Here is a 55,723-nt window from a genome sequence, read left to right as displayed (position 1 = left end):
CGGGCGCGACCACGGTGCCGTGCCGGCCCCGGGTCTCCACCAGCCCGGCCCCCTCCAGCTCCCGGTACGCCCGGGCCACCGTGTTCACCGCCAGCCCCAGGTCGGTGGCGAGCTGCCGGACCGCGGGCAGCCGGATGCCCACCGGCAGCCGGCCGTCGCCGATCATCCGGGCGAGTTGCCCGCGCACCTGCTCGTACGGGGGTACCGCCGAGGCCGGGTCGATCCGGATCCGCGTGGTCATCCCGCCCCTCCCGGCGTACCCGGGTCGGTCTCCTCGTCCACCTCGACGTCCACCTCCCGGGCGGCGGCACCCTCGGCCAGGTCGACCACCCGGCCGTACCGGCTGGTGGCGGCCAGCGCCGCGCCGAAGAGCACCAACTGGTTGAGCAGGTAGAGGTAGAGCAGCAGCCCCACCGCGGTGGCCACCACCGTGTACGCGGGGTTCCGCTCGGTGCGGACCACGTAGTAGCGCCCGACAGTGTTCAGCAGGGTGATGCCGATCGCCACCACCAGGACCACCGGCCGCAGCCGGCGCCGGCTCATCCGCAGCCGGGGCACCGCGACCAGCAGCGCCACCGCCAGCACCGCGTTGACCAGCACGCTGAGCACCGCGCTCACCGTGGTCAGGCCGACCGACCCGGTGCTGCGCAGCAGGAAGCGCAGCAACGATCCCAGCGCGTCGACGGCGGCCACCGAGACGCCGAGCAGCACGAAGACCGCGACGAGCACGCCCAGGTCGACCAGCCGGCGGACCACCAGGTTGCCGGGCTGCTGGTTGAGGCCGTACATCAGCCGCTGCGAGGAGCGGATCGCCTCCACCCAGCCGATCCCGGTGAAGACCAGGATGATCAGGCCGACCACGCCGACGGTGTTGCTGCTCCGGGCGATCTGCTGCGGGTCGAGGAACGGCAGGTTCCGCTCCAGGAAGTCCGCCGCCGCCCGGCTCACCTCGTCGTTGTCCTCGAGGATCGCGCCGAACACCCAGTACGCGACCAGGGCGAGCGCGAACACCGCGAAGAAGCCGTAGTAGGCGATCGCGGCGGCGAGCCGGCCGGCGAGCACGTCGGCGTAGAGCGTCCCGGCCCGCCACAGGTGGTCGAAGGCCGGCAGCCGGTCGCGCGCGGCGTCGATCCGACGGTTCGCCGCGGCCTCGATCCGGCCGATCACGTTCACCACGTCATCCTCGCCGATCCCCCGTCGCCCCGGGGGCAGGCCGGCCGGGTGCTCAGCTCAGCCGCCGAGCCGGAAGTCCCGGCGAGGCTGCCACCGGGTCGCCCCGCTGTGCGAGAAGAGGGTGAAGGCCTCCACCTCGAACAGCGCGGAGAAGTCGGCGAGGTCCTCGTACGCCTTGTCGAGCACCTCGGGTGGGACGTCCTGGGCCACCGTGACGTGCGGGTGGTACGGGAAGCGCGCCTCCCGCTGCAGCTCGGGGGCCGAGTTGATGGCGGAGGCGAGCAGCTCGCACTCGCTGATCCCGGCCGCCACCGCCACGAAGACCACCTGGGTGACCGGCCGGAACGTGCCCGTGCCCCGCAGGTGCAGGGTGAACGGCAGGTGCGTGGCGGCCACCCGGGCCAGGTGCGCCTCGACGGCGGGCAGCGCGCTCACCGGGATCTCGGTGGGCCCGAGCAGGGTGACGTGCGCCGGGACCGCCTGCGGGTCGCCGGCCTCGACCCGGCGACGGGTGAGCATCCCGCCCCACGGCTCGGGGACGTCCACCGCGATCCCGATCTGGATGGTGTCACCGTCGTCCGGCGCCCCGTCCCTGCGATCCACGCTTCGCGCCACCCCTCCGGCCACCGACTGTTCCCCACCCGTCCCGTCGCGTCCGGGCCGCTACTCGGCCCGGACCGGCGGGAAGAAGCCGATCCGCTCGTACGCGGTCGCCAGCGTCGCGGCGGCGACCGCCCGCGCCTTTTCCGCGCCGTGCGCGAGCAGCTTGTCGAGCTGCGCCGGGTCGTCCAGGTAGGCGCGGGTGCGCTCCTGGATCGGGGTGACGAACTCCCGGACCACCTCGCCGAGGTCCTTCTTCAGGTCGCCGTAGCCCTTGCCGTCGTACGCGGCCACGAGGTCGTCGATGCTCCGGCCGGAGAGCGCCGAGTAGATGGTGAGCAGGTTGGAGATCCCCGGCTTGCCCTCGGCGTCGAAGACGATCTCGCGGCCGGTGTCGGTGACCGCGGAGCGGATCTTCTTGGCCGAGCGGGCCGGCTCCTCAAGCAGGTCGATGATGCCGGCCGGGGAGGAGGACGACTTGGACATCTTGGCCGTCGGGTCCTGCAGGTCGGTGATCTTCGCGGTGTCCTTGACGATGTGCGGCGCGGGCACGGTGAAGGTCGGCCCGAACAGCGAGTTGAACCGCTGGGCCAGGTCCCGGGAGAGTTCCAGGTGCTGCCGCTGGTCCTCGCCGACCGGCACCGCGTGGGCCTGGTAGAGCAGGATGTCGGCGGCCTGCAGGATCGGGTACGTGAAGAGGCCGACGCTGGCCCGCTCGCTGCCCTGCTTCTGCGACTTGTCCTTGAACTGGGTCATCCGGCTGGCCTCGCCGAAGCCGGTGATGCAGCCGAGCACCCAGGCCAGCTGCGGGTGCTCGGGCACCTGCGACTGGACGAAGAGGGTGCTGCGCTCCGGGTCGATGCCCAGCGCGAAGAGCTGCGCGGCGGCCACCCGGCTGCGCTGCTTGAGCACCTTCGGCTCGTGCCCGGCGGTGATCGCGTGCAGGTCCACCACGCAGTAGAACGCGTCGTGGCTGTCCTGCAGGGCCACCCAGTGCCGCAGCGCGCCGAGGTAGTTGCCGAGGTGGAACGAGTCGGCGGTCGGCTGGATGCCGGAGAAGACGCGCGGGCGGGCGGGTACGTCGGACATGGCGGCAATTCTGTCAGCAAGGCGCGGCGTACGTCATGACGGGCCGGCGGGTCGGCGCTCGGCGGGGGCCACCGGGGCGGTGAGCTCGCGTCGCTGCTCCGGCAGACGCGCGGCGGAGACCGCCAGGCGGGACACCCGCCGTCCGTCCAGGGCGAGCACCCGCAGCAGCCACCCGTCCGGCGGGTCCTCCGGATCGGGTCCACCCGCGCCGTCCCGGTCCGGGGCCACCGGCACCTCGTCGCCGGCGACCGGGAGCCGGCCCAGGGCGGCCATCACGTACCCTCCGACCGTCTCGTACGGCCCGACGGGCAGCGGGACCCCGGTGCGCTCGGCGAAGTCGGCCAGGTTGAGCCGGCCGTCGACGACGGCGGGCAGGCCGGCGTGCGCCGGGTCGGGCGGGCCGTCGTCGTACTCGTCGTGGATCTCCCCGACCAGCTCCTCGACCAGGTCCTCGCAGGTCACGATGCCGGCGGTGCCGCCGTACTCGTCGACCACCACGGCCAGGTGGTGCCCCTCCCGGCGCATCTCGGTGAGCGCGGCGAGCACGAGTTTGCTGCCGGGCAGCCGCTTCACCTCGCGGGTCAGCTCCCCGACCGTGGCGCAGCGGTCCCGTTCGGGGCGGAGCAGCACGTCCCGCAGGTGGACGAAGCCGACCACGTCGTCGTGGGTGCCGTCGACCACCGGGTACCGGGTGTGCGTCTCGGCCCGTACCAGCCGTTCCGCCTCGGCGAGGGTGAGCCCGGCGGAGAGGAACACCACCTCGGTCCGCGGCACCATCACCTCGCGCACCAGCCGCGCGCCGGCCACCAGCACCTCGTCGATGATCCGCCGCTCGTCGGGATCCAGCACGGTGTTGGCGGCGACCAGGTCGCGCAGCTCGGCCTCGCTGATCCGCTCCCGGCCGGCGGCCGGGCTGGCGCCGAGCAGGTCGGTGACCAGGCGGGTGGCGCCGTCGGCGGCGCGGACCACCAGACGGGCGACGGTCCGGGCGACCGGTCCCGGTGCGCGTCGCGGCCGCCCCGACGGTCGTCGCCGGGACCCGGGACCGCCTGCCTCCCGCATGACTAAGGATGGTAGACAGCGCCCGCCGTGCGCCTGCGGCGATGTTCGGATCTGTTCAATCATGGCGGATCATGGTGAAATAGCGGTGGGCAGCGGGCAGCGGAGGCACAGCCGGCGGCCCTAGGGTGGTCGACGGACGGCCGGCACGGGGCCCGGCCAGGCAGGGAGGACCCGACGTGAAACTGCTCGTCACCGGCGGCGCCGGCTACATCGGCAGCGTGGTGACCCGGATGCTGCTGGACCACGGCCACGACGTGACCGTCCTGGACGACCTGCGCACCGGCCACCGGCAGGCCCTCGCCCCCGAGGCCACCCACGTCGACCTGCCGGTGCACGAGGCCGCCCGGGTGCTCACCCCGGACGCCGGCTTCGAGGGCGTGCTGCACCTCGCCGCGCTGATCGCCGCCGGCGAGTCGATGGTCAAGCCCGAGCTCTACTGGCACGCCAACACGGTCGGCTCGCTCGCCCTGCTCGACGCGATCCGCGCCGCCCGGGTGCCCCGGCTGGTCTTCTCCTCCACCGCCGCCGTCTACGGCAACCCCACCGAGCTGCCCATCCCGGAGACCGCCGTCAAGGCGCCCACCAACACCTACGGGGCGACCAAGCTGGCCGTCGACATGGCGCTCACCTCCGAGGCGGTCGCGCACGACCTGGCCGCCATCTCGCTGCGCTACTTCAACGTCGCCGGGGCGTACCTGCACGACGGGCGGGCCATCGGGGAACGGCACGACCCGGAGAGCCACCTCATCCCGCTGGCCCTCGACGTGGCCGCCGGCCGCCGCGACAAGCTCCAGCTCTTCGGCGACGACTACCCCACCGTCGACGGCACCTGCGTCCGCGACTACATCCACGTCGAGGACCTGGCCCGGGCCCACCTGCTGGCACTCGACGCCGCGACGCCCGGCCGGCACCGGATCTACAACCTGGGCAACGGCAACGGCTTCACCAACCGGCAGGTGATCGAGGTGGTCCGCGAGGTCACCGGCCACCCGGTGCCGGTCGAGGTGGCCCCGCGCCGCGAGGGCGACCCCGCCGAGCTGGTCGCCTCCTCCGCGCTGGCCCGCGCCGAACTCGGCTGGGCGCCGGCCAAGCCCACCCTCCAGGACATGGTCGGCGACGCCTGGGCGTTCTACCGCGAGCACGTCCTGGGGCAGCGTTGACGGCCGCGGCCGCCACGACGCCGCCCGCGCCGTCCGGCGACGTCGCCGCCCGCGCCACCACCGGCTTCCGGCAGCGGTACGGCGGGGAGCCGACCGGCCGCTGGGCGGCTCCCGGGCGGGTCAACCTGATCGGCGAGCACACCGACTACAACGACGGCTTCGTGCTCCCCTTCGCGCTGCCGCTGCGTACCGTGGTCGCCGCCGCCGGACGGGACGACGAACGCTGGACGGTCTGGTCGGAGCTGGACGACGACCCGGTCGAGTTCGGGCCGGAGGAGGCCGACGAGCCCGGCCGGGTCACCGGCTGGGCCGCCTACGTGGCCGGGGTGGTCTGGGCGCTGCGGGCCGCCGGCCAACCCGTCCCCGGCGCCCGGCTCGCCATCGCCTCCGACGTGCCGGTCGGCTCCGGGCTCTCCTCGTCGGCGGCCATCGAGTCCGCGGTGCTCGCCGCCCTGGTCGAGCTGGGCGGCCTGGACCTCCCGGCCGCGCGGTGGCCCCGGCTGGCCCAGCGGGCCGAGAACGAGTACGTGGGCGCGCCCACCGGGATCATGGACCAGTCGGCGGTGATCCGGGGCCGGGCGGGGCAGGCGCTCTTCCTGGACTGCCGCACCGAGGAGGTCGAGCAGATCCCGTTCGACCTGGACGCCGCCGGGCTGGCCATGCTGGTGATCGACAGCCGCGCCCCGCACCGGCACGCCGACGGCGAGTACGCCGCCCGCCGGAAGTCCTGCGAGGAGGCGGCGCGGATCCTCGGGGTGCCCGCCCTGCGCGACGTCGCCGTGGCCGACCTCGACGCGGCGCTGAGCGAGCTGCCCGACGACGAGACCCGCCGCCGGGTCCGGCACGTGGTCACCGAGGACCAGCGGGTGCTCGACACCGTCGCCCTGCTGCGCGCCGGCCGGGTACGCGACATCGGCCCATTGCTGACCGCCTCGCACGCCTCGATGCGCGACGACTTCGAGATCACCGTGCCGGAGGTCGACACCGCGGTCGAGGCGGCCCTCGCCGCCGGGGCGTACGGGGCCCGGATGACCGGCGGCGGCTTCGGCGGCTGCGTCCTCGCCCTGGTCGACGCGGACTCCGCCGACGCCGTGGCGGCCGCCGTCACCGCCGCGTACGCCGAACGCGGCTTCGCCGTCCCCGGCACCGTCACCGTCCTGCCGACCGCCGGCGCCGCCCGCCTCGACTGACCCGCCCCCACACTCCACGCCGCCGGTGCGGCCTCTTTCACGGAAAGAGTGGCCATCCTCGCGTGCATGGCCACTCTTTCCGTGAATCAGCGCCCCTGGGACGGTCAGCCGGCTTCGACGATCATGCCGGCGCCGACCGTGCGGTTGGTGGTCTCGTCGATGATCACGAAGCCGCCGGTGGTGCGGTTGCGGCGGTACTCGTCCGCCAGCAGCGGGACGGTGGTGCGCAGGCGGACTCGGCCGATCTCGTTGAGCTTCAGCTCGCCGGCCACCTCGTCCCGGTGCAGAGAGTTGATGTCCAGCCGGTAGTGCAGGCCGCGCACGATCGCCCGGGCCGAGCGGGTGGTGTGCTTGATGGCGTACTTGCCGCCGACCTGCAACGGGCGGGTCTCATCCATCCAGCAGACCATCGCCTCGATGTCCTGCGCGACGGCCGGGGCGTTGTTCGGCCGGCAGATCATGTCGCCGCGCGAGATGTCGATCTCGCCGGTCAGCCGGACCGTCACCGACATCGGCGGGAACGCCTCCGCCACCGGGCCGTCCGCCGTCTCCACGGAGGCGATCCGGCTGGTGAAGCCGGACGGCAGCACCATCACCTCGTCACCGGGCTTGAGCACACCCGAGGCGACCTGGCCCGCGTACCCCCGGTAGTCGGTGACGGTGGTGGACTGCGGTCGGATCACGTACTGCACCGGGAAGCGCACGTCGACCAGGTTGCGGTCGGACGCGATGTGCACCCGCTCCAGGTGGTGCAGCAACGACGGGCCCTCGTACCAGGGCATGTTCTCCGAACGGGAGACGATGTTGTCGCCCTTCAGCGCGGAGATCGGGATGACGGTCAGGTCGGGCACCTCGAGCTTCGCGGCGAACGCGGTGAACTCGGCGGCGATCCGCTCGAACACCTCCTCCGACCAGTCGACCAGGTCCATCTTGTTGACGCAGAGGACCAGGTGCGGCACCCGCAGCAGCGAGCAGAGGAACGCGTGCCGGCGGGACTGCTCCACCAGCCCCTTGCGGGCGTCCACCAGGATCAGCGCCAGGTCGGCGGTGGAGGCGCCAGTGACCATGTTCCGGGTGTACTGGATGTGCCCGGGGGTGTCGGCGATGATGAACTTCCGCCGCGGCGTGGCGAAGTAGCGGTACGCCACGTCGATGGTGATGCCCTGCTCCCGCTCCGCCCGCAGGCCGTCGGTGAGCAGCGCGAGGTTCGTGTACTCGTCGCCCCGGGCCGCGCTGACCGCCTCGACCGCGGCCAACTGGTCGGTGAAGAGCGACTTGGTGTCGTAGAGCAGCCGGCCGATCAACGTCGACTTGCCGTCGTCCACGCTGCCGGCGGTGGCGAAGCGCAGCAGGTCCATCGGCCGGGCCTCGGCGCCGGTGGCGGCCGGGGACAGGGTCTCGACGCTCATCAGAAGTAGCCCTCCCGCTTGCGGTCCTCCATGGCGGCCTCGCTGACCCGGTCGTCGCCGCGGGTCGCGCCGCGCTCGGTGATCCGCGTGGCGGCCACCTCCTCGATCACCTTCTCCACCGTGTCGGCGTCCGACCGGACGGCCGCGGTGCAGGAGGCGTCGCCCACGGTCCGGTAGCGCACCTGCGCTTTGAACCGCTCCTCGCCCGCCTTGGGCCGGATGAACTCGTTGACCGCGTAGAGCATGCCGTCCCGCTCGACCACCTCGCGCTCGTGCGCGTAGTAGATCGACGGCAGCGGGATCCGCTCCCGGGCGATGTAGTGCCACACGTCCAGCTCGGTCCAGTTGGACAGCGGGAAGACCCGGATCGACTCGCCCGGGTGGTGCCGGCCGTTGTAGAGCGACCACAGCTCCGGACGCTGGTTCTTCGGGTCCCACTGGCCGAACTCGTCGCGGAAGCTGAATACCCGCTCCTTGGCCCGGGCCTTCTCCTCGTCCCGCCGGGCGCCGCCGAACAGCGCGTCGAAGCGGTGCTTCTCCACCGCGTCGAGCAGCACCGGGGTCTGGATCCGGTTGCGCATCCCGTCCGCCGACTCGCGGACCAGCCCCGCGGCCAGGGCCTCCGGCACGCTGGCCACGATCAGGTGCAGGCCCAGCTCGGCGACCCGCTGGTCGCGGTATTCGAGAACCTCGGCGAAGTTGTGCCCGGTGTCGACGTGCATGACCGGGAAGGGGATGTTGGCCGGGGCGAACGCCTTCTGGGCCAGCCGGAGCATCACGATCGAGTCCTTGCCACCGGAGAACAGCAGCACCGGACGCTCCATCTCGGCGACGACCTCGCGCATCACGAAGATGCTCTCCGCCTCCAGCGCGTCGAGGTGGGAGACCTGGTACGCGGCCGGGGCCGTCACGACACGAATCCGTTCATCGAATTCCAGACCTTTCCGGTCGGACTCGTCAAGAAGAACGTTCAGGCTACCCGGAATGCCGCTGCAACGCTGCAAGCAACCGACTGGCGAGATCCTTGCGACAGACCAGCAGGTCGGGTAGGCGCGGGTCGGCCTCGTTGTATTTCAGCGCAGAACCGTCGATCCGGGAAGCGTGCAGCCCGGTGGCCGTCGCCACAGCGACCGGTGCCGCCGAGTCCCACTCGTACTGGCCACCGGCGTGGATGTACGCGTCCACCTCCCCGGTCACCACCGCCGCGATCTTCGCGCCCGCCGAGCCCATCGGCACCAGGTGCGCCCCGACATCCTCCGCCAGGTCGGTCAGGAAGACCGGCGGCCGGCTGCGGCTCGCCGCCAGCCGGATGGTCCGCCCACCGGGCGCGGTCGCCGCCTCCAGCGTCATCGGCGGGTACGCCGGCGGGTAGTCCGTGGCCAGCACCCGGTGCTGCGCCGGCAGCCCCACCGCTCCGGCGACCAGCCCGTGCGGCGTCGGCGCGTTGCGCGCCCAGAGCGCCACGTGCACCGCCCAGTCCGCGCGGCCCTCCTCGGCGAACTCGCGGGTGCCGTCCAACGGGTCGACGATCCACACCCGGTCGGCGGTCAGCCGGGACACCGCGTCCGGGCTCACCTCCGCCGTCCAGGCCAGCCGGGAGCCCTCGTCCTCCTCCGACAGCACCGCGTCCGCCGGCCGCCACCTCGCCAGCTCGGTACGGATCAGGTCGTGCGAGACCTTGTCCCCGGCCGACTTCAACGCCCCCGGGTCGGCGAAGCCCATCTCCGTACGCAGGTTCATCAGCGCCTGCCCGGCGCGCGCCGCCAGCCAGCGGGCGAACGCGCCGTCGATCATCGGAGGACTGCCCATGCTTCCCGCTCCCGTCGCTCGCCGTCGCCGGCCACCGCCACGTCAGAAAGGCGCAGACTACCGGCCGGAGCCCCCCGCGCCCCGGACGACGGCTCCAGATCGCGGCGCGGCGTCAGACGCGCCGAGCTGGAGTTGTCGGAACGCCCCGCCCGGGTCAGGCCCCGTGGTAGAGGTTCTGCGTCGGCTCCACGCCCTTGGTGATCACCGACTCCACCACATCCGCCGCCCGGTCGACCAGGAACTCCAGCTCCTTACGCTCGGACGAGGAGAAGTCCGACAGCACGTAGTCCGCCGGGTCCTGCCGCCCCGGCGGCCGGCCGATGCCGAACCGCACCCGGACGTAGTCCTTCGTGCCCAGCGACTTCGACATCGAGCGCAGGCCGTTGTGCCCGCCCTCACCGCCACCGCACTTGACCCGCAGCTGCCCGTACGGGATGTCCAGCTCGTCGTGGATCGCGATGACCCGGCCCGGCGGGATCTTGTGGAACTGCGCCAGCCCGACCACCGGCCCACCGGACAGGTTCATGTACGTCAGCGGCTTCACCAGCACCAGCTTCGGACCGCCGAACCCCAGCCGCCCCTCGGCGACCTCCGCCACCGCCCGCTTGTGCCGCCCGAACCTACCGCCCAGCCGGGCGGCCAGCAGGTCGGCCACCATGAAGCCGACGTTGTGCCGGTTGCCCGCGTACTCCCGACCGGGGTTGCCCAGGCCGACCACCAGCCACGGCCCCGACTCCTCCGTCACGCCACATCCCTTCCGTCACCCACCGCCGCGCCGCCACCGGGCGGCCGCCCCGAATACGCCGACAGGCGCCCCCGGGAACCGGGGACGCCTGTCGCACAGCCTGCGGACCGATCAGGCCTCGGTCTTCTCCTCGGCAGCCGGCTCGCCCTCGGCCGGAGCGCCCTCGGGAGCCTCGGCGGTCTCCTCGCCGACCTCCTCCTCGGCCTCCTCGGCGGCCACCTCGACCTCGGGGAGGGTGGCCTCGAGCTGCTCGGCGGTCGGGGCGGCGGTCACCGTGGCGACCGGCAGCTCCGGGTCGGCGGCCAGCTCGACACCGGCCGGCAGCTCCACGTCGCCGGCGAGAACCTGGACGCCCGGCTCGGCGCCGTCGATCGAGGCCTCCAGGTGGTCCGGCACCTTGGTGGCGTCGGCGGTCACCGACAGGGTGTCGTGGTCGTGCACGATCAGGGTGTCCTTCGCGGCCTCGCCGGTCAGCTGGACCGGGACCTCGACGGTGACCTTCTCGCCCCGGCGGACCAGGAGCAGGTCCACGTGCTCGAAGGTGTCCTTGATCGGGTCACGCTGGATCGCCTTCGGCAGCGCCAGCACCTGGGTGCCGTCGCTGACCTCGATCGCGAAGAGCTGGTTGGCACCGCCCTTGCGGATCGCGGCGGCGAACTCACGCGCCGGGAGCGCGATGTGCTTCGGCTTCTCGCCGTGGCCGTACAGCACGGCGGGCACCTTGCCGGCCCGGCGGGTACGACGGGCACCACCCTTGCCGAACTCGGTACGGGGCTCGGCGCTGATCTTTACCTCGGACACGGGGAAACTCCTGATGCTTTCGCTGCGGCGGCTTGTCGTCTTGCGGTGCTGGGGCGAGGGGCTCGCTGGGGCTCATGCGTCATGAACGACTGCCCGGAGCACCGCGTCGATGACGGCGCCTCCGTGCGGTGCTTTTCAGCGGCCCGCCGGGCACCCTCGCCGTGGCAACCGCACCAGTCTACCCGAGGGATTTCCCAGCTTTCCGGCAGTCCCCGCATCATCGCCGCGACCGCCCCGCAGGGCAACCGCCCGGTCGCCGACGAGCCGCCGGCGACCGGACCGTCACCTCAGCTCAGGCCGCCGAAGAGGGTGGTCACCGAGCCGTCGTCGAAGACCTCCCGGATCGCCCGGGCCAGCAGCGGCGCGATCGACAGCACGGTGATCTTGTCGAGCTGCTTCTCGGGCGGCAGCGGCAGCGTGTTGGTCACCACGACCTCGGCGATCGGGCTGTTCTTCAACCGCTCGGTCGCCGGATCCGACAGCAGCGCGTGGGTCGAGGCGACCACGATCTCCGCCGCGCCCGACTTCTTGAGGATGTCCGCGGCCTTGGTGATCGTGCCACCGGTGTCGATCATGTCGTCGACGATCAGGCACACCCGGCCCTCGACCTCACCGACCACCCGGTTCGCCACCACCTGGTTCGGCTTCAGCGGGTCCCGGGTCTTGTGGATGAACGCCAGCGGGCAGCCACCCAACCGGTCCGTCCACCGCTCGGCCACCCGCACCCGACCCGAGTCCGGCGCCACCACGGTCATCGGCCGTCCCGCGTACGTGTGCTCCACGTACTCGGCGAGCACGTCCATCGCGAAGAGGTGGTCCACCGGGCCGTCGAAGAAGCCCTGGATCTGCGCCGTGTGCAGGTCGACCGTGAGGATCCGGTTCGCGCCCGCCGTCTTCAGCAGGTCGGCCACCAGCCGCGCCGAGATCGGCTCCCGGCCGCGGTGCTTCTTGTCCTGCCGCGAGTACGGGTAGTACGGCAGCACCACGGTGATTCGCTTGGCCGAGCCGCGCTTCAGGGCGTCGACCATGATCAGGGTCTCCATGACCCAGGTGTTGACCCCGTGCGTCACGGACTGCACCACGAAGGCGTCCGAACCACGCACCGAGTCCTTGAACCGTACGAAGAGCTCACCGTTGGCGAACTCGTACGAGTCGGAGGGCGTCGGCGCGACGCCGAGCACCTCACCGATCTCCTTGGCCAGCTCCGGAAAGCCACGTCCGGTGAAGAGCATCAGGCTCTTGCGGTTTTCGGCGACGATGCTGCCCATGGGCCCGTCTGCTCCCGTATCTCGGTGGTTCCCGGCGGCGGTGGAGCCGGGGACTATTCGGTTGCAGTATCCCCCGGGTTCACCGGTCCACCCACTGCCTGGCGATCCCCGTGGATTCAGTCACCTTCACTTGCGGGGCCGGCCTCGCCCGACGCACCCTCACGAGCCCGCTCCGCCGCCTCGGCGGAGACCGTCCCGGCGCGCTTGCGGGCCACCCAGCCCTCGACCGCGCGCTGCGGCGCCCGGGTCACCCCGAGCGCGCCCGGCGGCACGTCCTGGCTGATCGCGCTGCCCGCCGCGATGTACGCCCCCGCACCCACCTCGACCGGCGCGATCAGGCTGGTGTCGCAGCCGACGAAGGCCGCCTCGCCGACCACCGTGCGGTGCTTGTTCACCCCGTCGTAGTTCACGAAGATCGTCGCCGCGCCGATGTTCGCCTTCGCGCCGATCGTGGCATCCCCGACGTACGACAGGTGCGGCACCTTCGCGCCCGGCCCCACCTCGGAGTTCTTCACCTCGACGAAGGTGCCCACCTTCGCCTTCTCCGCCAGCTTCGCCGCCGGCCGCAGGTAGGCGAACGGCCCCACGGTGGCCCGCGGACCGACCTCGGCGCCCACCGCGTGGCTGCGCACCACGCTGGCGCCCTCCCCGACGGTGGTGTCGATCAGCGTGGTGTCCGGCCCCACGGTCGCCCCGGCGCCGACCACCGTCGCACCCTGGAGCTGCGTGTTCTGGTCGATCACCGCGTCCCGCTCGACCGTGACCGTCACGTCGATCCAGGTGGTGTGCGGGTCGAGGATGCTCACCCCGGTCCGCATCCAACCCTCGTTCACCCGGTCCCGCAGCAGCCGGCGCAGCCCGGCCAGCTCGACCCGGTCGTTGCAGCCCAGCGTCTCGACGTGGTCCGGGGCGCAGTGCACCGCCACCGGCTCGCCGGCGTCCCGGAGCAGACCGAAGACGTCGGTCAGGTACTCCTCGCCCTGGTCGTTGTCGGTGGAGAGCTTGCCCAGCGCGTCCCGCAGCCGGGCCACGTCGAACGCGTAGATGCCCGCGTTGATCTCCCGCAGCGCGCGCTGCTCCAGGGTGGCGTCCCGCTCCTCGACGATCTGCGCCAGCCGGCCGTCGGCGTCCCGCACGATCCGGCCGAGGCCGGTCGGGTCCGGCACCTCGGCGGCCAGCACGGTCGCCGCCGCGCCGGCGCCCTCGTGCGCCTCGACCAGGGCGGTCACGGTCTCCGGCCGCAGCAGCGGCACATCCCCGTTGATCACCACGACCGTGCCGGTGGCCTCCGGCACCGCGTCCAGCGCGATCCGCACCGCGTGCCCGGTGCCGAGCTGCCGCTCCTGGAGCACCGGGGTGGCCTCCGGCGCCACCTCGGCCAGGTGCCCCCGGACCTGGTCGGCGCCGTGCCCGACCACCACCACGGTGCGGTCCGCGCCGAGCGGTGCGGCGGCGGCCAGCACGTGACCGAGGAGGGTACGGCCGAGCAGCGGGTGCAGCACCTTGGGCAGGGCCGACTTCATCCGCTTGCCCTCACCGGCGGCGAGCACGACAACGGTGCGGAGGTGGGGCTGGGACACGACGTGGCTCCCGTCGGGACGGCGACAGTCTCGCGGCCATGCTAACCACGCAGGCAGCCGAGGGCAGCAGAAGCTCCCGGGAGAGGATTCGAACCCCTATAATCAGGACCAAAACCTGACGTCCTGCCATTAGACGACCCGGGATGGTCGAAAACGGGCAAAAGGGAACCCGCTCTTCGGCTGCCTACACCTTACCGGTCACGCGGTCGATCCTCATCGGCCATTCCCTTCATGATCCCCTCGATCTTCCAGTAGATCCGGCTCGACCCGACCACGGCCCGAGCGGCGTCCCGCGCCGCCCGATGCGCGCCCCACTGGGCGTCCGCCCGCGCCCGTGAACTGTCCCGTCGCCGCCGCCGGACCAGCTCCGGGTCCAGCGGCAGAGTCCGCTGCGATCCGGCGCTCCCCTGGTTACGGTGACGTAGGCGTAACCCATTTCGCTGGGAGGTGCCATGTCGACCGCCCTGACCGGCCCCGACGCGGGCCCGAAGCCGCTGACCCATTGGCACCAGTCCCCCGGCATCCTGATCGCCCTCTGGGCCTTCGTGGTGGTCCCGTTCCTGGCCCTGCTGGCCGCCGTCCCGGTGGCCTGGGGCGGCTGGCTGGGCTGGAGCGACGTGCTGGTGGCCGCCTTCTGGTACGTGCTGTCCGGGCTCGGCATCACCGTCGGCTATCACCGCTACTTCACTCACGGCTCGTTCCGGGCGAAGCCATGGCTGCGGGTGGGCCTCGCGGTGGCCGGGTCGTTCGCGGTACAGGGCGAGATCATCCAGTGGGTGGCCGACCACCGGCGGCACCACGCCTTCTCCGACCTGGAGGGCGACCCGCACTCGCCGTGGCGGTTCGGGGCGAGCGTTCGGGGGCTGGCCCGCGGGCTGTTCCACGCGCACGTCGGCTGGCTGTTCGACCGGGAGTTGTCCAACCGGGAGCGGTTCGCGCCGGACCTGCTCGCCGACCGGGCCACCCGCCGGGTCGACCGGCTCTTCCCGCTGCTGGTGGTGGTGTCGGTGCTCGGGCCGGCGGCGATGGGCGGGCTGCTGACCGGGTCGTGGCAGGCCGCGCTGACCGCGCTCTTCTGGGGCGGGCTGGTCCGGATCGCGCTGCTGCACCACGTGACGTGGTCGATCAACTCGGTCTGTCACGTGTACGGGGAGCGGCCGTTCGCGGTGCGCCAGGGGGACCGGGCGTCGAACTTCTGGCCGCTGGCGCTGCTGTCGTTCGGGGAGAGCTGGCACAACCTGCACCATGCCGAGCCGACCAGTGCCCGGCACGGGGTGTTGCGCGGCCAGCTCGACCCGTCGGCGCGGGTGATCTGGTTGCTGGAGAAGGCCGGCGCGGTGTGGGCGGTGCGCTGGCCGCGGCCGGAGCGGATCAGCGCGAAGCTGGTGGGGTCGGGCCGGGTGCGGCGGTAACCGGTCGTCCGGCGGGACGCCGGCCTGGCAGGATGGCCGGATGACCGAGCTTCAGCCCGACCGCCGGGTCCCGGCCACGGGACGGGGCGGCCAGCGCAGCAGGCAGATTCCACGGCAGGGCGTCGAGCGCCGGCGAGGTGACGAGATGACCGAGGTTTCCGGCAGCGACGCGAGCTCCGGCCGGCGGCGGGCCGTCCCGGCGGCCAAGCCCTCTTCCCGGGTACGGATGTCCGCGACGCAGCGGCGCGAGCAGCTGATCTCGATCGCCCGGCAGATCTTCGCCGAGCGCGGTTTCGACGCCACCTCGATCGAGGAGGTGGCCGCCCGGGCGAAGGTGTCCAAGCCGGTGGTGTACGAGCACTTCGGCGGCAAGGAGGGGCTCTACGCGGTGGTGGTGGACCGGGAGGTCCGCTCGCTGCTGGAGCGGATCACCACGGCGTTGACCGCGGGGCATCCCCGGGAGCTGCTGGAGCAGGCGGCGTTGACGCTGCTGACCTACATCGAGGAGGAGACCAGCGGGTTCCGGGTGCTGGTCCGAGAGTCGCCGTTGATGTCGGCGACGGGCAACTTCAGCAGCGTGATGAACGACGTGGCGCACCAGGTGGAGCACATCCTGGGCGCGGAGTTCTCCAGCCGGGGGTACGACCCGAAGCTGGCGGAGCTGTACTCGCAGGCGCTGGTGGGCATGGTGGCGTTGACCGGGCGCTGGTGGCTGGAGGTGCGCAAGCCGCGGAAGGAGACGGTGGCGGCGCACCTGGTGAACCTGGCCTGGAACGGCCTGTCGCACCTGGAGGCGAAACCGGGTCTGATCACCCGCCGGACGGGGTGAGCCGGTTCAGCGGTGCGCCTCGGCGACGGAGTGGTTGCGGCGACGCCGCTCCTCCTCGGCGTGCTCGTCCGTGCCGACCTTGTCGTAGAAGCCGGTGGCGAACAGGATCAGCCCGAACAGCATCGACACGATGACGGTGGACATCGAGAAGTTGAGGAAGTTCGCCGAGGTCTGCAGCACGGCCATCATCAGGATGGAGGTGAGCAGGAAGACCGCCCCGGCGGTCAGGTTCATGTAGTGGCCGAGGTTGCCCCGCCGGGATGCGCCGATCAGCAGGAAGGCGCCGAAGACGACGGAGACCAGCGAGAAGGCCAGGTTGGTGCGGAGGCCGAGGGCCCAGTTGCTGCTCCGGCTGAAGAGCCCGTCGCCCCAGGTCTGGAACACCCCGTACACGCCGAAGACCAGGATGTAGAGGCCGATGAGCCCGGACAGGATCCGATAGAGCGGCCGCGCGGGATGGTTCACCGGGATGTGTGCCATGGGAGCCTCCAGCCAAGTGACCGATTCGGGGGCAATTGTCCCCCGAGCCGCCCGCTCCCGTCCCGAGAAAACGCCGAAGGCCCGGCCGGAGCCGGGCCTTCGGGGTGGCTGGGGGTCAGAGCACCAGGCGGGCCTTCTGCCAGCTCTCGTGCTCCTCGTCGGTGCCGACCTTGCCGTACATGCCGACCATCAGGAGAACCAGCGCCAGGACCAGGACCACGACGACGGTCATGATCGAGAAGTTGAAGATGTTGGCGTCGGTCTGCAGGAAGGCCAGCTCGGCCAGGCCGAGGACCATCAGGACGTACGCCAGCCACTGGTTGATCGCCACGTCGAGGTTGCGGCCGATCACGACGCCGACCAGGATCACGGCCCCGAGCAGGACGGAGAGGAACGAGAGGCCGAGGTTGCTGCCCTGGCCGAGGACCTTGGTGTCGTCCTGGGCGAGCACGTCGTTGCCGGCACTCACGATGATGCCGAGCACGCCGAAGACGACGAAGTACAGACCAACGAGCCCCCCGATAGCCCGGTAGATCGGCCGCGCGGGGTGGTTGACGGGGGTGTGGGACATCTCTGCGTCTCCAAGACCGTTCGGATGAGGGGTCGCAGCGATTGTCCCGTACGCCGAGCTGTGACGCCGCACACCCCCCACCCCGTGTCGGGATCAGCCGGCCGGCAGCTCCTCGGCCAGGGTCAACCAGGCCTCCTCGGTGCGTTCCCGCTCGGCCCGCAGCTCCTTCAGCTGGGCGTCCAGTTCGGCGACCTTGGCGTAGTCGGTGGCGTGCGCGGCGAGCTGCTCGTGGAGCGTGGCCTCCTTCTGCTCCAGCTTGGCGATCTGCCGTTCCAGCCTGCCGAGTTCCTTCCGGGCGGTACGTACCTCGGCGGCGGACAGGCCCTCGCGCTCCGGCACCGCCGCGGCCGGGGTGAGATCGGCGGGCGCGGGGCCGCCGCCCGCAGCGGCCCGGGCCAGATACTCGTCGACCCCGCCGGGCAGGTGCACCAGGCGCCCGTCCCCGAACATCCCGTACGCGACGTCGGTGACCCGCTCGATCAGGTACCGGTCGTGGCTGGCCACCACGATGGTGCCGGGCCAGGAGTCGAGCAGGTCCTCCAGCGCGGCGAGGGTGTCGGTGTCCAGGTCGTTGGTGGGCTCGTCGAGGAGGAGCACGTTGGGCTCGCCGGCGAGCAGCCGGAGCATCTGCAGCCGGCGGCGCTCGCCACCGGAGAGGTCGCTGACCGGGGTCCAGAGCCGGCGGTCGTCGAAGCCGAAGACCTCGGCGAGCTGGGCGGCGCTGATCTCCCGGTCGCCGAGCTGGACGCGCCGGGCCACCTCCTCGACGGCTTCGAGGACGCGCAGGTGGCCGGGGAGTTCGGCGAGTTCCTGGGAGAGGAACGCGGGCCGGACGGTCTGCCCGGTGGTGAAGTTCCCGCCGTCGGGGCGGGTCACCCCGGCGAGCATGCGCAGCAGAGTGGTCTTGCCGGCGCCGTTGCGACCGAGGATGGCGACCCGGTCGCCGGGGCCGACCTGCCAGGTGACCCCGTGCAGGATCTCCTTCGGGCCGGCGTGCAGGGTGACCTGGCCCAGGTCGTACACCTGCTTGCCGAGCCGGGCGGTGGCGAGCCGTTGCAGCGACATGGTGTCGCGCGGCTCCGGCACGTCGGCGATGAGCGCGTTGGCCGCGTCGATCCGGAACTTCGGCTTGGAGGTCCGGGCCGGCGCGCCCCGGCGCAGCCAGGCGATCTCCTTGCGGAGCAGGTTCTGCCGGCGGGCCTCGGTGGCGGCGGCGACCCGCTGCCGCTCGACGCGGGCGAGGGTCCACGCGGCGAAGCCGCCCTCGTACGCCCGGACGGTCTGGTCGGCGACCTCCCAGGTGGTGGTGCAGACGGCGTCGAGGAACCACCGGTCGTGGGTGACCACGACGAGCGCGCCCTTGCGGGTGACCAGGTGCTTCGCCAACCAGTCGACACCGCCGACGTCGAGGTGGTTGGTGGGCTCGTCGAGGATGAGCAGGTCGGCGTCGCGGACCAGCAGCGCGGCCAGCGCCACCCGGCGGCGCTCGCCGCCGGACATCGGCCCGACCGGCGCCTCCAGGCCGAGGTGGGGCATGCCGAGGCCGTCGAGGATGGCCCGGACCCCGGCGTCGCCGGCCCACTCGTGCTCGGCGCCCATGCTCTCGCCGAGCCAGGCGGTGCCGAGGACGACGTCGCGGACGGTGGCCTCGGGGGCCAGGTTCAGGGTCTGCGGGAGCCAGGACACCCGCAGGTCACGGCGGTGGGTGACGCGACCGTCGTCGGGCTCCTCGATGCGGGTGAGCAGCCGCAGCAGGGTGGACTTGCCGGCCCCGTTGAGGCCGACCACGCCGATCCGGTCGGCGTCGTCGAGGCCGAGCGAGACGTCGGTGAGCAGCGGCCCCGCGGCCCCGTACCCCTTGGACACCCGGTCCAGGTTGACGATGTTGGCCACTTTCCCACCTTTCATGATCAAGGCGTCCCGGTGCCGGCCGGCACCTCAGGACGCCCCCGCCAAGGGTACGCGGACCCGCCGCCCGCCCCGCTCGCGCGCCGTGCACCCGCCGCCGGCCCGCACGAGATTGCCGATGCGAGCCGGGGCCGGGACGGCGAGCCGGAGGCGGGACGGCGGGCGGGTCAGGCGATGCGGGCGCCGGCGACCGGGCCGTGGGCGAGCCGGGCCTCCCGGCAGACCCCGGCAGCCTCCAGCTCGGCGGCGATCCGCCGGGCGTCCGCCTCATCGAGGGCGAGGAAGACGCAGGTCGGGCCGGAACCGGAGACGATGCCGGCGAGCGCGCCGGCCGCCTCGCCCGCCTTGAGCGTCTCGGCCAGGGCGGGGCGCATGGTCAGGGCGGCGTCCTGGAGGTCGTTGCCGAGCGCGGCGGCGAGCACCCGGGGGTCCCGCTGGCGCAGCGCGGCCAGCAGCGCGTCGGTGCTGCCCAGCGGCTCGCCCGCGGAACCGGCGTCGCGGAGCCGGTCCAGCTCGCGGTAGGCGGCCGGGGTGGAGAGACCCCCCTCGGCGACGGCCACCACCCAGTGCCAGGAGGTGGGACGGGCCAGCACCGGGCTGACCGCCTCGCCGCGGCCGGTGCCGAGCGCGGTGCCGCCGTGGATCAGGAACGGCACGTCGGAGCCGAGATCGGCGGCGATCCCGGCCAGCTCGTCCCGGGACAGGCCGGTGCCCCAGAGGGCGTCGCAGGCCACCAGGGCGGCGGCCGCGTCGGCGCTGCCACCGGCCAGGCCACCGGCGAGCGGGATCTGCTTGCGCAGGTGCAGCCGGGCGTGCGGCAGCACGCCCGCGTACCCGGCGAGGGCGTGGGCGGCGCGGATGACCAGGTTGGAGTCGTCCAGGGCGAGCTCGCCGGCGCCCTCGCCCTCCATGGTGAGGGTGAGCGTGTCGCCCCGGCGGGCGGTCAGCTCGTCGTAGATGGAGATCGCGTGGTAGACGGTGTTCAGCTCGTGGTAGCCGTCCCGGCGCAGCGGCCCCACCCCGAGGTGCAGGTTGACCTTGGCGGGCACCCGCACCTTCACCGGACCGCTGGCCCCGCGCCGCTGCCCGTCCTCGTCGTCCGGTCGCCAGGCCTCGGTCACGGGGCGATGTCCCGCGGGCGCAGGCGGATGTCGAACGGCTTCTCCACGGTCAACTCCTCGGCGGGGTCGGGCAGTGGCGCCAGCCTACTGGGCGGCGGCGGGGACGGTCGGGGCCGACGCGGCGATCGCGGCGAACTGCTCCACGGTGAGTGACTCCCCACGTGCGCCGGGGTCGACGCCGGCGGCGGTGAGCGCCTCGGCGGCCCGGTCGGCGCCGCCGGCCCAGCCGGCCAGGGCGGCGCGCAGGGTCTTGCGGCGCTGCGCGAACGCGGCGTCGACCACCGCGAAGACGGCCTCCCGGGGTACGTCGGCGCGGGGTGGCTCGCGCCGGGTGAAGGCGACCAGGCCGGAGTCGACGTTCGGGACCGGCCAGAAGACGTTCGGCGGGACCTTGCCGGCGGCCCGGGAGCTGGCGTACCAGGCGAGCTTGACCGACGGAACGCCGTACACCTTGGAGCCGGGACCGGCGACGAGCCGGTCGGCGACCTCCTTCTGCACCATCACCAGGCCGTGCCGCAGGGTGGGCAGCCCGGCGAGCAGGTGCAGCACCACCGGCACGGCGACGTTGTACGGCAGGTTCGCCACCAGCGCGGTGGGCGCGGGGTCGGCCAGTTCGGCGGCGGTGACCCGGAGCGCGTCGCCGGGGTGCACGGTCAGCCGGCCGGCGTCCGGGCCGGCGAACCGGGCCGCGGTCTCCGGCAGCGCGGCGGCCAGCGTCGGGTCCAGCTCCACGGCGTGCACGTGCGCGGCGACCGGGAGCAGGGCCAGGGTGAGCGAGCCGAGCCCGGGGCCGACCTCCAGCGCCACGTCGTCCGGGGCCAGCCCGGCGGTGGTGACGATCCGGCGGACCGTGTTCGGGTCGTGCACGAAGTTCTGGCCGAGCTTCTTGGTCGGCGTCACGCCGAGGCGTGCGGCGAGTTCCCGGATCTCCGCCGGGCCGAGGAGACCGGTCACGGAACCAGAGCCTACGGCCAGCGGCTCTGGTTGGGCGGGTCAGGTCCGACAGACCCACCAACCTGATGGGGTCGTGGATCGTGTGTAGGTCCGAAAGGAGGCGCTGATGGATCCATTCAACGGCTTGTCGGAGTTCGTCAGGAGCAACACTGCGACCCTGTCGCGGCTGGCCTATCTGCTGGCCGGCAACCACGCCGACGCGCAGGACCTGGTGCAGTCCGCGTTGACGAAGACCGCGGTGCGCTGGCACCGGGTCTCCGGCTACGACGATCCGGCGGCCTACGTCCGGCGGGTGATGGTCAACGAGGCCACCAGTCGGTGGCGCCGGTGGCGCCGGCTGAGGATCGACCCGGTCGGAGGGGTGCCGGAGCGGACCCGGCCGGATGACGCCGTCCACGCGGTCGGCCGGGTGGTGCTGTGGGAGGCGTTGGGCCGGCTGACCAACCGTCAGCGGGCGCTGCTGGTGCTGCGGTTCTACGAGGACCGTTCGGTGCAGGAGACCGCGGACCTGCTCGGCTGCTCGGTCGGCACCGTCAAGAGTCAGACCCACCACGCGTTGGCCCGCCTGCGGGCCATCGCGCCCGAACTCGCCGAACTGGAGGTTGTGGCGTGAACGATCTGCGGGAACTGTTCCACACGAAGGCCGCCGAGGTGCCGTGCTACGACGTCGGCGGGCAGGTGTTGCGCGCGGCCCGCCGGCGGCGGCGGGTGGTGCGGGGCGCGCCGGTGGCGGCACTGGCGGGGGTGCTGGCCATGGTCGGCGTCGTCACGGCGACGGCACCGTCCGGTGGCGGCGTGCCGATCGTCGCCGCTGACCGCCCCGCGGTGGCCGTTTCCCTGCCGTGGCTGCCGGCCACCGTCGGCAAGGACGGTGGGAAGGTCACGCCGTTGCCCACCGACCGGGCCGTTGGCGCCGGCTCGGTCCTGTACGGGCGGTGCGCCCTGCCCTGCGCCCCCCGCCTCGTCACCGAGGACGGCCGGGAGTACGGGCTTCCCGGGCCGGAGACGAAGTCGCCGGCGGCGCCCAGGGTGCCGACGCTGTCGCCGGACGGGCGATGGCTGTCCTACCCCGACGCCGACGGCCGCTACGTCCTGCGTGACCTCACGGACGTCCGGACGGTGCCGACGGGAACCCGGCGGGTGGTCGGCTGGTCGGCGGACAGCCGCTGGGCGGCCCTCGCCGACGCCACCGACGAGGACGTCACCGCGCTCCTGTCGCTGGCGGACGCGCGGGAGGTGACGGTGACGCTGCCAGCCGATGAGCAGCGACCGCTGGCGGGGTTGACCGGGGATGGCGGGGCGGTGTTCGGGGCCACCGAGACGCGTGCGGACGACGCGCCGGTCGAGTTGCGGATGATCGACGCCGCTGGCGCCACCCGTACCACCCGGGTCGACACAGCCGACCTGCTCGGGCCGGACAAGGAGCTGTCGGGCTTCCCGGTGCTCGCCGCCGACGGAACCAGCGTCTTGTTCCAGGTGATGCGGATGCGGGACGGGCTCGCATCCCCGGGGGACGTGGTCCGCGTCGATCTGGCCGACGGCTCGGTCCGCGCCCGGTTCCGGTTGCCCGTCGAGGACGCGGACGTCCGGCCGGGCCAGGCGGCCGGCGACCACGAGACCGGCCCGAGCGGGGGCCAGCACTGGCAGCTCGTCTCGGCGCTCGCCGAGGGGGCGGTGCTGGTGCACTGGCAGGGCGCCCTGCCGTATGCGGTGGAGGTACTCGACCTGCGCAGCGGCGATCGCCAGGCGATCACCCGCGTCGCCGACGGTGTGCTCTGGTTGCGGGTGCGCGGCCAGACCGTCTGACCGGTCCGCGACCGGGACGGGCGCGTGCCGCTGTCGCGGACCGCGCCCGTCCGTCAGGATCCGCCGGTCGAGGGCGAGGGCGGCCAGGGGCCGAAGGCGCGGTCGCCGGTTGCGGAGATCGCCGCGCAGAGCTCGTCCAGGTCCGCGCCGGTGGTCTCGGCCAGGGACCGGACGGTCAGCGGGATCAGGTACGACGCGTTGGGCCGTCCCCGGTGCGGCGCCGGGGTCAGGTACGGGGCGTCGGTCTCCACCAGCAGCTGGTCGACCGGGGTGACCGCGGCGGCCTCGCGGAGCGCCCCGGCGCTGCCGAAGGTGACCGTGCCGGCGAAGCTGAGCAGGTAGCCGCGGCGGATGCACTCGCGGGCGAAGTCGGCGTCGCCGGAGAAGCAGTGCAGCACGACGGTGTCGGGGGCGCCCTCGTCGTCGAGGATGCGCAGCACGTCGGCGTGCGCGTCCCGGTCGTGGATGACCAGCGCCTTGCCGTACCGCTTGGCGATGGCGATGTGCGCGCGGAAGCTCTCCTCCTGCGCGGCCCGCCCCTCGTCGCCGGTGCGGAAGAAGTCCATTCCGGTCTCGCCGATGCCGCGTACCCGGTCGCGGGCGGCGAGCGTCTCGATCTCGCGCAGCGCCTCGTCCAGGTCGGCCAGCCGGGGCGCCTCGTTGGGGTGCAGCGCCACGGTGGCCAGCACCGCGCCGTACCGCTCGGCGACGTCGGCGCTCCAACGGGACGACTCGACGTCCACGCCGACCTGGACCAGCCGGTCGACGCCGACTCCGGCGGCCACCGCGATGGCCGCCCCGACCGGGTCGTCGGCGGGACCGCTTGAGCCGCCGTTCGCTCGCGACTGCGGGGCTCGCAACCCCGGCTCACTCCTCGCGCTTCGCGGGGGGACGCCGTATTCGCTGACGGTGATGTCCAGGTGGGTGTGACTGTCCAGCACGGGCACGGCCAGCGCCTCCGGGGCGGGCGGGAACTCCCCGGCCCGGCGGGCGGCGCGCTGCTTGCGGGTTTCGGTCTGCTCGGTCATCGCGGCCAGCATCACACACCGCCGACTGCCGGCGTTCCCGGACCGCCACCGACTGTTCACACGGTCAACATCTGTCCCGCCTACCGTTCGGAGGGTGACCGTCACCCCTCAGGCCAGCGGGGCCGCGCCCGAGCGGACCGGGCTGCACGTGACGTACGACGGCCGGGTTCACCCGGCGGAGATGCTCGCCCGCGGGGCGGCGTACGAGTTGTTCAGTGCCGACGAGGTGCCCGGGTTCGAGTTCGTGCCCCGGCCCGGGGTGGCGTGTCCGTGGCGGCGGTTCGTGCACGCCACCGAGGTGACCGCGGTGCACGGGGCGGACGAGCCGGCCGAGGACGCGGACCCGCCGTTGCTGATGCCGGTGCACCGGGAGCGCGGCTGGGCGTACCTGCACCAGCTCAGCCAGCAGCCCGCGACGGCGGCCGACCCGACGCTGGCCGCGGTGCGCGCCTCGGCGGTGATCCGGCCGGGGACCCGGATGGTGAAGGTGCTCTCCGCCCGGCAGCTCGCCGGCTACGTGCGGGGGTGGCTGCCGCACGGCTTCTGCCATCGAGAGCACGACGTGGCGCACCTGCGCACGCCGGCCGGGATGGCGGTGTTGCGCGGCGACGGCGAGGGCGGCGACGTGGCGTACGCGCTGCGCTGGCGGGCCGCCGACCCGGCCGACTACGACGTCCCGGTGGGCCCGGCGCACCACGGGTTGACCGTGCTGCCGCCCCGGGACCGGCTCGGGCCGCCGGTGCTGGGCACCGGGTTCGTGCCGAGCACCGCCCAGCTCATCCCCGAGTTCGTCACCCGGGACTTCGCCGACCTGCCGATGCCGGCGAACGCCACCCTGCTCGCCTACCCGGCGGAGGGGGTGGAGGTGGTGCTCTACACCTACCAGGCGGAGCAGCGGGGCTGGCTGCGCATGGTCGGCCCGCAGTGGCGGCACCTGCTGGCCGCGGTGCCCGGCCTCTCCCCCGACCAGGAGTACGTGCCGACCGGCGACGCGCCCCGCTCCACCCAGCTCGTCGGCGCGTACGGCGGCGGCGAGTACGAGGCGGTGGCCGACCAGCCGGGCGGGTTCCGGGTGCTGGCGATGACCCGGGCCGCCCGGTACCCGGTGGAGGCGGCGGCCCGGCGGGTGCGCTTCGCCACCTGGCGCGGGGTGCCCTGCCTGGTGTTGCGGGAGGAGTCGGGCTGGCTGCGGCTGCGGTTGCGCCGGCCGGACCCGGACGCGGTGCTCGGCACCGGGGCGCAGTGCCACGAGCGGGGCGTCTACGAGGCCTGGGCGCCGGGTGCCGAGGTGACCGACGACCAGGTGGTGGACCTGCGGTATCCGCTGGCATAACGGGGGCCGGCCCGGGAAGACGCGGATGTCCGAGACACCGCACCGGGAGACGATCATGCCCTTCATCACCGTGGGTACGGAGAACTCCGCCCCCATCGACCTGTACTACGAGGATCACGGCTCCGGCCAGCCGATCGTCCTGATCCACGGTTTCCCGTTCAACGGCGCGACGTGGGAGAAGATGAGCGTCCCGCTGCTGAACGCCGGTTACCGGGTGATCACGTACGACCGGCGCGGTTTCGGCGCCTCCGCCCAGCCGACCATGGGGTACGACTACGACACGTTCTCGGCGGACCTCGACGTGCTGATGACCGAGTTGGATCTGCGCAACGCGATCCTGATCGGGCACTCGATGGGCACCGGTGAGGTCACCCGCTATCTGGGCACGTACGGCTCGGACCGGGTGGACCGGGCGGTGTTGATGGCGCCGTTGGCGCCGTACCTGCTGAAGACGCAGGACAATCCGGAGGGCGTGGAGAAGAGCCTCTTCGACGGGTTCCAGCAGGCCATCATCCAGGACCGGTTCGCCTACCTGACCCAGTTCTGCGACGCGTTCTTCAACGCCAGCGAGAACAAGGGCAAGTTGGTCAGCGACGAGGCGTACCGGGCGCACTGGCAGATCGGCGCCCAGGCGTCGGCGAAGGGCACGCACGACAGCGTGACCGCGTGGCAGACCGACTTCCGGGGCGACCTGCCAAAGATCAACGTCCCGGTGCTGATCATCCAGGGCGACAAGGACAACGTGCTGCCGTACCCGAAGACGGGTCAGCGGTTGCAGAACATGCTCTCGGACGTGCGGCTGGTGACCCTGAACGGGGCGCCGCACGGCATCCCCTGGACCCATCCGACCGAGGTCAACCAGGCGATCACGCAGTTCATCGGCGCGCCCTCGATGGCCCGCGCCTGACCGCGGACACGGCGCGGCCCCCGGGGTGATCCTCCGGGGGCCGTGGCGCGTGCGTCGGGGTTCAGCCGGCCAGCCGGGCCAGTTCCTCGTCGACGATCGACGGGTCGAGCTTGCGGAACACCGGCTTCGGCGCCGCGAGCGGCCGGCCCGCCTCCAGCGGTGCGGACTCCCAGCGCGCGCCGACGGTGTAGTCGCCGGTCAGCACCGGGTACGCCGGCCCGCCGTCGAGGTCCTCGACCTCCTCGATCAGCGGCATCGGCGCGTGCACGCCGGTGCCGCCGAGCAGCTCGTGGATCTGCTGCGCGGAGTGCGGCAGGTACGGGGTGAGCAGCGTGTTGGCGTCGCTGACCACCTGCAGGGCGACATGCAGGATGGTGCCCATCCGCGGCTTGTCGTCCTCGCCCTTGAGCTTCCAGGGCGCCTGCTCCGACAGGTACTTGTTGGCCTCGGCGACGACCCGCATCGCCTCGCCGATGGCCTGCTTCTGCCGGTGCCGGGCGATCAGGTCGCCGACGGTGACGAAGCCGGCCTTCGCGGTGTCCAGCAGCGCCTGGTCGGCCTCGGTGAGCCCGGCCGGGTCGACCGGCGGGATCGCACCGAAGTTCTTCGCCGCCATCGAGATGGACCGGTTGACCAGGTTGCCCCAGCCGGCGACCAGCTCGTCGTTGTTGCGGCGGAGGAACTCGGCCCAGGTGAAGTCGGTGTCGTTGCTCTCCGGCCCGGCGACCGCGATGAAGTAGCGCAGCGCGTCGGCGTCGTACCGGGCCAGGAAGTCCCGGACGTAGATGACCACCTTGCGGGAGGAGGAAAACTTCCGTCCCTCCATGGTCAGGTATTCGCTGGAGACGACCTCGGTGGGCAGGTTGAGCCGGCCCAGCTCCCCCGGTTCGCCGTCGCGGGCGCCCTCGCCGGAGTAGCCGCCGAGCAGCGCCGGCCAGATCACCGAGTGGAAGACGATGTTGTCCTTGCCCATGAAGTAGTAGCTGCGGGCGTCCTTCCCCTCGGCATCGGCCGACCACCACTTCCGCCACGCCTCGGGGTCGCCGGTGCGGCGGGCCCACTCAATGGACGCGGACAGGTAGCCGATCACCGCGTCGAACCAGACGTAGATCCGCTTGTCCGGCCGGTCGCGCCAGCCGTCGAGCGGGATCGGCACGCCCCACTCCAGGTCCCGGGTGATGGCCCGGGGCTGGAGGTCGTCGAGCAGGTTCTTCGAGAAGCGCAGCACGTTGGGGCGCCAGCCCTCGCGGGTGTCCAGCCACTGCCGCAGCGCCTCGGCCAGGGCGGGTAGGTCGAGGAAGAAGTGCTCGGTCTCGACGAACTCCGGCGTCTCTCCGTTGATCTTCGACTTGGGGTTGATCAGGTCGATCGGGTCGAGCTGGTTGCCGCAGTTGTCACACTGGTCGCCGCGGGCGCTGTCGTACCCGCAGATCGGGCAGGTGCCCTCGATGTAGCGGTCCGGCAGGGTGCGGCCGGTGGACGGGGAGATCGCCCCGGTGGTGACCTTGGGGACGATGTAGCCGTTGCGGTGGAGCCCCTGGAACAGCTCCTGCACCACCGCGTAGTGGTTGCGGGTGGTGGTCCGGGTGAACAGGTCGTACGACAGCCCGAGCGCGCGCAGGTCCTCGGCGATCACCCGGTTGTACCGGTCGGCCAGCTCGCGCGGGGTGACCCCCTCGGCGTCGGCCTGCACCTGGATCGGGGTGCCGTGCTCGTCGGTGCCCGAGACCATGAGCACGTCGTGACCGGCCATCCGCATGTACCGGGCGAAGACGTCGGAGGGAACGCCGAATCCGGATACGTGGCCGATGTGGCGCGGGCCGTTGGCGTAGGGCCAGGCGACCGCGGCGAGAACGTGACTCATGAGCGTCAAGCCTAGTGATTGCCTCGGGTCGCCCGCGAACCAATAGGGCGCGTCCCACGCCCCACCCCCGGCGGCCCGCCCGATTTGTCGCCGACACGCGGCCTGAGCTGCCCGGCCAGCCCTGCGTACCGGTGTGAAATGAACGGCGTGACCAGCAGACCAGCGGCGCCGGGCCAGGACGGACCCGCCGCCACGACGACCGGCGGGGCCGGCCGTCCGGCCCGTCCGGGTACCACGCGCGGCCGCTCGGTCGCCCCGCGGCCCCGCTGGCGGCCGCCCGTCCCCGGCGACGCGCCGGAGGGCGGCGAGGTCTGCTGGGCGCCGATCGAGGAGGTGCACTGGGACGGCACCCCGCTGCGGGAGGAGGCGCGGAAGGCGGACCGGCCGCCGACCCCGGCGTCCCGGCGGGTCCGGAGCCGCCGCGGCCACCCGCCGGACCCGCGGTCCGGGCTGGCCGCGCTGGTCACGTTGAGCCTGCTGGCGACCTTCTTCGCCTGGGTCAGCGCGGGGCCGCTCTGGCTGGCGGTGGGGCACTCGACGAGCGGGACCGTGATGATCACCGAGTGCTCGGGCAGCGGCCTGGCCCAGCGCTGCCGGGGCATCTTCCGCGCCGACGCGGAGCGCTTCGTCGCGCACGGCGTACGGGTGAGCGGGGTGCCGGCCGACCGCAGCGCCACCGGCACCGCGCTGCCGGCCCGGATGACCGGGCCGGACGGCGGCACCGCGTACGCGGACAACGGCGTCGGCCGGCACCTGCGCTGGCTGCTCGGCCTGCTGCTGGTGCTGGGCTGCGCGGCCGGGATCGCCCGGTGGACCGGCGCGACCCGGCTGCCGGACCGGCGACAGCGCCGCTGGGCGGTCGGGGTGGCCCTGGGCGGCCCGCTGCTGATCACCGCGGGTTTCCTCGTCACCGCCTGGTGAGGCGGCCCCCCGACTGTCAGGCGTGCACGACGCCGTAGACCTCGCGGCGGCGGAGGCCGTACTCGGTGGCGACCTCGGTGATCGCGTCCCGCCGGGACAGCCCGGCCGCCTCCCGCGCGGCCACCGCGGCGCGCAGCGTGTCGTCGTCGGGCCGGGTCGCGGCGGCCGGCGGCGCGCCGGCCACGACCAGGGTGATCTCGCCCCGGGGCTCCCCCTCGGCGGCCCACTCGGCCAGCTCGCCCAGCGGCCGGCGGACCACCTCCTCGTACGTCTTGGTCAGTTCCCGGCAGAGCGCGGCGGGCCGGTCCGGGCCGAACGCGGCGGCGAGGTCGGCGAGCGCGCCGGCGATCCGGTGCGGCGCCTCGAACAGCACCAGCGTGCGTTCCTCGGCGGCGAGGGCGCGCAGCCGCGACCGGCGGGCGCCGGGCGTGCGGGGCAGGAAGCCCTCGAAGCAGAACCGGTCGCAGGGCAGCCCGGAGAGCGCCAGCGCGGTGGTCACCGCGCTCGGCCCGGGGGCTGCGGTGACCGGGCAGCCGGCGTCGATCGCGGCCCGGACCAGCCGGTAGCCGGGGTCGGAGACGCTGGGCATGCCGCCGTCGGTGACCAGCGCGATCGTGTAGCCGGCGACGAGCACCTCGACCAGTTCGGGGGTACGCCGTTCCTCGTTCCCCTCGAAGTAGGAGACGATCCGGCCCGGAACGGTGACGTCCAGGTCCCGGGCCAGCCGGGTGAGCCGCCGGGTGTCCTCGGCGGCGACCACGTCGGCGGTGGCGAGCACCTCGCGGAACCGGGTCGAGGCGTCGGCCGGGTTGCCCAGCGGCGCGCCGAGCAACACGAGGCGTCCTACCTCGGACATTTCACCCACGACGTGCGCTCCTTCATCGACGGCCGTACCAATCTCGGAGACGACGGGCGCCACCGGGCACCTTCGCAGCCTACGATCGCCGGGTGACGAGTGCGTCGACAGCACAGAGCGCGGGCGCGGGTCGGGCCGGAGCGGACCGGACGCCCGACGACCAGCCCACCGCCGACCAGGCCACCGGGTCCGCGACGAGCGGCGCGGGCGGGATCCCGGCCGTCGTCCGTCGGCGGCTGGCCACGGTCGACGCCCGCCTTGACGGGCACGCCTGGCTGGCCACCGGTGTCGTCGTGGCGATCGCGGCGATCCTGCGTTTCGTCGGCCTCAGCGGCCCGAAGGGCAAGATCTTCGACGAGATCTACTACGCCCGGGACGCGTACGGGCTGATCGACCGCGGCGTCGAGTGGAACTACAAGGACGGCGGCCCGTCGTACGTGGTGCACCCGCCGCTGGGCAAGTGGCTCATCGGGCTCGGCGAGTGGGCCTTCGGCTACCAGGACGCGGAGCTGAAGATCTCCGTGCCGGGGCACCTGATGACCACCGCCCCGGAGTTCGGCTGGCGGTTCGCGGCGGCCGTGGCGGGCACCCTGTCGGTGCTGATGCTGGTCCGGATCGGCCGGCGGATGTTCCGCTCCACCACGCTGGGCTGCGCGGCCGGCCTGCTGCTCGCCCTGGACGGCTTCCACCTGGTGCTCTCCCGCACCGCGCTGCTCGACATCTTCCTGCTGCTGTTCGTGCTGGCCGCGTTCGGTGCGCTGGTCCTCGACCGGGACGCCCGGCGCCGCCGCTGGTCCCGGGCGCTGGAGGCGGGGCTCGACCCGTCGGTGCCGGGGAAGGCCGGCCGGCCGCCGTCGAACTGGCGGAACTGGCCATGGTGGCGGTTGGCCGCCGGGGTGCTGCTCGGCTGCGCCTGCTCGGTGAAGTGGAGCGGGCTGTACTTCGTACCGGCCTTCGCGCTGCTGGTGATCTTCTGGGAGGTCGGCGTCCGCCGGTCCGCCGGGGTGCGCCACCCGTGGCGGGACGCCCTGCTGGACGAGCTGCCCTGGCTGTTCCTGGCCGGCGTGCTGATGGTGGGCACCTATGTCGCCACCTGGTCGGGCTGGCTGCTCAGCGACGACGGCTACTACCGGCTGGCCAGCCGCTACCCGAACACCCCGGGGCTGAGCGACACCCCGGTCGTCGGCGCACTGATCAACCTGTGGGAGTACCACAAGGCCGCGTACGGCTTCCACACCCAGCTCGACGACCCGCACAAGTACCAGTCCTGGCCGTGGCAGTGGCTGCTGCTCGGCCGGCCGGTCGCCTTCTACTGGGCCGGTGACGGCAACTGCGGCGCGCCGCAGTGCGCCTCGGAGGTCCTGCTGCTGGGCACCCCGCTGCTCTGGTGGTCGTTCCTGCCCGCGCTGGCCGCGACGGCCTGGCTGGGGCTGGCCCGGCGGGACTGGCGGGCCGGGGCGATCCTGCTCAGCGTGGCCGCCGGCCTGCTGCCCTGGTTCTGGTTCGCCCTCGACGACCGGACGATGTTCTCCTTCTATGCCGCGCCGGCGGTGCCGTTCCTGGTGCTGGCGGTGGTCTACGTGCTCGGGGCGATCATCACGCGCGCCCCGGTCACCGGCTCGGCGGCGCCGCCGAGCGAGCAGGATGTCTCCGACCGGCGACTGGTGGGCGGGATCATCGCGGGCGCGTACGTGCTGCTGGTCGCCCTCTGCTTCGGCTACTTCTACCCGATCTTCGTGGGCCGGCTGATGACGTACGCGGACTGGTCCGCGCGGATGTGGCTGGACGGCCGCTGGATCTGACCCGTCCGGAACCTCGCGTCGCGGCCCGGTGGCACGTCCACCGGGCCGCACTTTTTCGCTTGCGCGGGCGAGGTCGGGCGCTCCCGGGCCGGCGGAGGCACGAAAAAGCACGCCCCGATCGCCTGCCACGGGGGAAGCGGGCGATTGGGGCGTGCAAGAAGAGCTTAACCACACTCCGGCAGTCGCACAACGGGTCACCCCCCGTCAGATTACCCCACCACACTTCCGTCGATGATCAACAAGCGACGATCGAGGTCGTCCTTCTCGGACTGTCGGCGACGTCAGAAGTTGCGCGGGATGCGTGGCACCCAGCCGACGAACCGGTCCTGCAGGGAGGACCTCGGGAAGGTGGGCAGGTCCTGGCTGGCCGCGGCCAGGCAGGAACCGAGGTAGACGCTCAGCGAGGCGCGGTCCGCCTGATACTCGGTCAGCAGCCGGCTGCGCTTCGTGGCGCAGGGCCAGTCGTCACCGCACGAGCCGCAGGTCCAGTCCGGGATGACCGGACCGTGCTCGTCCGGCCGAGTTCCCGACCCTTCCGCACCACGCGTCATCGCACTCCCTCTCGCATGTGGACGCCCCAGGCCCCGCGTTCCCCTAGAGCGCTCCGCCATGTCCCGGCGTTACACACTGCGGTACGTTCACCCCCGTGCGTGACCTTCTGCCGCCGACGGTCGTGGTGGCGGTGGCCGGCCCCGACGACTGGTCCGGCGAACTGCTCACCGCCGAGCGGGCCTGCCTGGAGGACCGGGCGGTGGCGGGCCGGCGCCGGGACTTCACCGCGGGCCGGGTCTGCGCCCGCCGGGCCCTGGCCGGGCTCGGGCTGCCGCCGGCGCCGGTCCGCTCGGCGCCCGACCGGTCGCCCGTCTGGCCGCCCGGGGTGGTCGGCACCATCACCCACACCCGGGACTACTGCGCCGCCGCCGTCGCCCGCGCCGCCGAACTGCGCTCCGTCGGCATGGACGCCGAACGCCACCGGGAGCTCACCCCCGGCGTACGCCGGAAGGTCTGCCTGCCCGAGGAGGAGGCGGAGCTGGCACGGCTGCCCGCCGGCCTCCCCTGGCCGACCGTGCTGTTCAGCGTCAAGGAGACCGTCTACAAGGTCTGGTGGCCGGTGGCCGGAACCTGGCTGGACTTCCACGACGCCCGGGTGACCCTCGACCCCGACGCGGGCACGTTCACCGCCCGGATCGCGCCCGCCCGGCTCGACGCCGCACCGGCAACCGATCGTCCGGCGTCGATCGCCGGTCGGTTCGCCGTGGACACCGATCTGGTACGCAGCGCCGCCGTTCTGGCACCCCGGTGAGGGCCGCGCGGTCGGCTTGCCCAGTGCGGGTACCGTCAGTCCGACTGAAGATCTTCGAAGGTGCCAAGGAGTACGGTGAGCCACCCTCAGCCTCCGTTCGGACCGCAGGACCCGAACCAGCAGCCCTCGGAACCGCCGACCCAGCCGTTCCCCACCGCGCCGATGCCGCCGGTTCCCGGCAACCCGTACGCGCCGCCGCCGGCTGACCCGTACGCGCCGCCGCCGACCTCGGGCACGCCGTACCAGTCGCAGCCGCCGACCCAGCCGGATCCGTTCGCGCCGCTGCCGCCCGCCTCGGGCGCCCCGTACCCGCCGCAGCCGCCGACCTCGGGCGCGCCGTACCCGCCGCCGGCCGCCCCGGGTGGGGGTTACCCGCCGCAGCCGCCGACCTCCGGCGCGCCGTACCCACCGGCCGGACAGTTCCCGTCGGCACCGGGTGGGGCGTACCCGCCCGCGCCGGGCCAGCCGTTCGCGCCGCCGGCGAAGAAGTCCAACAAGGGACTATGGATCGGCCTCGGCGTCGGGGCGCTGGTCCTGCTGCTGCTCTGCTGCGGCGGCGGCATCTTCGCCATCTACAGCGGAGGCAAGAAGGCGCAGGAGGCGATCGACAGCCTGCCCACCACGGCCCCCACGTCCGCGCCGTTCGACACCCCCACCCCGGAGGAGTCGGGCTCGGCGCCGGACACCCAGCCCACCGACGGCGAGACCTTCAACATGAAGCCGGGCGACACGCTGATCATCAACGACGACGACGGCACCGTCGAGATCACGCTCCGGAACTTCCGCACCAAGACCGATTCCTGCCAGGAGTTCATGCCCGGTCCGAAGAAGGGCATGTTCCTGATCGCCGACGTGACCGCCAAGGTCACCAAGGGCACCGGCTCGGTCAACCCGTTCTACTTCCGGTGGAAGGGCGCGGACGGCAGCGAGGAGAGCGGCATCTCCGGCGCCTTCTCCGGCTGCGGCAAGCTGCTCAACTCGGGCAACAACCTGCCGGCCGGCACCACCCGCACCGGCCAGCTCGTGCTCGACGTCAAGGACAAGAACGGCGTGGTCGAGTACCAGCACAACTTCCAGCCCGCAGGGTCCTGGAAGCCCTGATCCGAGACGCCCCACGACGGGGGTCGGTCCCACCCGGGACCGGCCCCCGCCGGCGTTTCCGGATCCGGTGCCGCGGCAGCGGGCGGTCCGCGTTCACGCCGGGACCGCCGCGAACTCGTCCGCGTACCGGCGGGCCCGTGCGGTGACGGCCGGGGTGGCGGGCAGCAGTGGCGGGCGGACCGCCGGCGTCGGGATCCGGCCCCGGGCGTGCAGCACCGCCTTGATCACCGCCGGGTTGGGCTCGGCGAAGAGGGCGCGCGAGAGGGTGGCCAGCCGGTGCCCGAGCGGCCGGGCGCGGGTGGCGTCCCCGGCCCGCCAGGCCGCGATCAGCGCGGCGAAGTCGGCCGTGGCGACGTGCGCCGAGGCCAGGATGCCGCCGTGTCCGCCGAGGGCGAGCAGGGGCGAGACGTACGCGTCGTCGCCGCCGAGCACGGCGAAGCCCGGGGGTACGTCGGCCAGGAAGGCGATGGTGTCCGCGTCGATCCCGCCCACCGCGTGCTTGATTCCCACGATCCCCGGGATGCCGGCCAGCCGGCACAGCGCCCCGGCCGAGAGCTCCTGCCCGGTCCGGTACGGCACGTGGTAGACGACCAGTGGCACCGGCGAGGCCTCCGCCAGCCGGGCGAAGTGGGCCAGCACCGCCTCCTCGCCGGGCCGCAGGAACGGCGGCACCAGGCAGAGCGCGGCCGTGACGTCGCCACCCAGCCCGCGCAGCGCCTCGACGGTGTGCGCGCCGACCAGGAGCGCGGCCCGGTGTTCCCGGCAGACCCCGGCGACCACGTCGAGCACCGCCCGCCGTTCCACGTCGCTCAGCGCGTGCGGCTCGGCGGTGGTGCCCAGCGCGACCAGGCCGGTGGCTCCGGCGTCCAGCGTCTCGTGGGCGAGGGCGGCGAGCGCGTCGCGGTCGACGGCGCCCCGCTCGTCGAAGGGCGTGATCAGCGGTACGTACAACCCGTGCAGCGTCATGCCTCCAGGCTGCGCCGGAGGACCGTGAAGAACCAGTTCCGATTGCTCAACGGATACGTAAGCTGGACTTCATGCTCGACGTTCGCCGCCTGCGGCTGCTGCGGGACCTGGCCCGGCTCGGCACCATCGCCGCCGTCGCCGAGGCGCACACCTACACCCCGTCCGCCGTCTCCCAGCAGCTCGCCGCCCTGCAACGGGAGGCCGGGGTGGCGCTGCTGGAACGGGCCGGCCGCCGGGTCACCCTCACCCCGACCGGGGAGGCGCTGGTCCGGCACACCGAGGTGGTGCTCGCCGCACTGGAGGCCGCCGACGCCACCCTCGCCGCCGCCCGGGGCGGGCTCTCCGGCACGGTACGCATCGGCGCGTACCCGAGCGCGGTGCGTACCCTGCTGCCGCCGGCCCTGGTCGCGCTGGCCCGCGACCATCCGGCGCTGGACCTGATGGTCACCGAACTGGACCCGGTCGACGTGCCGGACGCGCTGCGCGACCGCCGCCTGGACGTGGCTCTCGCGCACGACTACGACGTGGTGCCGACCGCCCCCGATCCCGCGCTCGACTCGACGCCGCTGCTGGCGGAGACCGTCTACCTGGCCGTGCCGGCCACGATGGCGGCGCAGACGCTGGCCGACGTCCGGCAGGCGGACTGGATCCTCGGCAGCCCCGGCACCCTGTGCCACGCGGTGGCGCGGCACGCCTGCCAGCTGGCCGGCTTCCCGCCGACCGTCCGGCACCACGCAGACGACTTCACCGCGATGCTCGCCCTGGTCGCCGCCGGGCAGGGGGTCGCCCTGGTCCCGGAGCTCGCCGTCGGCCGGCCCCCCGAGGGCGTCCGGCTCGTCCCGCTCGACCTGCGCCGGCGTACCCGGATCGCGTACCGGAAGGGGGCGGGCGACCATCCGGCGGTGGCCGCCTGCGTCGCGGCGCTGTGCGCCGCCGCCCGCGAACACGGGTGAACCGTGAGCTGTTCGGTGTGATCGGTGGTTCCGCCGCGGCTCGCCGTGGCCTACACGTCCGCTACGCTGCCGTCCTCCGCCCCGGCCGCGGGGAGGACGCCCGCCGGTCGGCACAGGAGGAGGTCGAGCTGACCGCGGCCCTTCGCGGCTGACCGGCGGGGTTTTCCCCCGCCCTCGGCGGGGACGCGGGTCAGGAGCGGTATCCCGATCGCCCACGACGGCAGGGAGGCGACATGAGCTCCATCGAGCGGTCGAAGGACAACCTCGAGCAGGTGGCCGGCCCGGCCCGGGCCCGGATGGGCGACATGACCCGGGCCGAGCGGGCCGAGGCGGAACAGGTGATACGGCAGGACGAGATCCGGGGCGAACAGCCCGGCGAGCACGTCCAGAAGGACGCCGGGGACGCCCGGGACGACTTCACCACCTGACCGCCGGGCGCGTCGTTCGAGCCGAACCCGGCCAGGGCGACCAATGTCGGTCCTGGCCGGGCCGGGGCCCGTCGTTCCCGAGGTCGTCAGTAGCCGCGGAACCTCCCAGGCTTGACCAGGAAGGTGTACGTGAGCCGGGAGGTGGCCTCGGCGGGCGCGTACCGGTGGTCACCGGCGAAGCTCGCGCTGAACGTGACCCGCCGGTACGTCGGGTAGGTGGCGGTCAGCCTGCCGTAGGCGTCCACCGTGCCGCAGGTGAGCGTCGTGCGGGCCCGGCCGTAGGGCTGGGCGTACAGGCAGACCGTCCGGTTGTTGTAGGTGGTGCCCAGCTGCGCGGTGACCACCGCGCCATGGCTGCGACCCGAGGCGGACACCTTCGTCGTGGCGCTCAGTGCCGTGGCGGCCCGCGAGACCTGCACGGTGACCGACTGGCTCGCCCCCGGATGGGTGGCGTCGCCGGGGAAGGTCACCGTGTAGGTGTTGGCCGCGCCGACCTGCGGCGTGTCGGGGAAGGTGAAGGTCCCGTCCACGTTGGTGGTCACGTCGGGCAGCGGGTGGCTGCCGGCGAGGTCCTGCTTCACCACCCGCAGCTGCCACGGCGTCGACCCGGGCGTCCCGGGGAAGCCCAGCGACCCGCTGACGGTCAGCTTGGTGGCGCGGGGGCTCGTCGCCGGCGCGGCGAGCAGGAGCGACGTGCCGGTGCCGTTGAAGTCGGTCAGCCGGCGCAGCGCGGGGTTCGTCCCGTCCGGGTCGGTGGTGACGACGTAGAGCGTGCGGCTGTCGGCGCTGACCGCGAGCCCCTGCCGATGGAGATGGCTGCCCGGCGGGACGAGGTACCGGCGGACCAGCGTCCCGTCCGGGCGCTCGACGTGGATCGCGCCGCTCTGGCTGGCACCGACGATGACGTGGGCACCGTTCGGCGAGGTCGTCACGGCGGTCGCCCAGCTCCCCGACGGATAGCTGCCCGCCGGCGACATGTCCGTCGTCGAGTACGCGACGTGCTCGGTGGCCACCACTCTGGAGTTCGTCTCCGGGTCCCACAGATAGGTGCAGCCGAGGATCACCTTCTCCGCCGTCAGCGCCGCGTTGTGCAGCCCGGTGCAGGTCTCGCCGGGCAGGGACGCGATGTGCGACGGCGTACCGGACGAGACGTCGTAGAGGATCGGCCGGCCCGAGATGGCGAACGAGACGCTGGACCGGTTGACCAGGAGCAGCAGGTTCGGGTTGGCCGGGGTGCCCCGCAGCAGTGGCGGGTAGTAGTACTCGCCGTCGAGCGGCAGGTCCAGGGTGATCGCCGGCGCCGCTCCGCGCAGGTCGAGCGAGCCCAGCTTGCCCTTGCCGAACTGGCAGCCGTGACCGATGTAGAGCTTCCCGCCGGCCGGGGCCAACCAGGTGGGGCAGGTGAAGCTGCCGAGGCTGTAGCGGCGCTTCTCGGTCAGCGTGGTGGTGTCGATCGCGGCGACCGCGTCCGCGTCGGCGAGGGCCACGTAGAGCGTCGCGCCGTCCGGGCTCAGCGCCATGCCGCTGGCGCCGGGCAGGTCCGGGATCGTCCGCTGCGCGCCGCCGGCCAGGTCCGTCACCCGGACCCCCGACCGCTCCCGTCCCAGGCTGAAGAAGAGCTGACCGCGTGCCGAGTCGACCAGCATCTCCGTGTACGTGTCGACGCCGAGCCCGGTCGCGCCCTCCGCGTACGCCGCGCCGGAGCCCAGCGGCGCCACCACGCCGAGAGCGGCGCCGAGCGCCGCGACCATGAGACGTGCGAACATCTTGACCCGCATGCGGCCCTGCCCCCGTCGAGAAGGATCGGCGGTCGCGCGCCGAAACTTGGGACGGAGCCTAGAGGCAACGCTCGGCGCCGGGGAAGCCAGCTCGGGGAAAGATCAGCCGTGTCGGCCGGGTGACGGACCGACCGTCCGACCCGGATGGTCCCCGAGACACGAGACGGCCTCTTGTCCGGGGCGGCCGGGCTGAGGGGCTTCGGACCCTTGACCCCTAGCCGTGAACCGGCGGCATCGTGGTGTGGGCCGGCTGATTCTGGGGTCGCCCGCCGCCGCCGGCCGCCGGCGGAGCGCAGACGACGTTTCTGCTGCTGAGGGTCCATCCCGCCGGGCGGTGGAACCGGTCGGCGGGGTGCGGACCGGGCCGCTCGTGATCGTTCGCGGCCGGCGCAGCAATCTGCGCGAAGACGCGACCGCGAGCCCTCTGCATGCTGAGTCCGGTGCCGGGCCGGGCGGACGGGCTGACGGCGACGAGCATCCCGAGCCTCTGGAGGAGACGAGTGATCAAACTGATGCGACGTGCCGGGGTCGTCCTGGTCGCCGCCGCGGTGGCGATCGGTGTCGCCGCGGTGCCGGCCAGCGCGCACGTGGTGACCACGCCCAATACCGCGGACACGAAGTTCTTCCACACCGCGTTCCGGGTCGGGCACGGGTGCGCCGGCTCGCCGACCACAGCCGTACGGGTGCGGATCCCCGAAGGTCTGCACCTCGTCACCCCGGATCCCGTACCCGGGTGGGAGGTCCAGGTGACCCGGGCGGTCGGCGAGGGCGAGGGCTTCGGCCGGATCGTCGAGGTGGCGTGGATCGGCGGACCGCTGCCCGACCACGACGTCCAACTCTTCGGCCTGGGCTTCCGGATCGACGAGAAGGCGCCGGAGGTGCTGTGGTTCCCGACCGTCCAGCAGTGCGAGGTCGGCGAGAGCGACTGGGTGCAGATTCCGCCCAGCGTGGCCGAGTGGCACAGCGTCCCGAACCCGGCCCCCTACGTGATCAATACCGCCTGGTGACGAGCCCGGCGGACCAGCGGCTCCGGATCGAGGTCGACGACGACGGATGGACCGGCATCTTCACCATGGCCACCTCGCCGGAAGCTGTATCGCGCCGGCGGCTTCATCGAGGCGAGCGAGTATCAGTACCGGGTTCAGGCGCCCTGAGCTCCGCTCACAGGCGTGGTACCGGTGGGGTGCCGCTTTTCCACAACTAGCCTGGTAGCAATTGCGACCAACGCCCTCACCGCGATGGTGGTGACCGCCAGGCCGGGGGCCCCAGCCGGCGTCAGCTGGATCTAGATGACTGGGGACGGGGCCTCCGGTGGGCGGCCGGCAGCCTTCCAGGCGTCCGCGAGGGCGACACCAAGCAGTACAACGGCGGCGGCAACGGCGGCGAGCAGTGGCGGGCCGAAGGCCAGCGGCGGTGCCAGCAGGACCAGAGCGCCGATGCCGACGAGCCGGCGTACGGCGAGCCGGTTGAAGACGCTCCGTTCCAGCCGGATCCGGCCGAGCAGGAAGACCGCCGGCCCGCCGAGGATCATCGCGAGCCAGGCCGCCCGGGTGCGCCCGTCCGGATGGGCCAGCACGTCTTCCGAGCCCGCGGCGATGAAGACGATGCCGAGCACCATAAGCACGTGGGCGGCGCCAATCCTCCGGCCGAGCGCCGCCCGGTTCGACGACATCTCTACGGCCTCGGCCAGCACCTGGCCGGCACGATAGAAGTAGATCCGCCACAGCAGCACGGACGACAGGAATGTGATCACCAGGGCCGTAGTTGCGGCGAGCGTGGTGTGGTGGTGGGTGTAGGTGAGGCCTATCGACACCACCGTCTCGCCGAGCGCGATCAGCAACAGTTGCTGGTACCGCTCAGGCAGGTGTCTGGTGCTGGCCATCCCCCACGCGCTGATGGGCCAATGGCGCTTGCCGGGTATCGGCCAGTTGAATCGCGCCGCGACCAGGTCCACGGTGATGGCCACCGACCACAGGGCGACCCGGTAGGGCCCGTGCATCACCGCCCCCCAGAGCCAGACCACGCCGGAGGCGGTGAACCCGATGGCCTGGCGGGTGTAGAGGGCCCGTATCGCCTCATGCTCTCGCAACAGCGGCCGGAGCAGCAACGGGCGTCCGACCTGAAGCAACACGTACGGCACGGCGAAGGGGCCGCCGTGCGCGACGAACGCGTACGGCAGGGACGTCGACATGATCAGCAGACCGAACGCGCTGACCAGGACCATTACCTGAACGCGCCCGCAGCCTGGACTGAACCGGCTGGTGATGTACGCGGTGGTTGTCCACAGCCAGAGCAGCGGCAGGGCCAGAACGACCGTGTACAGCAGCGACAGCCAGCGCAGGCGCACATCGTCGGAGAGAAGGTCCGGCACCACCCGACTGACGACGCCGATCAAGGCGAAGACCAGCACCAGGTCGAAGAACAGCTCCAGGAAGTTGGCCTGCCGGGATTCCTCCTCACCGCGCAGGACGCTCCTGGCCTGCACCGACTCAGTCCGTCCCACCCGCCCATGGTCGCCGGATGACTGTTTTCCGCGCACCGATTCGCTCATTTCACCGTCCCGGGATGGTGACGGCTTGCTGCCCGCTCCGCTCACCTGGCAGGAACCTCACACCTCAGGCCGAGCCGGGGGCGATCAGGCCGGATTCGTACGCGGCGATGACGGCCTGCACGCGGTCACGCAGAGCCAGCTTGCTCAGCACATTGCTCACATGTGGCTTCACGGTGTGTTCGCTGACCACGTCGCGGCGGCGATCTCCGCGTTGGACAGGCCCCGAGCGAGCAGCCTCAGGGTCTCCCGCTCCCGCGCGATCAGCGCCTCAAGGCCTATCGCTGGTGACGGGTTACGCGGCCGGCGTGCTGTCAGGTCGGCGATCAGTCGCCGGGTCACCGCCGGCGCCAGCAGCGAATCCCCGGCGGCCACCACCCGGACACCCGGCGTGGCAGCTGGCTGTCACTGTTGCTGGGAGCGCTCTCTTGTCTACCGTGCGAGCCAGCCCGACCAGACGAGGCGAATGCGTGAGGACCCATGGAGAGCATCACCAAGAACCGGCAGTCGGCCGCCACGCTGCACGCGATGATCGCTCGCGCCTACGGCGCCGACCAGGTCCCGCACGAGCAGAGCGAAGGCTGGGTCAGCGAGCTCGGGCACGGCTGGTTCAACGTCGCGTACCGCATCCGGCTGCGGGACGGCCGCCTGGTCGTCCTCAAGATCGCACCACCGCCGCATGTCGAGGTCATGACCTACGAGCACGGTGCCATGTCCATCGAGCTCGCCGCGCTGGAACTCATTCGCAAACACACCAGCGTGCCCGTGCCCGCCGTCGACTACGCCGACCGTAGCCACGAACTGTGCGACGCCGACTACTTCTTCATGCCCTACATCGACGCGGACAACCTCGGCATCGTCAAGGACACCCTCCCACCCGGCGAGCTCGACGCGTACAACGAGGCACTCGGCGCAACCACCCGCGAACTCAACAGTATCCGCGGTCAAGCGTTCGGCCCCCTCGCCGGACCCGGCGATCCCAGCTGGCGCGCCTGCTTCACCCGCATGATCGGCGACGTCCTACGCGACGGTGAACGCCGCGCCGTCGACCTGAGCTACGACTACAGCCTTATCCGCGACATCATCACCGCCCACGCGGACTGCCTCGACGAGGTCACCGAACCCCGCTTCGTCGAATGGGATCTGTGGGACAGCAACGTCATGATCCGCGACGGCCGCATCGTGTGCATCATCGACCACGAACGCGCCTTCTACGGCGACCCGCTCATCGAAGCCGGCTTCACCGCAACCGACCTGACCGCCTTCGGCGACCCCTCAGCATTCACCCGCGGCTACGGCCACGCTGAATTCAGCGACAACCAGCGGCGACGCCGCAGGCTGTACACCCTCTATCTGATCCTCATCATGATCATCGAAACGAATTATCGCGGCCACGCCGACACCCGCCAGTACGACTGGGCTCGCGAGCGCCTGCACGAGGTCATGGCCCTGTTCGGCAAGGACGCCCGCTGAAAGCGGCCACCCGTCCGGTCGAGGGCGCCGTCGCGCTCGGCCGCCACCCGATCGGGCGGCTGCTGTGGCACACCTGCTCCCAGACCACCCTGTCAGTCGGCGTCTACGGGATCTATGCCCTGACGAACGCCTGGTTCGTCGCCCGCGGCGTCGGCACCGACGCCATGGCCGCGGTCAACCTCGCCGCCCCCGTTCTGATGATCCTCGGGGCGGTGTCGACCACCGTCGGCGCCGGTGGTGCTTCGCTCGTCTCGCGCCGCCTCGGCGCCGGCGATCCCGCCGCTGCCGCGCGCGCCGCCGGCAACGCCTTCGCCGTCTTCTGGACGGCCGCCGCCACCATCACCATCACCGGCCTGCTCGCCCTCGAGCCGCTGCTCACCGCCCTCGGCGCGCAGGCCGCCACCCGCGGCCTCACCCGCGACTACACCGTTGTGCTGCTCTGCGGGGCGCTTGTCTCCACCGGCTTCTCCAGCCTCATCCGCGCCGAAGGCCGCCTGCGGTACGCCACCTTGCTCTGGCTGATCCCCGTCCTGGTCCAGATCACCCTCGACCCGCTGCTCATCTTCGGCCTCGACATGGGCGTCCGCGGAGCCGCACTCGGCACCGTCGGCGGCCAAGCCGTCTCCGCCGCCATGAGCCTCTGGTTCTTCTTCGCCCAACGCGAGCGTCCCTACCGCATCACCGCCGGCGACCTACGCCCGCACGGCCCGACCCTACGAGCACTGATCGGCATCGGCGCCCCGTCGTTCCTCGCCGGCTTCGGCGCGACCCTACTCGCCGTGCTGGTGAACAACGTCCTCGCCGCCACCGCTGCCGGCGCGACCGCCCTCGCCGCCTACGCCGTCTGCGCCCGCGTCCAAACCTTCGTCACCATGCCGCAGATCGGCATCAGCCAAGGACTGCAACCCATCATCGGCTACAACGCCGGCCGAGGGCTCACCGACCACGTCAACCGAGCCCGCACACTCGCCCTGCGCGCCACCCTCGGCTACGGTGCGTTCGCCGCTCTGACCATCACCCTGCTCGCCGGGCCGCTCGTCGCCGTCTTCACCCACGACACCGCCGTCACCCCGACCGCCGAGCACGCACTCCGCATCATCACCCTCGGCATCGCCGCCGCCGGAGTCACCCCGCTCGCCTCGGCCTACTTCCAATCCCTCGGCCGGGCCACCCCGTCATACCTGCTCTCCGCCGGCAGCCTCGTGCTCGTCAAAGCCCCCCTCGTGCTGGCAGCCAGCGGCACCACCGTCACCGGAATATGGATCAGCATTGCCATCGGCGAAGCCGCCTCCGCACTCGCGGCATTCGTCCTCCTGCGCTACACCCGGCGGAGTTCATGCAGCGCCGGTCGGCGCCGACGGTTTCGTACTCTCCACCGCCATGGGGAACCTTGCTGCAGCAGCGCTGGGGCCGTGTCACTGGCCAACGACGTTGCAGACGCTCTCTACCGTCTCAGCCCGTAGATCGAAAAAGGCCGTCTCCCACCACGGGAAACGGCCTCTGAACTGGGTGGAGCTGAGGGGATTTGAACCCCTGACCCCCTCGATGCGAACGAGGTGCGCTACCGGTCTGCGCCACAGCCCCTCCGCTGGCGAACCAGCGTCGGTCCCACCCGGCTTGCACCGGGCGGGCCGGCGACAAGGCTAACAGGTCGCACCCCTCCCCCGCGAACCACCCCACCGGAGGAGGGGATCATGGAAGGAAAAGGCCCCGGAGGGGCCCAAACCTCCCAAGGTCTCGAAGCGGCCCCTACGCGGGGACGTAGGCGAGGTTGAGGACGCCGCTCTTGAAGGTCTCGGAACTGATCAGGCGCAGCGGGCAGGTCGGCGTCTCCTCGAAGAGCCGCTGGCCGCTTCCCACGGCGATCGGGTGGACCAGCAGGCGCAGTTCGTCCAGCAGTCCGTTGGCCAGCAGCCAGCGGACCGTGGTGGTGCTGCCCGACATGGCGATCTCCCCGTCGGACCGCTCCTTGATCTCCCGCAGCCGCGCCGCGACCTGCTCCGAGCCCCCGGACAGCAGGGTGCTGTTCCGCCAGGTCGCCTCGGTGAGCGTGTTCGACAGGACGTACTTCGGCACGGAGTTGATGAACCCCGCGAAGCCGCCGTCGTCGCCGTCGGCCCGGTTCGGCCAGTACTCCGCCCACTCCTGGTACTGCCTGCGCCCCATCAGGAATGCCGTGGCCCGCTCCACGCCGTGGCCGACCGCGGCGCCCATCTCGTCGTCGAAGTAGGGGAAATGCCACTGGTCGGGCCGCTCCACGACCCCGTCGAGCGAGATGAAGAAGTTCGACACGATCCTGGCCATGATGTGCTCCCTGTGCGTCGGTGGCGGCCGGCCCGGCGCCGGCCCTCACCAACCCGTCGAACGACCATCGCCGGATTCGACAACCGGCGGACAGGAAATTTCAGGCGCCGCGCCCGGACTGGTAGGGCCGGCCACGCAGACCACCTGTCCGCCGGTAGGAGACCGAGCCGCCGCTTGCCGCCGGCGGCAGGTCCGCCGGCCGGTCCAGGCCCATCGCGGTACGCCGGACCGCCTCGCGCTGGGCGGCCAGGCGTCGCTGCGCCTCCCGCCGGGCCGCGGCGCGCCGGGCCTGCTCACGGCGCACCTCGGCCTGGCGGGCGGCCAGCCAGGCCGCCTCCCGGGCCTCCGCGCGCCGCCGCCGGCGCTCGGCCAGCGCGCGCTGCCGCAGGTGTACGACGTACGCCACGAGCAGGGCGCCGGTCACCGAGACGCTGATCCAGAACCCGGGGCTGACCAGCACCACGCCGATCAGCTCGACGAAGTTGAGCAGCAGCAGCGCGGCGAGCACCCGGCGGCGGCGGTAGACCGCCGGGGTGTGCCGGCGCTTCGCGGGGTGCCGTCGGCGGGACTTGGCCGGGGCGGGCGGGACGGACCGGAGCCGGCCGGAGCGGCGGCGCGCCGGGGGCGCGGAGACCGGGCGGGCAAGACTCCCTGTATCGGCATCTTCACTGAGAGTGACGACGAGGGATCGGGGCGGGTGCAGCGGTCGCCGCCCGGGCACGGTGCGCCGGCGACGGCGGCGCTGGAGCACCCGTGCCGTCGACTGCGCCCGCTCCGCCACCAGCCGCTCCGTGGCGTCGTACCGGCGGACCAGCGCCGGCGCGAGGGCGAGCAGGCCGGCGGCGGCGAGGACGGCGAGGAGCACCGAGGTCGGCACCCTCACCCCTCCCGTCACCGAATTCGGGGCTAGCGCCGCTCGGCCGCAACTTGTTCCGTCGCCCGTCGATTACGGCGCAGATCGTGCGGTCCCCGCAGCGCTTGCCACAGCTTGCAGTTACTTGAGGTTACGGGCCGCCGACCCAGTTCACCCGGATGCCGCGCCGGGCGTGGCGGGTGGGACGGTTCACCCTCGACTGTCACGTACGCGGTTCCACCGCGCCAGGAGGCCGCCGTCGGCGGCCACTTCCTCGCTGGTCATCGCGTATCCGATGTGGTCGCGCCAGGCGCCGTCGATGTGCATGTACCGCACGTGGTAGGCCTCCTCACGGAAGCCGAGCTTCTCCACCACCCGCCGGGACGGGGTGTTCTCCGGGCGGATGTTCACCTCGATCCGGTGCAGCCCACCGGGGCCGAAGGCGTGGTCCACCGCGAGGGCCACGGCGGTGGGGATCACCCCGCGACCGGCCACCCGGGGATCCACCCAGTAGCCGACGTACCCGGAGCAGAACGCCCGACGGACGATGCTGCCTACGTTGAGGTGGCCGACCAGCCGTTCCCGCCCGTCCTCGCGCAGGCACACGGCGAACGGCATCCCCTCACCGGTCCGCGCCGAACGCCGCTGGTCGGCGTGGACGAACCGGAACGCGGCGGGCGAGTTCACCTCGTCCCAGCTGCCGGGCAGGTGGGACTCCCAAGGGGACAGCCAGGCCCGGTTGGCGCGCCGGATCTCCGACCAGGCGGCCGCGTCCGATCGCTTGTACGGCCGCAGCACCACCGGACCGTCCACCAGCACCACCGGCCAGCCGGGCGGCCGTCGGAACATCACCGGCGCCGGTCCAGCAGGAGGACGTCCACAGTCGAGCCGGCGGCGGCGGTGGTGACCCGCTCGCCGAGGACCAGCAGGCCGTTCGCCTCGGCCAGGCCGGACAGGGTGAACGGGCCGCCGGCGAGCGGCTGGACCGTGTACCCGCCGCCGCGCCGCTCGGCCACGTGCGCCGGGCGGAACTCGCGCAGCCCCGCCGGGGACGAGACCGTCTCCAGCAGGTGCGCGCGGACGCTGGGCCGGAACACCGGCTCGGCGCCGGCCAGCAGCTGGATGGCTGGCCGGGCCAGCACCTCGAAGCCGATCAGCGCCGCGCCGGGCTCACCGGGAAGACACACCACCGGCACCTCCTCGGCGCCGACCGTACCGAATCCGAGGGCCGTTCCGGGATAGAGGGCGACCTCTGTGAAGGTGACCGGCCCGGCCCGGCCGCCCTCCCGGCGGGACAGGATGCGCCGGACCATGTCGCCGGGACCGGTGCCGGTGCCGCCGGTGGTGATGAGCAGGTCGGCCCGCAGGGTCTGGTCCTCGAGCAGGCCGCGTAGCCCCTCCGGGTCGTCGTCGCAGATCCCCACCCGGTACGCGAGCGCGCCCGCCTCGGCCGCGGCGGCGGTCAGCGCGTGCGAGTTGGCGTCCACCACCTGGCCGGGCTGGCTGCCCCGGCCAACGTCGACCAGCTCGTCGCCGGTGGCCACGATGACCACCCGCGGGCTGGGCCGGACCACCACGTGCCCGATGCCGGTGGCGGCGAAGACGGCGACCAGGGCCGGCGAGACGTACGTGCCGGCGCGGGCGAGCAGGGTGCCGGCGGGCAGCTCCTCACCGGCACGACGGACGCCGTACCCCCGCTTGGGGGCGCGGAAGATCTCCACCGCGGCCATGCCCTGGTCGGTCCACTCCACCGGCACCACCACGTCGGCGCCGATGGGCAGCGGCGCCCCCGCGGCCACGGAGAAGCAGGAGCCGGGGGTCAGCCGGACCGGTCGCCAGCTCGCCGCGCCCAGGTCGCCGACCACGTTCAGACGGATGCTGCGGCCACCGGGAATACCGGAGGGGGCCGGGACGTAGCCCGGCCCCCGGCTCCCTCCGGAGATGTCCTCCCAGCGCGCCGCGTACCCGTCCACGGCCGCCTGGTCGAAGGCGGGGAACGAGTGCGGTGCGACCACGTCCTCGGCGAGGACGTTGCCGTACGCCTGGGTGAGGTCGAGGTCGAGCGGAGGCAGCGCGCGTAACCTGCGCAGCACGCTGCCCAGGTAGTCGGCGAGCGGCGTCAACTCGTTCGCGGCCGCCTCGGCGTCGGCCGTCGCGGTCATGTATTGGGACCGCCCGACGCGTCGCTGTTGACGAACTCGGCCAGCCACTTGCGGAACTCGGGGCCGAGGTCCTCGCGCTCGGTGGCGATCTGGACCACGGTCTGCAGGTAGCCGAGCGGCATACCGGTGTCGTAGCGGGTGCCCCGGTAGACGATGGCGTGCACCGGCACCCCCTCGGTGCGCAGCAGCTCCATCGCGTCGGTCAGCTGGATCTCGCCGCCGCTGCCCGGCTTCGTCCGCTTGATCGCGTCGAAGATCCGCCCCGGCAGCACGTACCGGCCGAGGACGGCGAGGTTGCTCGGCGCGTCCTCCGGCTTCGGCTTCTCCACCAGGCCGGTGACCTTGACGACCTCGGCGATGTCGCTGAACTCCGCCTCGGCCGGCTCGACGGAGGCGATGCCGTACCGGGTGGTCTCGGCCGGGTCGACCTCGAAGAAGGCGAGCACGACGCCGCCGGTACGCGCCTGCAGCTCCAGCATGGCCGGCAGCAGCGGCTCGGACGGCTTGACGAACTCGTCGCCGAGCAGCACCGCGAAGGGCGCGTCGCCGACGTGGGCCTCCGCGTACCCGACCGCGTGGCCCAGGCCGAGCTGCTCGGGCTGCCGGACGGTGTAGATGTCGGCCAGGTCCTCGGTGCGCTTGACGGCGGCGAGCAGCTCGGGCTTGTTCGCCAGCCGCTCCTCCAGGTCGGGCCGGCGGTCGAAGTGGTCCACCATCGCGGTCTTGCCGCGCCCGGTGACCAGCAGCACGTCGCTGATGCCGGCCTGGGTGGCCTCCTCGACGATGTACTGCAGCACCGGCCGGTCGACGACCGGCAGCAGCTCCTTCGGGACCGCCTTGGTGGCCGGCAGGAACCGGGTGGCCAGGCCGGCGGCCGGAATGACGGCCTTGACCGCGCGGGAGCGACCGGTCGCGGCGGCCGCTGAGGGGTTCGCTGAGTGCTCCGACATGTCGCGAGACTATCGGCCACGGGTCTGCCGCGGCGGGTGAGGACCGGAAGACGCGCCGCCGTGACCCGCTCCGGCGGGGTCCGGCGCGCCCGCCCGGGGCAGTCCGTCGGGCGGACTGACCGTGGCAGCCACCACGGGTATCTCCCGGGTGGAGGTCGGGTCCGGGGGCTGGGCCAGCCGGTAGCCGTCCCGGCCCGCGGCCTTGGCCGCGTAGAGGGCGTCGTCGGCGGCGTCGAGGACCTGCTGGCCGGTGGCGGCGTGGTCGGGGTAGACGGCGATGCCGATGGAGACGGTCACCGGCACCCGCACCGCCTCGCCGCCGTGTCCCTCCACCGGCACCGGGTGGTCCCGGACCACCGCGCCGAGCCGCTCGGCGACGATCGTCGCGCCCCGGGCGTCGGTCTCCGGCAGCAGCACCACGAACTCCTCGCCGCCCTGCCGGAAGGCCAGGTCCATCTCGCGGATCTCGCCGCGTATCCGGCGGGCGAACTCGATCAGGACGGCGTCCCCGGCGGCGTGCCCCCAGGTGTCGTTGACGTCCTTGAACCGGTCGAGGTCGAGGGCCAGGACGCTGAGCATCCGGCCGAACCGGTTGGCCCGTTCCACCTCGCGCCGGATCGACTCGCGCAGGTAGCGGTAGTTCCACAGCCCGGTGAGCGGATCGGTCAGGGAGAGCCGCTGCGCCTCCTCGTGCACCCGGACGTTCTCCACCGCCACCGCGGCGTGCCCGGCGAAGGTCCGCAGGGTGACCAGGTCGTCGTCGTCGAACTCGGCGTCGCCCACCCGATCGTAGAGGGCCAGCACCCCGAGCGCGCCGGCGCCGGCCGGGGCGGCCGACGGCTCCGGGTCGCGGCGCGGCACGGGACCGGCCTTCATCCGGTCCGGAGCACCGCCGAGCGGCGCGGAGGTCGCATCATGGCCGCTGGCCGAGTTGGAGTCGTCGGCCGGCGGGTGCCCGGGCCGGTCCGCGCCGCGGCCGCCCAGCTCGGCCGCCCCGGGCGCGGCGAAGGGCACCGCCACGTACGTCTCGCAGCTCGGCTCGCCGGTCGGGGCCCGGGCCGGGTCCCACCGGCCGCACAGCGGCTCCCCGGTGGCGGCCACCGTGCCGACCACGCCGGTGCCGACCGGCACCCGCAGCGCCGCCGGGTCGGCCCCTTCGTCGGTGGGCCAGCGCCCGTCCAGCCCTTCGACGCACCGGCCGACGAGCACGCCGTCGCCGTCGACGAGCAGCACCGCGCCGGCCCGGGCGCCGGTCGCGGCGATCGCGCTGTGCAGGATCACCCGCAGGATGCGTTGCAGGTCGTGGGTGCTGGCCAGGGTGTCGCCGAGCACCGCCAGGTGCCCGCGCAGCTGGTCCCGGCTGGTGGTCAGGGCGGCCACGTAGCTCCCGGTCTCCCGGGTCATCCGGTTGAACGCGCCGGCCAGCCGGCCGATCTCGTCCCAGCTGCGCACCGGCACCCGCGCGGTCAGGTCGCCGTGCGTCACCCGGTCCACCGCCCCGGCGAGTTCGACCAGGGGACGGGTGGTCACCCGGGCCAGCCGCCAGGCGGCCACCACGGCCAGCAGCGCGGCCAGCACGACCGCGCCGACCAGGGCGGCGTAGAGGTCCGGCGGGCGCTCCCCGGGGACGGAGAGGACCAGCGGCAACGGCTGCCCCGGGGACGGTCCGACCCGGCGCACGTACCGGCCGTCGGTCTCGACGACCCGGTCCCCGTCGACGGTTTCGGCGGCGGCCAGCACCGCCTCGCGTACCCCTCGGGTCTCGGTGGTGTGGGTGACCCGGTCGGTGCCGGCGGTGTCGTCGAGGAGGGTGACCGCGACGCCGGTCACCGCGGCGAGCCGGGCGACGAAGGCCGGGTCGACGGGCTGCGCGGCGGCGACCGTGCCGAGGTCGGCGCCGGCGGGGTCGCGGAGCTGGACCCGGGCGGCGAGCGCCCGGACCGGGCCGGCGGCCGGCGGTTCGCCGGCACAGTCCCGCCAGGGCCCGACCGGGCTGCCGGGGGTGGCGTAGCTGGTGCCGCCGGCGGTGTCGGTGACCTGGACGGCGGCGGCGAGGCCGCGGCCCACCACCTGGTCGGCCGCGCGGGGTCGGGCGGCCGGGTCGGTGACCAGCGCGACCGCGTCGGCCGCCGCGCGGAGCTGCTGGCAGAGGGCGTCCACGGAGGTACGCACGCCGGCGGCGGCCAGCCCCAGGCGTTCGGTGGAGCGGCTGCGGTCGAGGGTGGCCATGGTCGAGCCGACGAAAAAGGCGCCGAGCAGGACGGGGCCGAGCACCACCGCGAGGAAGGCCGCCGTCAACCGCCCGCGTAGCGTCAAGCTTCCCCCCGGAAGTTCCGCGCCCCTTGTTGCGATGCTGACACAGAGCGACCGGGAGACAAGCGTTGCGTCAGGAGTGTTGCGTGCCGGAATTTTCTGATGGAGCGGATGTCACCCATGAGGCGAAAAGGAAGTTGCGCGTCGCGCGGCTCGCCCACCGCCGGTCGCTGGAATCGCCGCGCCGGGCGGAAGCGGCGGCGCGCGTCCAGGCCGAGCTGATTTCCCTGGTACGCCGGCTGCGCCCGGCCCGGATGACCGCGTACGTGCCGGTCGGCTCGGAGCCCGGCGGCGCCGACCTGCCCGAGGTGCTGCGGGCGGCGCTCGCGCCGGAGGCGGAGCTGCTGCTCCCGGTGCTCCGGGAGGACCTGGACCTGGACTGGGCCGGATACACCGGGCCGGGGTCGCTGCGAGCGGCCGGCAAGGGCCTGCGGGAGCCGGTCGGCCCGCCGCTCGGGCCCACCGCGATCGCCACCGCCGGGCTGGTGGTCGTGCCGGCCCTGGCCGTGGATCATCAGGGGTTGCGGCTGGGTCGCGGCGGCGGCTCCTACGACCGGGCGCTGGCCCGGGTGCCGGCGGGTACGCCGACGGTGGCGCTGCTGCACGACGGGGAGTTGATCGAGGCGGTGCCCGGCGAGCCGCACGACCGCCCGGTGCACGCCGTGATCATCCCGGCCGACGGGCTGGTGCAGGTGTGGGGCGGCCCGCTTCCGCTGGACGAACCCGGGTCCGATGACGCACCATTGGCACTCGGATAAGTCGAGTGCCAACCCGGCCGTGCCAGATCCGGAGGAGAACGTGCCCACGTACCAGTACGCCTGCACCGCGTGCGGCCACCAGCTCGAGGCGGTGCAGTCCTTCTCTGACGACCCGCTGACCGAGTGCCCCGCGTGCGAGGGGCGGCTGCGCAAGCTCTTCAACTCGGTCGGCATCGTGTTCAAGGGTTCCGGCTTCTACCGCACCGACTCGCGTTCGTCGGGTTCCGACACCGCCACGAGCACCGCGGGCAAGCCGGCCAAGTCCGAGTCGTCCTCGAACGGGTCGTCGAGCACCGCCACGGGCGGTTCGTCCGCCTCGACCTCGACCGGCAGCTCGTCCACCAAGACCCCGGCGGCCAGCAGCTCCTCCTGAGGCTCGCCCCCCGCACCTTCCAAGATCCGCACAAATTCCCGGAAAGAGTGGCCATTCCCGCGGGGATGGCCACTCTTTCCGTGCATGAGGCCGCTCCGGTTTCCGCTCGGATAGCACGAGCGCGGCGGGTCCGGGAGGTTGTCCACAGGTGGTCGGGTTATCCACAGGGCTGTGGGTGACGGGGTGACCGACTCCCGGTTGTACTCCTAGCCTGCTGGCGTTGAGCGCGCGTCGGATGGGATGCACGGCGCTGGGCGCGCGGGGTGCGGGCGGGAGGGTGCGGTGGCGGGCGAGGGATCTCTGCGGCCGGTGCGCTGGCGCGGCCTGCCCCGGGGCGGCACGCTGCTCCGGGTGGCGCTGGTCGCCGTGCTGCTCGGCCTGGCCGCCGCCGTCCTGTCGACCCCGCCGAGTTGCCCGTCGCCGGGCACCGGCCGGGCCGGGCCGGGCGCGACCGCTGCCGGCCCTCCCACACCCGCTGCGGGGCGCTCCGGCAGCGCACTGCCACTGCCCAGCGGGTCGGTCGGCGTGCCGGTCCGGCTGGCCGAGCCGGCCGCCCTCGCGGTGCTCCGCCCGGGTGCCCGGGTGGACCTGCTGGTCGTACCGGCCGGCGCGGCGGCCGGGGAGGCGATCCTGCTCGCCCCACGGGCGCTGGTGCTCGACGTGGTGGGCGCGGCCGGGGCGGTTGACGGCTCCTCCGCGCTCTATCTGGCCCTCCGGCCCGAGCAGGCCCAGCGGGCCGTCGGCGTGCCGGAAGGCAGCCGCTTCGCCGTCGTCGTACGCGGCTGACCCCCGCTTCGGCGGTCCGCCGGTCGCCCGCGCTCGGGCGATGACGGACCGGTCCACGGTGGCCGGGCCGACGCCCGGCGCGCCGGGGCGCTCAGCCGGGCCACGGACCGGGATGCCGCCGGGTCAGTCCCAGTGCGGCGGGCGCTCGGCCAGCAGCCAGTCGTCGTTGCCGCCGGGCCGCTCGCCCCAGCCACGGTCGGTGTCGTCGGTGGTCTGCTCGGGCAGCACCACGAGGTCGTCACTGAGATCGACCACGCGGTCGTCGTCACCACGCATGCCGGGATCGCTCACGAGCGGCAAGGATACCGGCGGCACGGAAACACCTCGACCGCCCGGCGCGCCCATCCGGCCGGGTCGCCCCGTCGCGTCGGAGCGGCCGACCGGCCCGCGCGTTGGTAGCGTCGGACGGCGTGACGACGCCGAGCGGTGGCAGCCCCGACGACGAGTTCTGGCGACGCCCGGGTCCGGATCAGCCCGCCCCTGACGCCGAACAGCCCCAGCAGGATGCCGGGTCCGGCGAGGCGACCCCGGCCGGCGGGGCGGAGCGGACCGGCGGCTCCTGGCCCGGCGCCGAGCCGGCCGGCGGCCCGTGGGTGGGTCCCGGCCAGGCGGAGAGTCCCTGGGCCCGGCCCGGGCCGGAGGCCGCCGCGGGTCCGGCCGGTGGCCAACCTGTCGCTGGCGGCTGGGCCGGCGGCACGGGCGCACCCGGCGGCTACGCCGGACCGCCGCCGACCACGCCGCCGCCGGCCGGCTGGCGGCCACCGGTGTACGTGCAGCCACCGCCGCCCCGGCGGCTGCCAACGCAGGACATGGCCGCCATGGACCAGGCGGAGCAGCAGGCGCAGCGCCTCACCTACGGCTTCGGAGGGGTCGCCGCCGTGGTGCTGGTGCTGCTCATGTGCCTGCTCTGCTCGCGGGTGATCTTCTGAGCCCGGCTCAGAGCGTGCCGCCCCAGACCGCCTGGGCGCCGGTGTCACCGGCCAGGTAGACGTACACCACCGCGAACACGGCGAGCACGGCCACCACACCGGTGAGGACCGGGGCGAGCCAGCGGGGCAGGTTGCGGGTCCGGGCGAACCCGCTGGTCACCAGGAGGAGCAGCAGCGCCGCGGCGGCCAGCCCGAAGGTGAACGACCGAAGGCTGTCGCCGTACTCGGAGTGCTCGCGCACCTTGTCGAGGATCTGCGCCGGGTAGTGCTTCTCCTCCAGCACGTGCTCCAGCGCCTCCCCGGACTCGGTGGCCAGGAACGCGGCGATCGGAGACGCGACGGCGAGGGCCGCCACCGCCCAGTCGAGCCGCGCCCGCCACCGGGGCAGCACCCCGTACGCGACGGAGACCAGCGCCAGCAGCGGCACGAGCACCACGGCGGCGTGCACCAGCAGGGCGTGCGCGGGCAGACCGTTGAATTCCTTGAACACCGACACCTCCGGCAAGTGGGTGCGAACCGCGCAGTCAGCGTACGACGATGTGATCGTCGCCGCCTTTCGTCACATCCCACCTCACGCGCCCGGACCGGACGCGGTTCACCCTGTGGCCCCGACCACCCCGGTTCCCGCTCGCTTGTCGGCATCCTGGCCCCGTGCTGTCATTACTGCATGTCCAGTGGCGAGGAACTGCTCCGGTCGAGGGGCCTGCGGGTCACCCGACCGCGCCTCGCCGTGCTGGACGTGCTGGCCGAGGGCGGCCACCTGGAGGTCGACGAGATCACCCGGCGGGTCCGGGAACGGCTGGACTCGGTCTCCACCCAGGCCGTCTACGACGTGCTCGGCGCGCTCTCCCGGGCCGGACTCTCCCGCCGGATCGAGCCGGCCGGCTCCCCGGCCCGGTACGAGGCCCGCGCCGGCGACAACCACCATCACGTGGTGTGCCGGGGCTGCGGTGAGATCGCCGACGTCGACTGCGCCACCGGCAGCGCGCCCTGCCTCGACCCGCACATCGCGCACGGGTTCGAGGTGGACGAGGCGGAGGTCACCTTCTGGGGCCTCTGCCCGGCCTGCCAGGCGCGCCGGTCCGCCGACGACTGACCGCCCCCGGCCGGCGCCGCCCGACGCGTGGCACGCTTGGGCCGTGGAAACCGATGACCTCGGCCTGTTCGGTCCGGGATCGGTCACGTGGAAGGTCCACGCGGAGCCGATCCTGTTCATCGCCGGCCTCCGCTCGCTCTACCTGCAGGCGTTGCATCCCCGGGCGATGGCCGGCGTCGCCCAGAACAGCAACTACCGCACCGACGCCTGGGGCCGGCTGGTGCGGACCGCCACCTACGTGGGGACGACCATCTACGGCACCACCGCCGAGGCGGAGGCGGCCGGCCGGCGGCTGCGGGCCCGGCACGCGCGGCTGCGCGCCCGTGACCCGTTCACCGGCGAAGAGTTCCGGATCGACGACCCGGAACTGCTGCGCTGGGTGCACGTCACCGAGATCGAATCCTTCGTGAGCACCGCGCGCCGGGCCGGGCTGCCGCTCACCGACGCCGAGGTCGACGGCTACTACACCGAGCAGCGCCGATCGGCGGCCCTGGTCGGGCTCGACCCGGCCGAGGTGCCGGGCACGGCCGCCGAGGTGGCCGACTACTACCGGCGGATCCAGGGTGACCTGCGGATGACGAAGGAGGCGGCGGAGACGGCCCTGTTCCTGACCGCCCCGCCGATCCCGTGGAAGGTCAGCCGGCCACTACAGCTCGGCCTGAGCCTCGGGCCGCCGCGCTGGGCGTACCTGGGCGTGGCCGGCGTCGCCATGGCGCTGCAGCCGGCCTGGGCCCGCCGGTTGTACGGCGGCCTCGGCCTGCCCACCACCGCCCTCTCGGCCGACCTGAGCGTGCGCGCCCTGCGGCTCGCCCTGGCGGCGGTGCCCCGCCGTTACCGGGAGGGCCCGTTGCAGCAGGCCGCAAAGGCCCGCGCCGCCCGCCGCACCGCCGCCTGACCCCGCCCGCACCGGCCAGCGCCGGCCAGGCCGCCGCCTGCCCGTCGGGCCGGGCGGTTTGCGGCCAGTCGGCCCA

At 73.1% G+C, this 55,723-nt stretch carries 54 protein-coding genes, 2 tRNA genes and 2 pseudogenes (1 of these 58 cut by a window edge); 23 read left to right on the top strand and 35 right to left on the bottom strand.

The genetic code is table 11. The annotated features are described in order from the left end of the window. The 5 genes in view from ACZ6S5_RS19130 to ACZ6S5_RS19110 are tightly spaced (at most 60 nt apart) and all read right to left on the bottom strand, a layout consistent with a single transcriptional unit that may run on beyond the window. Nucleotides 1-241: the 5' portion of a GntR family transcriptional regulator gene (locus ACZ6S5_RS19130; protein WP_466002108.1), read on the bottom strand. Its footprint begins 131 nt before the window's first position; the window shows 241 of its 372 coding nt (coding positions 1-241); the start codon lies at nucleotides 239-241; its stop codon lies off the left edge, out of view. Then, nucleotides 238-1,173, bottom strand: a complete 936-nt coding sequence (locus ACZ6S5_RS19125; protein ID WP_466002106.1) for a YihY/virulence factor BrkB family protein — start codon at nucleotides 1,171-1,173, stop codon at nucleotides 238-240. Before ACZ6S5_RS19125 ends, ACZ6S5_RS19130 begins: the two co-directional genes overlap by 4 nt. A 57-nt stretch (nucleotides 1,174-1,230) precedes the next feature. Further along, entirely contained in the window at nucleotides 1,231-1,776 is a 546-nt protein-coding gene (locus ACZ6S5_RS19120) for a 2'-5' RNA ligase family protein (RefSeq protein WP_466002104.1), read from the bottom strand. A gap of 60 nt (nucleotides 1,777-1,836) precedes the next feature. After that, complete coding sequence (gene trpS / locus ACZ6S5_RS19115; protein ID WP_466002102.1) at nucleotides 1,837-2,862, bottom strand: tryptophan--tRNA ligase; 1,026 nt, start codon at nucleotides 2,860-2,862, stop codon at nucleotides 1,837-1,839. 33 nt (nucleotides 2,863-2,895) lie between these two features. Then, on the bottom strand, nucleotides 2,896-3,924 hold the full coding sequence (locus tag ACZ6S5_RS19110; RefSeq protein WP_466002100.1) for a hemolysin family protein: 1,029 nt from the start codon (nucleotides 3,922-3,924) through the stop codon (nucleotides 2,896-2,898). Between the two features lie 176 nt (nucleotides 3,925-4,100). Here ACZ6S5_RS19110 and galE point away from each other — a divergent pair, with 176 nt between their 5' ends. Next, on the top strand, nucleotides 4,101-5,084 hold the full coding sequence (gene galE, locus ACZ6S5_RS19105; RefSeq protein WP_466002098.1) for a UDP-glucose 4-epimerase GalE: 984 nt from the start codon (nucleotides 4,101-4,103) through the stop codon (nucleotides 5,082-5,084). Next, nucleotides 5,081-6,274 (top strand): galactokinase, encoded by a 1,194-nt coding sequence (gene galK, locus ACZ6S5_RS19100; protein ID WP_466002096.1) that lies wholly within the window; start codon nucleotides 5,081-5,083, stop codon nucleotides 6,272-6,274. The genes galE and galK overlap by 4 nt, the downstream gene beginning before the upstream one ends. Nucleotides 6,275-6,378: 104 nt before the next feature. Here the strand turns inward: galK and ACZ6S5_RS19095 are convergent, their stop codons facing one another. The 8 genes and pseudogenes from ACZ6S5_RS19095 to ACZ6S5_RS19060 all read right to left on the bottom strand — a co-directional run bounded on the left by ACZ6S5_RS19095 (nucleotide 6,379) and on the right by ACZ6S5_RS19060 (nucleotide 14,030). Beyond that, a complete protein-coding gene (locus ACZ6S5_RS19095; RefSeq protein ID WP_466002094.1) occupies nucleotides 6,379-7,683 on the bottom strand; it encodes a sulfate adenylyltransferase subunit 1 in 1,305 nt (434 codons plus the stop codon). Next, a complete protein-coding gene (gene cysD / locus ACZ6S5_RS19090) occupies nucleotides 7,683-8,594 on the bottom strand; it encodes a sulfate adenylyltransferase subunit CysD (protein WP_466002092.1) in 912 nt (303 codons plus the stop codon). Before cysD ends, ACZ6S5_RS19095 begins: the two co-directional genes overlap by 1 nt. A gap of 64 nt (nucleotides 8,595-8,658) precedes the next feature. Beyond that, nucleotides 8,659-9,492 carry a 3'(2'),5'-bisphosphate nucleotidase CysQ gene (locus ACZ6S5_RS19085; RefSeq protein ID WP_466002090.1) on the bottom strand — a complete coding sequence of 278 codons (834 nt, stop codon included), beginning with the start codon at nucleotides 9,490-9,492 and terminating at the stop codon, nucleotides 8,659-8,661. 154 nt (nucleotides 9,493-9,646) lie between these two features. Next, on the bottom strand, nucleotides 9,647-10,237 hold the full coding sequence (gene pth / locus ACZ6S5_RS19080) for an aminoacyl-tRNA hydrolase (protein WP_466002088.1): 591 nt from the start codon (nucleotides 10,235-10,237) through the stop codon (nucleotides 9,647-9,649). A gap of 111 nt (nucleotides 10,238-10,348) precedes the next feature. Further along, nucleotides 10,349-11,038, bottom strand: a complete 690-nt coding sequence (locus ACZ6S5_RS19075) for a 50S ribosomal protein L25/general stress protein Ctc (RefSeq protein ID WP_466002086.1) — start codon at nucleotides 11,036-11,038, stop codon at nucleotides 10,349-10,351. 287 nt (nucleotides 11,039-11,325) lie between these two features. Next, nucleotides 11,326-12,306: a ribose-phosphate diphosphokinase gene (locus tag ACZ6S5_RS19070; protein WP_466002084.1), complete on the bottom strand. Its 981-nt coding sequence runs from the start codon at nucleotides 12,304-12,306 to the stop codon at nucleotides 11,326-11,328. A gap of 53 nt (nucleotides 12,307-12,359) precedes the next feature. Continuing rightward, nucleotides 12,360-13,886, bottom strand: a pseudogene (gene glmU / locus ACZ6S5_RS19065) (bifunctional UDP-N-acetylglucosamine diphosphorylase/glucosamine-1-phosphate N-acetyltransferase GlmU). Between the two features lie 73 nt (nucleotides 13,887-13,959). Next, nucleotides 13,960-14,030: transfer RNA gene (locus ACZ6S5_RS19060), tRNA-Gln, on the bottom strand. Nucleotides 14,031-14,338: 308 nt separating this feature from the next. Between ACZ6S5_RS19060 and ACZ6S5_RS19055 the strand changes: the two genes are divergently transcribed. Both ACZ6S5_RS19055 and ACZ6S5_RS19050 read left to right on the top strand, forming a co-directional pair. Then, a complete protein-coding gene (locus ACZ6S5_RS19055; RefSeq protein WP_466002082.1) occupies nucleotides 14,339-15,298 on the top strand; it encodes an acyl-CoA desaturase in 960 nt (319 codons plus the stop codon). Between the two features lie 145 nt (nucleotides 15,299-15,443). Next, nucleotides 15,444-16,127, top strand: a complete 684-nt coding sequence (locus tag ACZ6S5_RS19050; RefSeq protein WP_466002080.1) for a TetR family transcriptional regulator — start codon at nucleotides 15,444-15,446, stop codon at nucleotides 16,125-16,127. Between the two features lie 6 nt (nucleotides 16,128-16,133). Here the strand turns inward: ACZ6S5_RS19050 and ACZ6S5_RS19045 are convergent, their stop codons facing one another. From ACZ6S5_RS19045 to rsmA, 5 genes are all read right to left on the bottom strand, one after another. Continuing rightward, nucleotides 16,134-16,607 carry a DUF4383 domain-containing protein gene (locus ACZ6S5_RS19045; protein WP_466002078.1) on the bottom strand — a complete coding sequence of 158 codons (474 nt, stop codon included), beginning with the start codon at nucleotides 16,605-16,607 and terminating at the stop codon, nucleotides 16,134-16,136. A 115-nt stretch (nucleotides 16,608-16,722) separates the two neighbouring features. Then, nucleotides 16,723-17,178 (bottom strand): DUF4383 domain-containing protein, encoded by a 456-nt coding sequence (locus ACZ6S5_RS19040; RefSeq protein WP_466002077.1) that lies wholly within the window; start codon nucleotides 17,176-17,178, stop codon nucleotides 16,723-16,725. A gap of 93 nt (nucleotides 17,179-17,271) precedes the next feature. Continuing rightward, entirely contained in the window at nucleotides 17,272-19,071 is a 1,800-nt protein-coding gene (locus tag ACZ6S5_RS19035; protein WP_466002074.1) for an ABC-F family ATP-binding cassette domain-containing protein, read from the bottom strand. Nucleotides 19,072-19,253: 182 nt separating this feature from the next. Then, nucleotides 19,254-20,207, bottom strand: coding sequence for a 4-(cytidine 5'-diphospho)-2-C-methyl-D-erythritol kinase (locus ACZ6S5_RS19030; protein WP_466002072.1), 954 nt, complete (start codon nucleotides 20,205-20,207; stop codon nucleotides 19,254-19,256). Between the two features lie 84 nt (nucleotides 20,208-20,291). After that, nucleotides 20,292-21,161, bottom strand: a complete 870-nt coding sequence (rsmA, locus tag ACZ6S5_RS19025) for a 16S rRNA (adenine(1518)-N(6)/adenine(1519)-N(6))-dimethyltransferase RsmA (protein ID WP_466002070.1) — start codon at nucleotides 21,159-21,161, stop codon at nucleotides 20,292-20,294. Nucleotides 21,162-21,267: 106 nt separating this feature from the next. Here rsmA and ACZ6S5_RS19020 point away from each other — a divergent pair, with 106 nt between their 5' ends. Then, nucleotides 21,268-21,774: a SigE family RNA polymerase sigma factor gene (locus ACZ6S5_RS19020; RefSeq protein ID WP_466002068.1), complete on the top strand. Its 507-nt coding sequence runs from the start codon at nucleotides 21,268-21,270 to the stop codon at nucleotides 21,772-21,774. Next, nucleotides 21,771-22,967 carry a hypothetical protein gene (locus ACZ6S5_RS19015; protein WP_466002067.1) on the top strand — a complete coding sequence of 399 codons (1,197 nt, stop codon included), beginning with the start codon at nucleotides 21,771-21,773 and terminating at the stop codon, nucleotides 22,965-22,967. The genes ACZ6S5_RS19020 and ACZ6S5_RS19015 overlap by 4 nt, the downstream gene beginning before the upstream one ends. Nucleotides 22,968-23,020: 53 nt before the next feature. On the opposite strand, the gene ACZ6S5_RS19010 is transcribed toward ACZ6S5_RS19015, so the two are convergent. Continuing rightward, a complete protein-coding gene (locus ACZ6S5_RS19010; protein ID WP_466002065.1) occupies nucleotides 23,021-24,007 on the bottom strand; it encodes a TatD family hydrolase in 987 nt (328 codons plus the stop codon). 82 nt (nucleotides 24,008-24,089) lie between these two features. On the opposite strand from ACZ6S5_RS19010, the gene ACZ6S5_RS19005 reads away from it, so the two are divergent. Continuing rightward, complete coding sequence (locus ACZ6S5_RS19005; RefSeq protein ID WP_466002063.1) at nucleotides 24,090-25,328, top strand: hypothetical protein; 1,239 nt, start codon at nucleotides 24,090-24,092, stop codon at nucleotides 25,326-25,328. A gap of 55 nt (nucleotides 25,329-25,383) precedes the next feature. Beyond that, entirely contained in the window at nucleotides 25,384-26,235 is an 852-nt protein-coding gene (locus tag ACZ6S5_RS19000) for an alpha/beta fold hydrolase (RefSeq protein ID WP_466002135.1), read from the top strand. A gap of 61 nt (nucleotides 26,236-26,296) precedes the next feature. On the opposite strand, the gene metG is transcribed toward ACZ6S5_RS19000, so the two are convergent. Then, on the bottom strand, nucleotides 26,297-28,099 hold the full coding sequence (gene metG, locus ACZ6S5_RS18995; RefSeq protein WP_466002061.1) for a methionine--tRNA ligase: 1,803 nt from the start codon (nucleotides 28,097-28,099) through the stop codon (nucleotides 26,297-26,299). A gap of 138 nt (nucleotides 28,100-28,237) precedes the next feature. Here metG and ACZ6S5_RS18990 point away from each other — a divergent pair, with 138 nt between their 5' ends. Then, nucleotides 28,238-29,020: a hypothetical protein gene (locus ACZ6S5_RS18990; RefSeq protein WP_466002059.1), complete on the top strand. Its 783-nt coding sequence runs from the start codon at nucleotides 28,238-28,240 to the stop codon at nucleotides 29,018-29,020. Between the two features lie 16 nt (nucleotides 29,021-29,036). Here ACZ6S5_RS18990 and rsmI read toward each other — a convergent pair whose 3' ends face one another. After that, the gene (rsmI, locus tag ACZ6S5_RS18985) at nucleotides 29,037-29,876 is read right to left on the bottom strand and encodes a 16S rRNA (cytidine(1402)-2'-O)-methyltransferase (protein WP_466002133.1); all 840 of its coding nucleotides are present in this window, start codon (nucleotides 29,874-29,876) and stop codon (nucleotides 29,037-29,039) included. Nucleotides 29,877-29,968: 92 nt separating this feature from the next. Between rsmI and ACZ6S5_RS18980 the strand changes: the two genes are divergently transcribed. Further along, nucleotides 29,969-31,678, top strand: a complete 1,710-nt coding sequence (locus tag ACZ6S5_RS18980; protein ID WP_466002058.1) for a dolichyl-phosphate-mannose--protein mannosyltransferase — start codon at nucleotides 29,969-29,971, stop codon at nucleotides 31,676-31,678. 281 nt (nucleotides 31,679-31,959) lie between these two features. Here the strand turns inward: ACZ6S5_RS18980 and ACZ6S5_RS18975 are convergent, their stop codons facing one another. Then, on the bottom strand, nucleotides 31,960-32,229 hold the full coding sequence (locus ACZ6S5_RS18975) for a hypothetical protein (protein WP_466002056.1): 270 nt from the start codon (nucleotides 32,227-32,229) through the stop codon (nucleotides 31,960-31,962). A gap of 95 nt (nucleotides 32,230-32,324) precedes the next feature. On the opposite strand from ACZ6S5_RS18975, the gene ACZ6S5_RS18970 reads away from it, so the two are divergent. Both ACZ6S5_RS18970 and ACZ6S5_RS18965 read left to right on the top strand, forming a co-directional pair. Continuing rightward, nucleotides 32,325-32,981: a 4'-phosphopantetheinyl transferase family protein gene (locus ACZ6S5_RS18970; RefSeq protein ID WP_466002054.1), complete on the top strand. Its 657-nt coding sequence runs from the start codon at nucleotides 32,325-32,327 to the stop codon at nucleotides 32,979-32,981. Nucleotides 32,982-33,056: 75 nt separating this feature from the next. Next, nucleotides 33,057-34,082 (top strand): DUF4352 domain-containing protein, encoded by a 1,026-nt coding sequence (locus ACZ6S5_RS18965; protein ID WP_466002052.1) that lies wholly within the window; start codon nucleotides 33,057-33,059, stop codon nucleotides 34,080-34,082. A 93-nt stretch (nucleotides 34,083-34,175) separates the two neighbouring features. On the opposite strand, the gene ACZ6S5_RS18960 is transcribed toward ACZ6S5_RS18965, so the two are convergent. Further along, nucleotides 34,176-35,048: a dihydrodipicolinate synthase family protein gene (locus ACZ6S5_RS18960; protein ID WP_466002050.1), complete on the bottom strand. Its 873-nt coding sequence runs from the start codon at nucleotides 35,046-35,048 to the stop codon at nucleotides 34,176-34,178. Between the two features lie 71 nt (nucleotides 35,049-35,119). Here ACZ6S5_RS18960 and ACZ6S5_RS18955 point away from each other — a divergent pair, with 71 nt between their 5' ends. Together ACZ6S5_RS18955 and ACZ6S5_RS18950 are read left to right on the top strand one after the other, a co-directional pair. Further along, on the top strand, nucleotides 35,120-36,001 hold the full coding sequence (locus ACZ6S5_RS18955; RefSeq protein WP_466002048.1) for a LysR family transcriptional regulator: 882 nt from the start codon (nucleotides 35,120-35,122) through the stop codon (nucleotides 35,999-36,001). A 233-nt stretch (nucleotides 36,002-36,234) separates the two neighbouring features. Further along, a complete protein-coding gene (locus tag ACZ6S5_RS18950) occupies nucleotides 36,235-36,429 on the top strand; it encodes a general stress protein CsbD (RefSeq protein ID WP_466002047.1) in 195 nt (64 codons plus the stop codon). An 86-nt stretch (nucleotides 36,430-36,515) separates the two neighbouring features. On the opposite strand, the gene ACZ6S5_RS18945 is transcribed toward ACZ6S5_RS18950, so the two are convergent. Beyond that, entirely contained in the window at nucleotides 36,516-38,195 is a 1,680-nt protein-coding gene (locus tag ACZ6S5_RS18945) for a YncE family protein (protein WP_466002045.1), read from the bottom strand. Nucleotides 38,196-38,707: 512 nt separating this feature from the next. Between ACZ6S5_RS18945 and ACZ6S5_RS18940 the strand changes: the two genes are divergently transcribed. Next, complete coding sequence (locus ACZ6S5_RS18940; protein WP_466002043.1) at nucleotides 38,708-39,214, top strand: YcnI family protein; 507 nt, start codon at nucleotides 38,708-38,710, stop codon at nucleotides 39,212-39,214. A 278-nt stretch (nucleotides 39,215-39,492) separates the two neighbouring features. Here ACZ6S5_RS18940 and ACZ6S5_RS18935 read toward each other — a convergent pair whose 3' ends face one another. Further along, entirely contained in the window at nucleotides 39,493-40,803 is a 1,311-nt protein-coding gene (locus ACZ6S5_RS18935; RefSeq protein WP_466002041.1) for a low temperature requirement protein A, read from the bottom strand. Nucleotides 40,804-40,822: 19 nt separating this feature from the next. Next, a pseudogene (locus ACZ6S5_RS18930) lies at nucleotides 40,823-41,139 on the bottom strand (response regulator transcription factor); the annotation flags it as partial. Nucleotides 41,140-41,235: 96 nt separating this feature from the next. Here ACZ6S5_RS18930 and ACZ6S5_RS18925 point away from each other — a divergent pair. Then, nucleotides 41,236-42,228 (top strand): phosphotransferase family protein, encoded by a 993-nt coding sequence (locus tag ACZ6S5_RS18925; protein ID WP_466002039.1) that lies wholly within the window; start codon nucleotides 41,236-41,238, stop codon nucleotides 42,226-42,228. After that, nucleotides 42,171-43,691: an MATE family efflux transporter gene (locus ACZ6S5_RS18920; protein WP_466002131.1), complete on the top strand. Its 1,521-nt coding sequence runs from the start codon at nucleotides 42,171-42,173 to the stop codon at nucleotides 43,689-43,691. Before ACZ6S5_RS18925 ends, ACZ6S5_RS18920 begins: the two co-directional genes overlap by 58 nt. A gap of 47 nt (nucleotides 43,692-43,738) precedes the next feature. Here the strand turns inward: ACZ6S5_RS18920 and ACZ6S5_RS18915 are convergent. The 7 genes from ACZ6S5_RS18915 to ACZ6S5_RS18885 all read right to left on the bottom strand — a co-directional run bounded on the left by ACZ6S5_RS18915 (nucleotide 43,739) and on the right by ACZ6S5_RS18885 (nucleotide 50,813). Next, nucleotides 43,739-43,812, bottom strand: a tRNA-Ala gene (locus tag ACZ6S5_RS18915). Between the two features lie 165 nt (nucleotides 43,813-43,977). Then, the gene (locus ACZ6S5_RS18910) at nucleotides 43,978-44,532 is read right to left on the bottom strand and encodes a dihydrofolate reductase family protein (RefSeq protein ID WP_466002037.1); all 555 of its coding nucleotides are present in this window, start codon (nucleotides 44,530-44,532) and stop codon (nucleotides 43,978-43,980) included. A 100-nt stretch (nucleotides 44,533-44,632) separates the two neighbouring features. Beyond that, a complete protein-coding gene (sepX, locus tag ACZ6S5_RS18905) occupies nucleotides 44,633-45,415 on the bottom strand; it encodes a divisome protein SepX/GlpR (RefSeq protein ID WP_466002035.1) in 783 nt (260 codons plus the stop codon). A 180-nt stretch (nucleotides 45,416-45,595) separates the two neighbouring features. After that, entirely contained in the window at nucleotides 45,596-46,234 is a 639-nt protein-coding gene (locus ACZ6S5_RS18900) for a GNAT family N-acetyltransferase (protein ID WP_466002129.1), read from the bottom strand. Then, on the bottom strand, nucleotides 46,234-47,547 hold the full coding sequence (locus tag ACZ6S5_RS18895) for a molybdopterin molybdotransferase MoeA (protein ID WP_466002034.1): 1,314 nt from the start codon (nucleotides 47,545-47,547) through the stop codon (nucleotides 46,234-46,236). The genes ACZ6S5_RS18900 and ACZ6S5_RS18895 overlap by 1 nt, the downstream gene beginning before the upstream one ends. Further along, nucleotides 47,544-48,497 carry a UTP--glucose-1-phosphate uridylyltransferase gene (locus ACZ6S5_RS18890; protein WP_466002032.1) on the bottom strand — a complete coding sequence of 318 codons (954 nt, stop codon included), beginning with the start codon at nucleotides 48,495-48,497 and terminating at the stop codon, nucleotides 47,544-47,546. Before ACZ6S5_RS18890 ends, ACZ6S5_RS18895 begins: the two co-directional genes overlap by 4 nt. A gap of 9 nt (nucleotides 48,498-48,506) precedes the next feature. After that, entirely contained in the window at nucleotides 48,507-50,813 is a 2,307-nt protein-coding gene (locus ACZ6S5_RS18885; RefSeq protein ID WP_466002030.1) for a diguanylate cyclase, read from the bottom strand. Between the two features lie 83 nt (nucleotides 50,814-50,896). Between ACZ6S5_RS18885 and ACZ6S5_RS18880 the strand changes: the two genes are divergently transcribed. The 3 genes from ACZ6S5_RS18880 (at nucleotide 50,897) to ACZ6S5_RS18870 (ending at nucleotide 52,727) form a co-directional block, all read left to right on the top strand. Next, a complete protein-coding gene (locus ACZ6S5_RS18880; protein WP_466002029.1) occupies nucleotides 50,897-51,568 on the top strand; it encodes a 5-formyltetrahydrofolate cyclo-ligase in 672 nt (223 codons plus the stop codon). Between the two features lie 19 nt (nucleotides 51,569-51,587). Next, the gene (locus tag ACZ6S5_RS18875; protein WP_466002027.1) at nucleotides 51,588-51,941 is read left to right on the top strand and encodes an FmdB family zinc ribbon protein; all 354 of its coding nucleotides are present in this window, start codon (nucleotides 51,588-51,590) and stop codon (nucleotides 51,939-51,941) included. A gap of 282 nt (nucleotides 51,942-52,223) precedes the next feature. Beyond that, a complete protein-coding gene (locus ACZ6S5_RS18870; protein WP_466002025.1) occupies nucleotides 52,224-52,727 on the top strand; it encodes a flagellar biosynthesis protein FlgA in 504 nt (167 codons plus the stop codon). Nucleotides 52,728-52,850: 123 nt separating this feature from the next. Here ACZ6S5_RS18870 and ACZ6S5_RS18865 read toward each other — a convergent pair whose 3' ends face one another. Next, nucleotides 52,851-53,018: a hypothetical protein gene (locus tag ACZ6S5_RS18865; RefSeq protein ID WP_412818456.1), complete on the bottom strand. Its 168-nt coding sequence runs from the start codon at nucleotides 53,016-53,018 to the stop codon at nucleotides 52,851-52,853. 119 nt (nucleotides 53,019-53,137) lie between these two features. Between ACZ6S5_RS18865 and ACZ6S5_RS18860 the strand changes: the two genes are divergently transcribed. Continuing rightward, nucleotides 53,138-53,656, top strand: coding sequence for a hypothetical protein (locus tag ACZ6S5_RS18860; protein WP_466002023.1), 519 nt, complete (start codon nucleotides 53,138-53,140; stop codon nucleotides 53,654-53,656). 7 nt (nucleotides 53,657-53,663) lie between these two features. Here the strand turns inward: ACZ6S5_RS18860 and ACZ6S5_RS18855 are convergent, their stop codons facing one another. After that, the gene (locus ACZ6S5_RS18855) at nucleotides 53,664-54,146 is read right to left on the bottom strand and encodes a DUF2231 domain-containing protein (protein ID WP_466002021.1); all 483 of its coding nucleotides are present in this window, start codon (nucleotides 54,144-54,146) and stop codon (nucleotides 53,664-53,666) included. A gap of 177 nt (nucleotides 54,147-54,323) precedes the next feature. Here ACZ6S5_RS18855 and ACZ6S5_RS18850 point away from each other — a divergent pair, with 177 nt between their 5' ends. Together ACZ6S5_RS18850 and ACZ6S5_RS18845 are read left to right on the top strand one after the other, a co-directional pair. Then, complete coding sequence (locus ACZ6S5_RS18850) at nucleotides 54,324-54,752, top strand: Fur family transcriptional regulator (protein WP_466002019.1); 429 nt, start codon at nucleotides 54,324-54,326, stop codon at nucleotides 54,750-54,752. 43 nt (nucleotides 54,753-54,795) lie between these two features. Continuing rightward, nucleotides 54,796-55,647 carry an oxygenase MpaB family protein gene (locus ACZ6S5_RS18845; RefSeq protein ID WP_466002017.1) on the top strand — a complete coding sequence of 284 codons (852 nt, stop codon included), beginning with the start codon at nucleotides 54,796-54,798 and terminating at the stop codon, nucleotides 55,645-55,647. The last annotated feature ends 76 nt before the right edge of the window (nucleotides 55,648-55,723 follow it).

The sequence above is a fragment of the Micromonospora sp. NPDC051924 genome, from assembly GCF_055586005.1.
Note: the sequence above shows the minus strand (reverse complement) of the source record. Positions and strands in the feature narration are given on the sequence as shown.

Coding starts and splice junctions, on each gene's coding strand:
- ACZ6S5_RS19045 (WP_466002078.1), bottom strand. CDS start 16,607: ATGGCACACATCCCGGTGAACCATCCCGCGCGGCCGCTCTATCGGATC.
- ACZ6S5_RS19095 (WP_466002094.1), bottom strand. CDS start 7,683: ATGAGCGTCGAGACCCTGTCCCCGGCCGCCACCGGCGCCGAGGCCCGG.
- trpS (WP_466002102.1), bottom strand. CDS start 2,862: ATGTCCGACGTACCCGCCCGCCCGCGCGTCTTCTCCGGCATCCAGCCG.
- ACZ6S5_RS18955 (WP_466002048.1), top strand. CDS start 35,120: ATGCTCGACGTTCGCCGCCTGCGGCTGCTGCGGGACCTGGCCCGGCTC.
- metG (WP_466002061.1), bottom strand. CDS start 28,099: ATGAGTCACGTTCTCGCCGCGGTCGCCTGGCCCTACGCCAACGGCCCG.
- ACZ6S5_RS18910 (WP_466002037.1), bottom strand. CDS start 44,532: ATGGCCAGGATCGTGTCGAACTTCTTCATCTCGCTCGACGGGGTCGTG.
- ACZ6S5_RS19010 (WP_466002065.1), bottom strand. CDS start 24,007: ATGCTGGCCGCGATGACCGAGCAGACCGAAACCCGCAAGCAGCGCGCC.
- ACZ6S5_RS19070 (WP_466002084.1), bottom strand. CDS start 12,306: ATGGGCAGCATCGTCGCCGAAAACCGCAAGAGCCTGATGCTCTTCACC.
- ACZ6S5_RS19055 (WP_466002082.1), top strand. CDS start 14,339: ATGTCGACCGCCCTGACCGGCCCCGACGCGGGCCCGAAGCCGCTGACC.
- ACZ6S5_RS19085 (WP_466002090.1), bottom strand. CDS start 9,492: ATGGGCAGTCCTCCGATGATCGACGGCGCGTTCGCCCGCTGGCTGGCG.
- ACZ6S5_RS18945 (WP_466002045.1), bottom strand. CDS start 38,195: ATGTTCGCACGTCTCATGGTCGCGGCGCTCGGCGCCGCTCTCGGCGTG.
- rsmI (WP_466002133.1), bottom strand. CDS start 29,876: ATGTCCGAGGTAGGACGCCTCGTGTTGCTCGGCGCGCCGCTGGGCAAC.
- ACZ6S5_RS19040 (WP_466002077.1), bottom strand. CDS start 17,178: ATGTCCCACACCCCCGTCAACCACCCCGCGCGGCCGATCTACCGGGCT.
- ACZ6S5_RS18960 (WP_466002050.1), bottom strand. CDS start 35,048: ATGACGCTGCACGGGTTGTACGTACCGCTGATCACGCCCTTCGACGAG.
- ACZ6S5_RS19020 (WP_466002068.1), top strand. CDS start 21,268: ATGGATCCATTCAACGGCTTGTCGGAGTTCGTCAGGAGCAACACTGCG.
- ACZ6S5_RS18990 (WP_466002059.1), top strand. CDS start 28,238: ATGAACGGCGTGACCAGCAGACCAGCGGCGCCGGGCCAGGACGGACCC.
- ACZ6S5_RS18950 (WP_466002047.1), top strand. CDS start 36,235: ATGAGCTCCATCGAGCGGTCGAAGGACAACCTCGAGCAGGTGGCCGGC.
- ACZ6S5_RS18890 (WP_466002032.1), bottom strand. CDS start 48,497: ATGTCGGAGCACTCAGCGAACCCCTCAGCGGCCGCCGCGACCGGTCGC.
- ACZ6S5_RS18925 (WP_466002039.1), top strand. CDS start 41,236: ATGGAGAGCATCACCAAGAACCGGCAGTCGGCCGCCACGCTGCACGCG.
- ACZ6S5_RS19000 (WP_466002135.1), top strand. CDS start 25,384: ATGCCCTTCATCACCGTGGGTACGGAGAACTCCGCCCCCATCGACCTG.
- ACZ6S5_RS18975 (WP_466002056.1), bottom strand. CDS start 32,229: ATGACGCGTGGTGCGGAAGGGTCGGGAACTCGGCCGGACGAGCACGGT.
- ACZ6S5_RS19050 (WP_466002080.1), top strand. CDS start 15,444: ATGACCGAGGTTTCCGGCAGCGACGCGAGCTCCGGCCGGCGGCGGGCC.
- ACZ6S5_RS18900 (WP_466002129.1), bottom strand. CDS start 46,234: ATGTTCCGACGGCCGCCCGGCTGGCCGGTGGTGCTGGTGGACGGTCCG.
- ACZ6S5_RS18895 (WP_466002034.1), bottom strand. CDS start 47,547: ATGACCGCGACGGCCGACGCCGAGGCGGCCGCGAACGAGTTGACGCCG.
- ACZ6S5_RS19110 (WP_466002100.1), bottom strand. CDS start 3,924: ATGCGGGAGGCAGGCGGTCCCGGGTCCCGGCGACGACCGTCGGGGCGG.
- ACZ6S5_RS18850 (WP_466002019.1), top strand. CDS start 54,324: ATGTCCAGTGGCGAGGAACTGCTCCGGTCGAGGGGCCTGCGGGTCACC.